The following is a 47,492-nucleotide window of genomic DNA, read 5'->3' on the forward strand; positions in this document are numbered from 1 at the left end:
ATAGAAACGCAAGAAGCAGCTAAAACAATAGCATTTGTAATTATGCCAAATCATATACATTGGCTAATTCAATTAGGAAATAAAAAAACGCTGTCCGATGTAATTAAGTTATTTAAAGGCCGTTGTTCTAAAGTAACCCGTGACGATTTAGGTATGTATAAATTATGGCAACGTAACTACTATGATCACATGATTAAAAATGAAAACGATTTACTGAACAATGCTAGATATATTATTGCTAATCCTTTGCGGGCTAAAATTGTCGATAAAATTGCTTCATACCCTTACTGGGATTGTATTTATATAAAATAAAAAGCGAGGTATAAAACCTCACCTACAATATACACACCATGTAGGTGCGAATTTACTTCGCGCTCATCTAACTTAACTTTACCAAAGCGAGGTATAAAATCTCACCTACGATATATGTACCCTGTAGGTGCGAATTTACTTCGCGCTTATGTAATTTAACTTTACCAAAGTCGGATATAAAAACTCCCTACAACTTACACACACCAATTACTAACCACTAATATATCGCTTTTTTCTTCCTTACTTAGGCGTTTATTGCTAACCTCGCGTTAACGTTTTTACTTAAACAAATTTTTGCTAACGGAATAATTATGCTCAAAAAAATATCACTGTTTATCGGGATGGCAATCAGTGCAAATGCTGTTGCTAAAGGTGGCGTATCACCTTATTTACCTTTAAATCAAGCCCCAGAACTTGAGCACCAAGTACAACGACTTTTAGCCGTAAGTAAAAATACACATATTATGAGTAAGCCTTATAAAGCGCACGATATTTATAGAGTGCTGCAAACAGTAAGGCATACTTACCCAGAACTATATCAAACACTTTCGTACCAACTTAGCCCTTATATTCAAAGCGATGCGGGTACATTTGCAAAAGTAACACTTGCTGCTGGCACAAAAGATAAAACATTGCCAAACCAACGCGGCCAAACCACTAAAACCAACTTAATTGTTGAAGGCGGCGCTTACGCTAACTTCGGGCGTTACTTTGGTGTAAGTGTTGTAGGCATAGCCAACGAAGACGAAATATTACCTACACAAAGCTTTTTTTACCTTGGTAATAAATACGCGCAGTTAGATGTAGGTTACCGAGAACATTGGTACTCACCTTTTAACGACAGTGCCATGCTATTAAGCACACAAGCTAAAACAACGCCTTCTATAACGCTTAGTAATGTAGAGCCAATAACCAGCTTTAATATTCGTTACGATATGTTTATTAGCAAAATGACAGAGCAACGTGGGATCCGTAAAGGTAACTACGACCCTGTAAACGGTAATGAATTTACACCAGGTAAGCCGTATTTATTTGGTTTGCACACTAGTTTTGCAGCAACCGATAATTTAACAATAGGCCTAAGCCGCTTAATGCAGTTCGGAGGCGGCCCTCGAACAGTTACTTTAAAAGACTTTGCAGAAGGTTTTTTTACCCCTGGCAGTAAAGATAATATAACGACCTCGGAGGCAGAAGAGGTTGATGCAGATTTTGAGCTTGGAGATCAGTTAGGATCAATTACTTTTGCGTATAACAATAGTCTTTATACATTACCCTATGAGCTATACGGTGAGGTAGCACTCGAAGATACATTGGGTGGCTCACGTAATAATGCATATAGCTTTGGTATTTATTTACCTTTTATTGCTAACAACCACAGTTTACGCTTCGAGCATAGTAATTGGCAAAAAAGCTGGTACAAGAATAGCATTTACTTAGATGGTAACCGAAACTCAGGCAATGTAATTGGCCACTGGGCGGGTAATGAACACGACTACACCGACTACACTCCGGCTAAATCTATGAGCGTAAACTGGCATTGGCAATTAAGTAAAATAGAAAGCTTAAATACCACTATTCGTATGCTTGAAAATAAACGTGATGGTTATAAAACAAGTTACGAGCTGCAAACGGCATACACACGTAAGTTAAGTAAACCAATAATGGGCGCTAAAAGTTGGGGAGCTGAGCTGTATCAAGGAAAGGATGTATACGGGGAAACGTTTGCTAGGTTAGGTGTATTTGCTAATTTTTAATACCCTGTAGGTGCGAATTTACTTCGCGCTCTTCCAATTTAACTTTACCAAAAGCGAGGTATAAAACCTCACCTACAAAATATGTACACACTGTAGATGCGAATTTACTTCAGGCTCATCTAACTTAATTTTATTAAAAGCCAATAAAAAACACTGTCTCAAATTGAAAACAGTGTTTTTAAATGACTTACAAATTGTAACCTTTATTTATAAAAGTCTTTATACCACTTAATAAGCTCACTTACGCCTTGCTTAACACCAACTTGCGCTTTATAGCCTGTTGCATTAAATAAATCTGTAGTATCAGCATAAGTTTTATAGACATCGCCGGCTTGCATTTCACGGAAGTTCTTTTTAGCTTCAGTACCTAGTTCAGCTTCAATGGCTTCAATAAACTTCATTAGGTTTATTGGGCTACCGTGGCCAATATTATAAACCGCATACGGAGCAGAGCTAGAAGCTGGCGAACCAGTTTCAACCCTCCAGTCAGGGTTTGCAACAGGTATTACATCGGCAGCACGAACAACACCTTCGACTATGTCATCTATGTAAGTAAAGTCACGCCACATATCGCCGTTGTTGTTTATATCAATAGTGTCGCCGGCAAGTATTTTTTTAGTAAAAATATACGGTGCCATATCTGGGCGACCCCATGGGCCATAAACAGTAAAAAAGCGTAAGCCTGTTGTAGGTAAACTATATAAATGAGAATAGCTATGCGCCATTAGCTCATTGGCTTTTTTAGTAGCAGCATAAAACGACACTGGGTGATCAACACTGTCGGTTGTTTCAAATGGTGTTTTTTCGTTTAAGCCATATACAGAACTAGATGAAGCATAAACCAAGTGCTTAACTTTATTATTACGACACCCTTCAAGCACATTTAAGTGCCCTACTAAATTAGAGTCTGCATAAGCATCAGGGTTTTCTATTGAATACCTAACACCGGCTTGCGCTGCCAAATGTATTACTTTGTCAAACTGCTGTGTTTTAAATAGCTCGCTCATTGCTGGGCGTTCACTTATATCCAGCTTAATAAATGTAAACGCTTCATGGCTTTCAAACTGCGCTAAACGTGCTAGTTTTAAATTAACATCGTAATAGTCATTAAGGTTATCAATACCGACAACTACATGGCCCGCAGCTAATAATTTTTGGCATGTTGCCGCACCAATAAAACCAGCCGCACCCGTTACTAAATATTTCATAATTTCCTAATCTTTAAGCTGATAAAGTTGAAGGTTGAAAGTTGAAAGTTGAAAGTTGAAAGTTGAAGACTAAAAGCCTAATCCCAAGTTTCAATAGTTTTCATTAAGGCAGATATCATTTTTGATAACTGCCTAGACTCTTCTATCCAGATTTCTGCTGTTTTTGTATCAACCTCTCCAATTTTTAAGGCAATATATATTTGTGAGCGAAGCTCACCACAACTACCTTTAGAGTAAGAGAGAAAACGGCAGTAATCTTTAGCTGTCTTTCTCTCATAACCCTCAGCAATATTTGATGAAATTGATAATGCAGAGCGTGTAATTTGATCTTTTAAACCAAATTGCTTACTTGCCTTAAAATAAATAAAAACTTCACAAGCTAAATCGGCAGAGCGTTGCCATACATTTAAGTTCTCAAACTGCACAACGCCCCCTAATATAAATCTGCTTAAGTTTTTAACTTATAACTTAGTCTTTAATCTTTAATCTTTAATCTTTAATCTTTAGCCTTTGTTTATTAATCACTACCAAATAAGTCGCGAGTATAAACTTTGTCAGCAATATCACTGAGCTCTTCAACCATGCGGTTAGACACAACAACGTCAGATATTTGCTTAAACTCATTTAAGTCTTTAATTACACGTGAGTGATAAAACTCATTTTCTTCAAGCACAGGCTCGTAAACGACTACCTCAATACCTTTAGCTTTAATGCGCTTCATAATGCCTTGAATGGCAGAGGCTCTAAAGTTATCAGACCCTGTTTTCATTACTAAACGATACACACCAACTACTTTAGGGCTACGCTTAATTATTGAGTCTGCAATAAAGTCTTTACGTGTCGTATTAGCATCAACAATTGCACCAATAATATTGTTTGGTACATTTGCATAGTTTGCACGTAGTTGCTTAGTGTCTTTTGGTAAGCAGTAACCACCATAGCCAAATGATGGATTATTGTAATGATCACCAATACGTGGGTCTAAACTAACACCCTGTATAATTTGCTTAGAGTTTAAGCCATGTGCTTCAGCGTAGCTATCAAGCTCATTAAAATAAGCAACGCGCATTGCTAAGTAAGTATTTGAGAATAACTTAATAGCCTCGGCTTCAGTTGAATCGGTAAAAAGTACTTCAATGTCTTCTTTTATAGCACCTTGCTTAAGTAAGTTTGCAAACACAGTTGCACGCTCACTTTGCTCACCAACTACAATACGCGATGGGTATAGGTTATCGTGTAGTGCTTTACCTTCACGTAAAAACTCTGGCGAAAATATTAAGTTATTAATACCAAATTTTTCTTTAATACTTTGCGTAAAGCCAACTGGAATCGTTGATTTAATGACCATAACTGCATTAGGGTTATGCGCTATTGTATCTTTAATTACAGCCTCTACAGAGCTGGTATTAAAATAGTTATTTTCAACATCGTAATCAGTGGGTGTGGCAATAATTACAAAATCAGCATTTTTATAGGCTGCTACTTTATCGGTAGTGGCTGTAAAGTTTAAGTCACTACGTGTTAAAAACTCACTAATCTCGGTATCAACAATTGGTGACTTTTTATTATTTAAAAGCGCTATTTTTTGTTCGTCTATATCTAATGCGACCACTTCATTGTGTTGTGCTAGCAACATAGCGTTAGAAAGGCCTACATAGCCTGTACCTACTACGGCAATTTTCATATTAATCCTTTAAGATTAGTTAATAAGTAATAAAATGATTCTACCAGAGTTATAAATTAGGCTCTAGACAAAAACCGCTGGCTAAAATGTAACATCGAATGTATTACTAAATATTTTTTGCAGAATATATAAGTAAGAGAAAGATGAACATATTGAAATATACACCAATCAATACTCTCTGATTTACTTCACGCTTATGTAACCTAACTTCAGCAAAACCGAGGTATGAAATCTCACCTACAATATGCCCCTCCTGTAGAGGCGACTTACTTCGTACTTATACAATTTATATTATTAACTGTTTATGTTAACTATATTATCTTTTGCGGCACCTTCAACTAATTTTTTAGCCTTAGCATTCCAAACTAAATCACATATACCATCAGTTGGGTTAAAACCTGTTGGTGCATCTAACAGCAATTGACGGATTGATTCGTGATCAAAGTTATGACACGCAATATCTAACGCTTCTATAAACACATTAAGCTCAGCTAAAGGTAACATTACTTCACTAGCAGTCATAATGCGCTCGTGTGTTGTTTCGCCCACATTATTACCAATTAACAGTTCTTCATAAAGCTTTTCGCCTGGGCGTAGGCCCGTACACTTAATTTCGATATCACCATGTGGATTAGTGTCGCTTTTAACTTCAAAACCAGAAAGTCGGACCATTTTAGTCGCAAGATCTTTAATTTTAACGGGGTCGCCCATATCAAGTACAAATACATCACCACCTTTACCCATAGCGCCTGCTTGTATTACTAGTTGAGCCGCTTCTGGAATCGTCATAAAAAAACGTGTTATATCAGGGTGTGTAAGCGTTATTGGACCACCCTCTTTTATTTGTCTGCGAAATAGCGGCACAACAGAACCACTCGAACCAAGTACATTACCAAAGCGAACCATACAAAAACGTGTTTTATGTTTAACACCTTGCTCTTGCGCTAAGCCCTGTAATACTAACTCGGCCATACGCTTAGTGGCGCCCATTACATTAGTAGGACGCACTGCTTTGTCGGTAGATATAAGTACAAAATTTTCAACGCCTGCATTAACTGCTGCTTTAGCACAGTAATAAGTACCAAAAACATTATTACGTACACCTTCAACAACGTTATGCTCAACTAACGGTACGTGCTTATAAGCAGCTGCGTGATAAACTGTATGCACGCCAAAGGTTTTCATTACCGTTTCAAAGCGATTAATGCGCTGAACAGAACCCATTATAGGAATTAGCTCTAATTCTAAAGCGTTATTACAAACATACTCGTTAAGCTCTTTTTCTATTGAATATAAAGCAAACTCACTTTGTTCAAATAAAATTAATTTAGTGGGTTGTTGTTTAACTATTTGCCTACAGAGCTCTGAGCCAATAGAACCCCCTGCACCGGTTACCATAACCACTTTTTTAGTAATATTAGCCGTCATTAAATCCATTTTAGGGGCTACGGGGTCTCGGCCTAATAAATCTTCAACACCTACTTCTGTTATTTCAGCAAGCTTAGCTTTACCTTCTACAACATCAGCCATTCCTGGCATTGAAAGTACCTTAATTGTTAATGGCTCTAATTGGGCTAGTATTTCTTTTCGGCGGGCACGTGTTGCACTAGGTAATGCTAATAAAACTTTGTTAACTTTACGTTTATTAATTAATTCGTAAATACCTTTAAAGCATACAACAGGTATACCCTGAATTATTGAGCCATGTTTAGTGGCATCGTCGTCAATAAATGCACTAACAAAATACTCAGGGCCAGCACCTAAAGCAGTGGCTAGTTGCCGCCCTGCAGAGCCCGCTCCATAAATAATCACAGACTCTTTTTTACTCGTAGTCATTTTACCAATAATCGCGCGTACCAATACACGGGCACCACCTACGGTTAATAAACACAGCCAAGCAAATATAAACGGCATAGTACGGGGTATATCTACACCTATCAAAAAGGCAATTAAAACCAAACTAACTGTAGTTATAACGGTACCTAATACTATTGCCCATATGGCTTGAGAGTTCATGTACCTAAGTACTGCACGATACAGGCCTAAACTTATAAATGTATATAAGCTTACAGGTATCAACACCGCTAATAAAAGCCAATTATCTAAACGCTGCAGTGGTTCAAAGCTATCAAGCCTTACAATGAGGGCTAACCAAAAAGCGATTACAATAAATAACGTATCGATAAACAAAGTAATAAGGCGTTTTTTAGCGCGTGATGCATTTAAAATAGAGCGTATAAAACTATCCACTGACAGTTCCTTTTATGATTAAAATACTAGGTTTCACAAATAATAGCTATGGCGAGTAATCTTCAGCTATTAGCCAAAATAATATACAACATAAAAAGCAGCAAACAAGAGTAAATGAAAGGTCGCTAAACCGCTTTAATTTCTAAAGCGTAGCGACCTCTTTACTTGTTAGTAGGCATTTTATTTAACTAATTATATGCAAACCTATTTTGTTGCGAGACTAAATACTTCTTTGATTACTTGGGTTGTTTTCGCTATTTCGGCTTCAGTTAAAGTTGGGTGCACTAAAAGCATGATGGAAGTTTCACCCAGCTCTACGGCATTAGGCAAACGTTTTTCTGGGCGCCATGGTGTGTTGTCAAATGCTTTTTCAAGATACACCTCAGAACAACTGCCCTGAAAACACGGTACGCCGCGATCTACAATCGCATTAACAATACGGTCACGATCCCAACCTTTTGCTAATTGCTCAGGCTTAACAAACATATAATGTTTATATTCTGCGTGCTCGCTATGCTCTGGCACTGACACTAATCGAATACTACTAAAGCCACTTGCGGCTTCGTCTAGCTGAGCACCGTATGCTTGGCGTTTTGCTGACCAATCACTCATACGTGTTAATTGTATGCGACCAAGTACAGCTTGCATTTCAGTCATGCGCCAGTTGGTGCCAAAGCTTTCGTGCAGCCATCTAAATCCTGGTGGGTGCTCACGGTTATAAATAGCATCAAAGCTTTTACCGTGATCTTTATAGCTCCACATAGTAGACCATAACTCTTTAGAGTTTGTGGTTACCATGCCGCCTTCACCGCCGGTGGTCATTATTTTATCTTGGCAAAAACTCCATGCACCAACATGCCCAATACTGCCAACAGACTTACCTTTATATTTAGCACCATGAGCTTGGGCGCAGTCTTCAATTACATAAAAACCATACTCTTTACTCAATGCCATTATATCGTCCATTTCAGCAGGCATACCTGCTAAATGTACAACAATAACCACTTTTGTTTTCGGTGTAAGTACTGCTTTAATACTAGCGGCTGTAATTGCTTGGCTATTTAAATCAACATCAGCAAATACCGGTGCAGCGCCCGCAGTAACAATACTTGAGGCAGATGCTAAAAATGTACGAGGCGTAGTTATTACTTCATCGTCAGCGCCTATATTTAAAGCTTTAAGCGCTAAATCAAGAGCTAAAGTGCCATTACCAAGCGCTATGGCATATTCACTATCAGCCCAAGTAGCAAACTCTTTTTCAAATTCACGGCCTTCAGTGCCAGTCCAATAATTAACTTTATTCGATAAAATCACACGACTAACGGCATCGGCCTCTTGCTGAGTAAAACTAGGCCAAGGAGAAAATGGGGTATTTAACATTATGTTCCTATTGATTTATATAGAAATGAGGTCTTATTTGTTCGGTACTGCAGGAGAGCCAAATGCAGTAACGTTATCCGGTATATTTTTTATAACAGTACTACCCGCACCAATCATACAATTATCACCAATTACTATTAATTGTTTAATTTGGCTACCAATACCAACCCAACTTTTACTACCAATAATAACCCCGCCCGCCAAAGCAGTATTAGGACAAATATGAGTAAAGTCACCAATAGCACAGTCGTGCTCAATAATAGCTGAGGTGTTAACTATGCAGCCAATGCCTATATTGGCAAACGCATTAATAATAGCACCAGCAAAAACGACACTTCCCTGCGCTATTGTAACGTATTGGCTTATAACAGCTGTGGGGTGAATTAATGTTATTAAATTAAAATTATTTTGTTGTAACAACTGTATTTTTTGTTGACGAATATCGTTATTGCCAATAGCAACAACAACGTCATTAGGAGTTGTATTTGTATTGTTTAACGCTATTAAGTCGGCACAAGTACCATGTATAGGCCAATGTTCAATGTAGGTTTTATTTGGGTAGGCATCATCATAAAAGTTAACAATAAAACCAAGCTGTTCGGCAATATCGGCAATTACTTTACCATGGCCACTGGCGCCAACTATAGCCAGCTTATTAGTCATTATTAGAGCCTTTAAATGGCTCAGTAGTTACATGCCCGTCAGCGCTTATACCTTCGCGTACAAATACTTTTTTTACTGTGAGTAATAATATTTTTAAGTCGAGTAAAAAGCTTTGATTATCAACATACCACACATCAAATTTAAATTTTTGCTCCCAACTAATAGCGTTGCGCCCATTTACTTGAGCCCAACCAGTTATACCCGGGCGAACATCATGCCTGCGCGCTTGCTCAGTATTATAAAGAGGTAAATACTGCACTAATAAAGGCCTAGGACCTACTAAACTCATATCGCCTTTTAATACATTAAATAAGCCTGGAAGTTCGTCTAAACTGGTAGAGCGTAAAAATGTGCCAAATTTTGTCATACGCTCATCATCAGGCAGCAAGTTCCCATGCTTATCTTTACCATCAAGCATGCTTCTAAACTTCATCATTTTAAATACATTGCCATTCAAACCAGGGCGATTTTGAGTAAATAAAATAGGCGAACCTAATTTGAACCGAATGAGTAAAGCAACAACAATTATTACAGGTAATAAAGTAAGCAATGTAAAAAGAGCAACTAAAAAGTCAAAGAGTCGTTTCATTTACTCAACCCCATAATATCCATTAATTCGGCATTTACTTTATGAACATCAAACTTATTTTCAACCATAGCTCTGCTAGTATCAGCCATTCGTTGCCACTCTAAAGGGTTTTCGATAAACCATGTCATTCTATCAACCAGTTGCTCTACATTTGCTTTTTCGACTAACCAACCATTTTCGCCATTAATAACAGTTTCACGACAACCTGGTACATCTGTAGTTAAAATAGGTCTCCCTGTTGCCATTGCCTCTAAAACTGTACGAGGCAGTCCTTCATGATACGAAGGCAACACAAAAATACTACAGTCATCAATAAAAGGACGAACATCACTCGTTTCACCTAAATAATCAACTGAATTATTTTGGTTTAACTTTGTTAGCTCTTCTAGTGAAATACCATCTGGTGAGGGATCTTCAGGGCCAACTAGCTGAAATACTGCTTGTGGGTAATGTTGTTTAATTATATTCGCAACTTTAACATATTCACGTATCCCTTTATCACCCAATAACCGAGCAATAAGTAAAAATTTAGGTGTTAAAGGCAGAGGTTTTACCTCAAAGTGCTTAACATCAACGCCAGAGCCATTTACAACAGCCGTTTTATATTCAGGCACTATGCCTAAATCAATAAAAACCTGTTTGTTGTCGGAGTTTTGAAAAATCACCTTATCCGCATTCTTCAGAGCTGTTTTATATAAAATAACAACTAACTTCATCAAAAGGTTTTTCTTCCAACTTCCTTTTTGGAATGCAAACCCTAGGCCGGTTACTAGCGCATAAAAACGGCAATTTGGCAAACAGCGCGCGGCAAAAGCTCCCCAAATAATTGGCTTTATTGTGTAAGTTAAAATTACATCTGGTAATTGCGCTTTAAAAATCTTTTGTAAAACCTTAAAAGTTTTAAAGTCTTCTCTTGGATTTAAACCGCTGCGACTAACAGGGTAATCAATATACTTAGCACCTAACTGCTCAACAGCTTTAATATCTTCAGGATTCGCTCCAGAGGCTAAAGCTTTAACGTTATTTCCTAAGCTTTTAAGATGCTTAAGTAATTGACCTCTAAAATTATAAAGTGAAGATGGTAGTGTTCCTATCACGATTACTTTCATTAGCTGGACCAAGCCTCTTTATATTTTTTTACCATTAAATCCAGACTAAAATTTTCAGTAACTCTTGTTTTAGCCTTAGATTTTCTAATAACCCATTGTTGGCTATCATTGCTCAACTCCTCTAAAGCAACTGCAATAGTTTTACTTAAGAGAAAATCATCATTAGGAGGGATAATCCAACCAGTGTCACCAACAATGCGAGCTGCATCACCAACATCTGTTACTATACATGGTATTCCTAGAGCCATAGATTCAGCCACAACATTTGGAAAGCCTTCACCAAAAGAGCTGGGTAAGACTGATAAATCAAACTTGCTTAGAATTGAAGGCACATTATTCTGCTCACCCAGTAAAATAACTTTATTGACCAGCCCCTTAGACTCTAATAAGCGAAGTAAATCCGTATTATTTGAATCAACACCATGCCCGACTAAAACTACTTTAAAGTTATGGTTCCCTGATTGAGTAAGCATACTTAACGCAGAAAAAAAACCACTATGATTTTTTTGAATGTTATAACGACCTATTAAACCAATAATAGGTGTATATTGTTCTACATTAGTAATCTCTAGAGGAGGTTCTTCAAGGGCAAGCTCATTTAACGCTAAAACGTCATACCCATTAGATATAACTGTCATACGTTTTGCTGAGTACCCCAGGCTAGCATGAGTATCTAGCGCGGTTTTTGCACAGCAAACTATATTCTTTGGAATAATGTAACTTAACAAAGCGCAAATTTTTGCTATTAGTATCGTACTTTTCTTAGATTTACCCGCAATTAGAGATGAATGTCTGATGTTCCAATGTATATTATTAATACCGCTAATTTTAGCGATTAAACCACCGATTAAATCAGCATGATACATCCAAGTTTGAACTATATCTGGTTTTATTGTATTTATTAATTTATAAAGCCTAAGAACAGCCTTAATAGTAAACTTTCCTTGTGATTGTTGTAAGCAATATACTTCCACGCCAGCTTCACGTAATAAAGCCCCGTATTTACCATCACTCATAAAAGAGATAACTAAATGTTGATTGTCTTTATCATGAGTACAAAGTCGATAAAGGACTCCCTCTGCCCCACCAGAGCCTAAACCAGTAATAATATGCAAAACCTTCTTCATCAAAACCAACTTTTTCTATAATTAATAAACAACTTTTCCCAATCTTTTATGACATTATCTATATAATAATTTTTGACAAATAATGTAGCATTTAAAGAAAGTTCCTGCCTTTTTTTATTGCTCTTCATCAAACTACTAAATGCATTAATCATTTCTTTAGTATCACTGACCATTAGGCCGTTAAAGTCATTTATTATTAAAGCGCGAGCACCTTTAGAGCTATTATTGGATATAATTGGTAGCCCATACTCCATAGCCTCAAGCAACACCAAACCAAAGCCCTCTTTAATAGAAGGCAAATAGTATATGTCTGCACTACGATAAAATAATTCAATATTTTCGCTAAATGGAGTTATTGTAACAATATCCCCAATACCACTTGACTTTATTAATTCATGAAGCCTATCAGATTCAGAACCTGAACCTACTATATTAACATTCCAATTTTTAAAAATGGATTTATTATCTACAATAAAGCATATGTATTCGTAGAAACCTTTTTCTTTTGAAAGTCTGCCTACCGACAAAATTACATTACCCCCTAGCCTTTTAGGAACAGCTTTGACAGATGAAGCCTCCACACATAGTGGGTTACCTATAACCTGGATATTATTCAAATATGAAGGATAAGAATATTTATCTTCTTGAGTTAGTACAACTAAATTTCGAACTAAAAATTTATAATACAAATTTACAAATGCTCTAGTAAAACCTGTCAACCTTCCATACTCACTATGTTCACAACAAATCAATTTTTTCTTATAAAATAGTAGTGAAAGGGGGACTCTAATACATTGTTCAAATTGCTGAGCAATAATAATTGTAGGCTTACTCTTGGTAATAGCTTGTCTCAAGCGAATCAAATTTTTGATATAATCAAAACAACGACCAATTAAATACTTACTTTTTTTTTCCTCAAACCTAACGTCGATTATATTTACACCTTCAGCTACATTAAACTTTTTCTCTAAGCCTGAATAACAGACAAGGACATCGACTATATAGCCATTTTTAAAAAATTCATTCGCCAAAGCTGTAGTGACCCTTTGAGTTCCACCGCCACCTAAATTTGATACTACAAAAGAGATTTTTTTCATTTTAAAACCTAGTATATATGTAGGCAATCACTATAAACCCGAATAAAAAACAAGCTATTAATTCATAGTATTTATAAACAATAAGGCTGTTTTTGTAGAAAATAAAAGAAAATATAAACGGGTAAATATAAAGTTTTTGCCGGAATGCCCCTATAGAAGTAAGAGAAAGTAAAATTAACAAACAAACAATACTAGTTAACAGTGAGAGCATAAAAGCACGATCAAACTCCTTAAAATAACTTATTAAATTAATAACCAACCTCGGCAATAGCATTAAAAACAGAATACTAAACAGAGATTCAACCAAATCCGCAAAATTGAATTTATCAACAAAAAATATAGGTGGTGGAAATGGAGATACTAAAGTATAAAGCGGAAGTACTAGTAAGCCTAGAGCCGTACCTTGTAGCTTAACGACAATGGAAGAAGTACTGGTATTCATAGATCGACTTTCCGTATATGCGTTCATTTGATACGATAATGACATCGAATTATCGAAATCTAAAACACTAACCAGACCATTACTTATAAAAACTAACACAGGAATTAAGATTAAAGAAAATAGCAGCATTTTCTTTTTAAAATCTAATTTAGAACTTGCCAGAAAAAATGTTATAAAAAAAACAAATAAGAAACAAGCAGTATCTAGCCTTATATTTATAACATAAAGTGCTAGAACTGAAAGAGCTCCTAACTTATAAATTAGTTTATCATTAGAAAAAAATATAACTACATATATAAAATAAAAAACAGCAAAATAAACATATGGATCTCTAAGCGTAGATACAGCTAAACCTAGTAATAATGGGTTTAAAACCCAAAAATAATATACTTTTAAAGCTATTTTTTTTCCTATTATTTCCTTGATTAACAAATAAACAACCGGTCCTGTTAAAGAAACAAAAAAAGCTGTCAAAACCATAAAATGATATGGAGATTTACTTCCAAAAAAATAAAAAATCATCTTATAATAACTTGAAACCCCATATAAGAAAAATTTATATCTTCCCCATAAAAGTGATTCATCCCCTGCCGCAATTGTTATTACTCTTTCATAATAACGATGAGCATCGCCACCTGGGTAAAATGGTAGTTCAGTAGTTGTAATATAGGAGCCGGTGTAAATCGGCAGCAGAATTATAATTATAGAGAATTGAAAAATGGCAAAAAAAGTTAATTTAAAATAGGAGTGGATTAAAATCAAAAATACCGATAAAAAGAAAAATGTAAAAAGCAATGATTGATCTGCTTCAATATTAGAAATATACAGAATGGATAAAACAGATAATAGATAAAGTATAATTGAAAATGAAAGACGCTCCATTTTATCTACCATTCTTGAATTTATACAAGTTAATAACTAATTTCTTTTTAAAGTCTACCGAATGGTTTTCAGGACCACTAAAATCACATTTTTTTATTGATTCATAGCTAGTAATAACTTTTTCAAGCATAGTTTCATCGAATTTAGCTGAATCAGCTACCACCTTAGATAATGAAGCAACAACCCAAGCATCACTTCTAGGCATAAATGGCAGCTCAGTCAAAGGTTTTTCATTTTTATCTAATACCGCATGAAAAAATTCACCACTCCAAGCCTTTTCAGTAATAAAATTAGCTACATTAAATAATGCATTTGTTATTGCTGGGTGCTCTTCAATACTAACAAACTTTTTACAAGTGCTTAAAGCAGATGCAATTGATGCTAGCCCCCAGAGATGGTAGTGCCCTCTAAAATAAATATCAGAATTAGTATAAGGTACTCTTCCATTATACTTCACAGCCATAAAACTCAAAATCTTCCAAGAGCGTTTTATAATCTCATTTTGGTTTTGATTAGACTGATATTGCTCAGCTATACAATGTACTTCCAACTGTTGAGCTTGATGATAATAGTCAATTTTTTCCCGCTTAAGCGTTGAAAGATCTGTTCTCTCTTGATCATTATAAAACCAAAAGTCGCCATGTTTACCACTTGTTAATGAGTTCAGAAGGTATAGACAAAAACCATCATAAATATTAATCAATATTTCCTTTTCACTTTCATTAAAAAAGCGTATTGATGGACCTAAAGCTCCTGCTGCGAACGATACACCATTATAAACCATAGTTTTGTTAGTGCTATATGGACCATAAGGTATTACCCACTCAGAGGAGCCTTCATGTTTTAACCTACTATGTATTTTGATCCAGTTAACAGCCGCAACAATTGATTTTTTAATCTTTTTACTTAATTCAGAATATTCAGAATATTCAACCAGGATATCATATGAAACATTTAATACAGTGACTGCGTAAAGCTCCGGCGATGTACTTTCGCCTTTTTTGTGTTCAAAGCCAAAATTAAAGTCATAACCGATATCAAAGCCACCATCTTTTTTCTGTATATTAAGCAATTTATCAGAAACTTCTGCAATTTCTTTCAACCAACATATATCATTTGTAGTTTTGAATAAGTTTATACATGCAGACAATGACTGATACATTGTTTGACTGCAGTGCTTAACGTGCGGTGGAGTGAATAGGTATTTCTTAACTAGAATTTTAAAGTCCATGGATAGTCTCACTTTAATACTTTAACTTTGGCCGGAATGCCCTGCAAAACAGCGTGCGCAGGTGAAGATTTAGTCACAACAGCTCCAGCAGCGACTAAGCTACCTTCACCTATTTCAGCTCCTGCGGTAATGATAACACCAGCAGCAATCCATGAGCCCTTACCTAGCTTTATTCTTTCTCCAATTCCTGGCCCAAACCTATAACTTCCATCCACTTTAGTGTGATTGCTGCTCACCATCTTGACATATGGACCTAACATTACTTCATCATCAAGCTCAACCCCGCCTCTTAGCCCACTAACCCAGGCACCATGACCTATATATACATTATCACCTATATATATATTCTCTTTGAACTCAAGCTTTGCTCCAATCGCGATTTGAAAATTCCGACCGCACGCTCCTAAAAAAGGCCTAATCAGTGCCCCTCTACATTTACAACCAAACTCTGTCTCAGGTAAAAGGTTACCAATTACTTCTAATAACCTTATTAATGTTAGTAAAAAAAAACGCATAACTTTCATGAATCTATTAATAATCTTATTTAGCATTTTTACTCCCTTTTAAATTAAACAACAACTCTCTTATATTAAATCCACTAAAAAGAAAACTTAATGTACAGGCACCTATAACTATAAAAACCTTAATAAATGGAGCTTCGACATTATGATTTATAAAGAAACAGACTAACAAAAGAATTTGACTCAAGACGAAGTATTTAGGAAATATTAATTTATGCTTCCGTTGAGCTCCATATACGATTAACATCAATCCAATTTGCCCTACAATTAAACCAGCTATTTTCCCTAGTATAGCGGCTAATATACCCATACTTTCAAGTCCTATAAACATAATTGGTAATTGAACTAATATTACACTTAGGTTGTTTAACAAAAATAACTTAGCTTTATCAAACGCTAATACAACCATGCTATTAAGGTTACCTAAACAGGCAAAGTTCATAGTTAACACCAAATATACAAAATATTCCGGTGATTCGACCCAATCACCAAAGTAGCTAAGTATTTCACTAGAGAATAAAACTAATGGTATTGAAATTAAGCTACATATCAAAATCACGTACCTACTAACACTTCCATATTTTTCACTTACTACTAGCTCATCCTGTGTTGATATATAGTTACTAAATGTACCTAAGAAAACTTGTGATAACTTATTCGGTATAAAACGCACTAACTCTGAAAATTGTAAAATTAAATAGTAAAATCCTAATGAAGCCAATGATAAGTAGCTCGCCACAAAAATTTTGTCCAAATTTCCGTAACAAAACCTGATAATTGAATTCCCATATACATACAAACTAAACCTGTAAAAACCATTAGGAAAAGACAAAGGATAAATCTTTGCTGGGGCTATGTACCCAATAATTCTAAATAAAGATATAAATATAATGGCAATATGAATACTTATCAGTAAAAATATAAAAGCCCGACCTGGATCTTCAATTAAAATATCTTTAACTTCAGTAAAAAAATATGCAGCAGTTAAGAATAAAACAATTACAACGAGCTGTAACTGTAAGAGTATAGACATTTCCTTGTAGCGCCCAACTCCAGAAAGGGTGTATATAAAAAATTGGCTAAAAAACATTAGAGCAGCCAGTAGAAATAAAAGTAATTTATTTGCACTGTACAATAAATAAAGCTCGTTTGAAAAAAAGCTGGCTGTAATACTAACCACTATAAAAAAAATAAATACGAGGGGTAATGAAGTTAATAAATAACTTACAATAAAACTAGGTACACCATCTTTTTCATAAGCTTTTGCTACATACTTTGTAATGGCGCTGCTGCCGCCTAACAATGTAAAGGTTATTACTACTTCTGCAAATACTAACATTAGTGAGTATAAACCTAATAAGTTACCGCTACTATCCAAGTTGGACAATAAATAAGTTCTCAAATAAGTGAGCGGGATACTTATCAAAACAATGATACTCACCCAAAATGCACCACTTTTAAACTGTTGATTGATTTTATCGAGATTAATTGACATTAATCATTCCCTAGCAATTTTTAATAATGAATCAACAAAGGAATCCCAGCTATAATTATCAATAATATACCCTCTTCTAGCGCTCTTTCCATCCAGCTCGAGCCGTTCTACACACTCGATAATTGACTTACCTAAAGCTTCAGCCGAATATTTAGCACATAGCTCCCCTAAGAATGGAGCTGTTATAATCTCATTGCTTGCTGTTTTAATAGATGCATTAAGGCTATCGAAAGCAACGACTGGCGTTCCACATGCTAATGACTCAACAATTACTTGCCCAAAGGTTTCTATTTTTGTGGGTAAAACAGTAACTTTCGCAAGGTTATAGAACACTGGTAATAATTTATCTTGAGACCCTACAAATAGAACCCTTTTATCAATTCCAAGCTTTTTACTATATTCCATCAAGAAGCTTTTCAGGGGGCCATCTCCAACAATTACTAGCTTGTAGTGCTCAGGTAAAGTAATCATTGACTCAATAAGAATTCCAACATTTTTATTTAACGCTAATCTACCTACATAAAGTAGTTCATAACCTTTTTGAACACCTTCAGAAACATTAAGTTTACAAATAGTGTTTTTATCAATACATTCAAACTTATCTGTATCTACACCAGGCTTAATATAAAAGAATTTGTTCTTCCTATAATCTTTCCCCATAGTAGATAGCATAAAGTTACTAAAAACCACATTGATCGAATTTTGAACAACCTTTTTTTCTACAAACCTAGTGGTTAAATATGATAAAGATAAAAGAGTTGCTGTTTTAATTTTTTTTATGAGAGGTAAATTACCCATCTGAGACAAAACACCTTCAGCATTTAAACTTGAAGTCGTAGGATAAATATGAACAAGTGGTACTTTCAGCCCCATTTTGATCAAACCATAGCTAACTAATGCATGCCTAGATATTACCAAATCAGGCTTAATAACTTCATTTTTAAATAGTTCTTTAACCGCTAACGTGAATTTCTTTGCTAGTATGGGTGCGAGTACCCCCCTAATCTCTGGAAATTTATAGTATGTACAACCTTCGTGGTTAAACGTATCTGTGTAACTTTTTTTTCCATCAAAAGATATAACCGTGACGGTGTTACCTCTTCGAATCAACTCACGTGCTATAAAAACCATAGAATTTTGCACCCCGCCAATAGCCGGATAACTAGAGGCACTAGTTAATACTACATGCATTTAAGGGAGTACCATTTTATTGTTCTGGAAATCCCTATTTTCATCTTAAATTGGGGTTCATAACCTAATCTAAATTTGGCTTTATTAATATTAGCCTGAGAATGCCTGACATCTCCAGCTCTAAAACCACGGTAAATTGGTTCTTGCGAGGACTCTATATCGCACTTCTTAAGTCCAGACTGTATTGCTTTGTACAAATCAATAAGCGTGGTTCTATCACCAACGGCTACATTATAAACTTCATTTTTAGCTTCATCTGGTGCAGTTGCAGCTAAAATATTCATTTGTACAGTATTTTCGATAAAACAAAAGTCACGGCTTGTTTCACCATCACCATTTATAAATATATCTTCACCTTGAATCATTGCCGCAGTCCACTTAGGAATTACAGCGGCGTAAGCACCGTTCGGATCTTGGCGTTGCCCAAACACATTAAAGTAACGTAAACCAATAGTTTTAAAGCCATATGTTTTTGCATAAACGCCTGCATACAGCTCGTTTACGTACTTAGTTACTGCATAAGGTGAAAGCGGGCTACCAATGTTTTCTTCCACTTTTGGTAGTGCCGGGTGATCACCATAAGTAGAACTGCTTGCAGCATAGGTAAAGCTTTTTACTTTAGCCTCTTTCGCCGCTTGTAACATATTTAAAAAACCGTTGATATTAGCGGCATTAGTTGTTAGAGGATCGGCGATTGAGCGTGGTACTGAACCTAACGCGGCTTGGTGTAATACATAGTCAACACCTTCACCGTTATTAGCTAATGCTGTTTCGCAATCTTGGTAATTGCGAATGTCGCCTTCTATCAAGTTAAAACCTTGCCATTGTTCAGAAGTAACTAAGCCTTTTACTTCATCAAGGTTATGCTGATGGCCCGTTGCAAAATTATCAAGCCCGACTACTTTTTGATTTAATTTTAATAAATGCTCTAAAAGATTAGAGCCAATAAAACCAGCAACCCCCGTCACTAACCAGGTTTTAGGAGAAGAAAGTAGTTCTGATTTAATTTGTTCGTAACGAGTCATGTTTTTCCCTATGAAATCTTTGAATATTGAACTAACAAACGTTTAATTTATTTAGTGTGTATGGCGTATGCTATCTAATTTAAAAGCGCGGGATAAACCCGCATCTACTAATGTTATAAACGCATATCTACACTTTGCTTTGGTAGTACATATTTTAGGTCATAGAGCACATGCTCAGCTTTACCTAATTCACGAATTTGCTCTGCGCCCATTTCTTTAAATTCGTTATGACCTACAGCAAGAATGATTGCATCGTAATTATTTGGCTTTGGCTCTGCAGTTAAGCTTAATCCATATTCATGTTGCGCCTCGATGTTTGAACACCATGGATCGACAATATCTACATTTATATTGTATTCTTTAAGTTCACTTACGATATCGACCACTTTTGTATTACGTAAGTCTGGGCAGTTTTCTTTGAAAGTTAAACCCATTATCAGTACGTTTGCGCCATCTACATGAATACGCTTTTTAAGCATACTTTTAACCAGTTCAGTTACTACATGTTTACCCATACCATCGTTTAAACGACGACCGGCTAAAATCATTTCTGGGTGGTAGCCTACGCTTTGTGCTTTATGTGTTAAGTAATACGGATCAACACCAATACAGTGTCCGCCAACTAAGCCAGGACGAAATGGAAGGAAGTTCCATTTAGTGCCTGCCGCTTCTAACACTTCAAGCGTGTCGATACCGAGCTTATTAAAAATAATTGAAAGCTCATTAATTAGTGCAATATTTACATCGCGCTGTGTGTTCTCAATTACTTTTGCAGCCTCAGCTACTCTGATAGAGCTCGCTTTATGTGTGCCAGCCGTAATTACTGATTTATAAAGTTGATCTACTTTTTCAGCTATTCCTGGAGTAGAACCTGAAGTCACTTTTAGTATGTTAGTTACGCGATGCTCTTTATCACCTGGGTTAATACGTTCTGGTGAGTAGCCAGCGAAAAAGTCTTCATTGAATTTAAGACCTGAGAATTTCTCTACTACCGGTAAGCATGCCTCTTCAGTAGCACCTGGGTATACGGTTGATTCATAAATTATTATATCGCCTTTTTTAACCACTTTACCTAGCATTTCACTAGCTTTTATAAGTGGCGTTAAATCTGGCTGCTTATGCTCATCAATTGGAGTAGGTACTGTAACAATATATACATTACAACTTTCAAGATCTGACACTGTATAAGAGAAATTAAGTTGCGGAGAATCTTTAAGTTCTTCATCACTTACTTCAAGTGTTGAGTCGTGACCTGACTGCAACTGTGCAATTCGACCTTTGTTAATATCGAATCCCGTTACTGGGAATTTTTTACCAAATTCAACTGCTAATGGAAGGCCTACATAGCCTAAACCTATAATGCCAATTTTTAGGTCCGTTAATGAATCGTGCATAGTTGTACTCTCTTTGTTTAGTGATAGAGCTTCGAGCTTCTAAAATTTAAATTTAAATTTTACAATTAATTTCAAGTTAAGTGGTGCACTAAAAGCCAGTGTTGAGGTGTATACTCGCAGGAAACAAGTACATTCTACAATCCATTTTGCTTAGGTAGCCATACACTTTTTAACGATAAAAATGCCTGAACTTAACTAGGTTAGTGTGTAATAGATCACTATTAAATTGCATTTTAACAATTTAGTGTCTCAGTTATATAACAAGCCACTGAGACACTTTTTCTAAATTGAGACAGTTAATTTTAACTATCTCTTTGTAATACGTTGTTTTTGTAATTTTTATTTAAAAGTGCCTAATAGGCCCTCTTATAAATTATTTATCACTTTTGTATTCGTAGTTGTAGTATCCGTAATACCCATACGCATTACTCGCCTTTTTAACAACACCGTTAAATACTACGCCTTTTACGTCTATGCCATTTTGCTCAAAACGATTACGGGTAAGCTCTATTTCACGCACATGATTTTGACCAAAACGTGCCACAAGTAAAGTAGTGCCTGTATGCGCACTTACAATTGCGGGGTCGGTTACTGCAAGTATTGGTGGCGTATCGATAATTATAATGTCGTAAGCGGCGCTTACTTCTTCAACTAACTTACTAAAGTTACTATGCATTAATAGTTCTGAAGGATTTGGCGGTATTTGCCCCCGCGTAATAACACTTAAGCCTTCAACCTTGGTTGGTTTAGTAACTTGCTCTAGGTTTAAACGACCAGATAGGTAGTCACTTAATCCATCGTCCCACTTTAAACCAAACTGAGTTTGTAAATAGCCTTTGCGCATATCGGCATCAATAATAAGTACTTTTTTACCGCTTTGCGCAAGTACTGAGGCTAAGTTAACCGATATAAACGATTTACCCACACTTGGGCTTGGACCCGATATAGCAATAATATTGTTTTTAGCTTCCATCATCGCAAAGTGTAGACTCGTACGTAAGCTACGTAGTGCTTCTATTGCTAGGTCGGCTGGGTTATCTAGCGCGAGTATACTTTTAGGTTTATTTGTTTTATTTTTGCGGGCTCGCTCGGCAAAGCCACTTAGTTTATCTTGATAATCTGAGTGCGGTACACTTGCGTATACAGGTAAGCCAAGCGCTTCAATTTCTGCTGGGTCTTCAACGCCTTTGTGCATTGCTTTTTGTATAAGCACAATTGCCACAGCTAACATACCACCTAGCATAGTGGCCATTACCACTATTAATGCTTTTTTAGGTTTAACTGGCTTACTGGTATTTACCTCAGCGTAGTCAATAATACGTACGTTACCTACAGTGCCTGCGCGAACTATATCAAGCTCTTGTGTTTTACTAAGTAGTAGTGTGTAAATTTGGTTACTTACTTCAACATCACGCTTTAAACGTAGTAGCTCTTGTTGAGTTTCTGGCAGGTTACCCACCTCACCTACAAGCTCTTGTTTTTGTTTATTTACAGCTTCTATTTGCTCAAGCATACCTTGGTATGTTGGGTGGTCTTTTTTAAATTTACGGCCAAGCTCTAAACGCTTTAGGTTTAGCTCTTGTAACTTGGTTTCAAGCTTTACAACTTGCTCAAGCACGCCTTGTGTTTCGAGCGTTATGTTTATTGACTGGCGTTTTATTTGGTAGTCGTTAAAGCGTTGCTCTGCGTATTCAAGCTGTTTTTTAATTTCAGGTAATTGTACTTCTAAAAATTCAAGCGACTTTTGCGCCTCTGCGCTGTTGCGCTCAACATTGCGGCGTACATAAATAGCGGCCACTTTATCAAGCACTTTTTCAGCGTAGCTCGGTTTAGTACTTTGTAAGCTTAAGTTAATTATGCCTGAGTCTTTACCTTTTTCGCTTGCGCCAATAGCTGTTTGCAAATCTAAAATAGTATTTAAGCGATCTTTGCGGGTAATTGTAAACTCTGTACCAGGGCGTGCATTTAAAGTACGAATGGTTAAGTTAAACTTACCGTTTGTAAGCTCCTCGCCTACTTTACCCGATAATATTTGCTCACCGTCACCATTTAAAAGTGTAAGGCTATTATTAGCCTGTGCAACCAATGTAAATGCTTGATTTACTGCAGTGCGTGGTACATCAAACCTAAATACATTTATGCTTTCACCACCCCATGCGTAGCTATTAGCGCCAAAGCTTGGCTCAGCTAAGTCGCCATCTCCCATTGGAGTAAATTTACGATAAGCACGGCTACCTATAAACGGGAATAGCTTAGGCTCTGCTATTACATCAAGCTTTAAAGTATCTACTGCCTCGCCTATTATACTGCGCGACTTTAGTAGCTCTATTTCGGTTACAGCAGCTGATGTACTTTCGAACATGCCTGCCATATCGTCAAAGCCAGGGACTGATGCGCCGCCGTCTTCAACTTGTATCATGGCTGTTGCTTGGTAAACAGGGGTACTTAATACTGCATAAATAACACCTACAAACATAAACAGCGCAGTTACGGCTACTATAAAATATTTGCGATCGAGCAATGCGCCTAGTAGCGCCATTAAATCAATTTCTTGCGTTGGTTGTGTGTTACTAGTGCTTTTATTATTAGCGCTACTAGCGCTGTTATTCGGCTGGGTATTCATTAAATTAGCCATTCCTTATAAATACTTTTGCCAAGCGCTACATGCGCTGTCGATTAACCTATAAACGTGTTCAAAAGCCTCTTGGCTTTGACGGTACGGGTCGGGTATTTCGGCGTTATTAATCCACTTACCCAGTAAAAACGTTTTACCGCGCGCCTCTGGGTAGCGAGCATGTACGTCGTTTAAATGGCGTTCTTCCATTACGAGTATTACACTGTTTTGCGCAACCAAGCTTGATGTAAGCTGCTGTCCTTGGTGAGTATCCATATTAACGCCATGTGCGAGCGCTATTTGTTTTGCTTTTGCATCTGCTGGTTTGCCTTCAAGTGCTGTTAACCCAGCAGACGATACTTTAATATTTTTGCCTTCAAGCTTTTGCTTTAAAACATACTCACCTGTTGGGCTGCGGCAAATGTTACCTGCACACACCACTAAAACTGAATCAAACATTTTTAAAAACCCTTAGTTTGCAGTTATATCGTCAACACTATCTACAGTAGCGATTGACGGTAACAGTAAGCTTATTACACGGTTCCAACGGGCAAGTGGTGCCGATGTTACATATACAATATCGCGCGGTTGTAGTTCAAACTGTTCAGCTAATACCATTGCTGCTATATTTTTAGCGTGTAATTGGTATACGTTTGCAATAATACCGGTTTGCTCTAGGTCACTTTTACGCAGTACAAATACGCCATTAGCATCGGCTGTTGCTTCATTTAAACCGCCTGAATCGCTTAGCGCTTCGGCCAAGTTTAAACCATAACGGTTAAGCGTTACTGAACCTGCTTTTTTAACATCACCTAATACAAATATTTTTTGTGCATCGTTACGGTTTACGTGCACTATGTCGCCATGTTGCAATAAACGGTTTTGCGAAATGTCACCATGGGCATAAAAGTCATCAAGTTTAATAACTTCTGTTTTATTGCCACGAGTAAATGTTACTGTGCGCCAATCGGCAGCATCAGTTAAGCCGCCAGCTTGGTTTAAAGCATCAATTAAGGTAAGTGGAATTTCGGTTACTGGGTATACGCCAGGTTGTTTTACTTCGCCGGTAACGTAGGTTTTTTGGCTTCTAAAGCCAACTACTTTTACGTCTACTTGAGGGTCTTCTATCACTCGGCTTAGGCGCTTAACAAGCTCATTACGCACTTGGCTTATTGTTTTACCTGCTGCGGGTATATTTGGTGCGTAGGCGTAAGTAATGGTGCCGTCTCGTTGTACTCTAAAGCCGTCAAACTCTGCGGTACGTTGTACTGCTGCCGGTATTGTTAGCTCTGGGTGATCCCATACGCCTATTGTTAGTACGTCGCCAACACCTAATTTGTATTCGTAGTTACTTACGTTTAAACCATCGGTACTTGAAATTGGTTTAGCTGCTATACGCGCTTGATTTTGTTTATTTATTAGTAGCGAGTCGATTATTTGAATGTTTACTTTTTCGAGATCTTGTTCGAGGTTTTGTGTTTGCTCGCCTGAGTCTATACCTTCAAAGTGGCTGCCTGGTACTATTGTACAGCCGGTCATGCTTAGTATTGCGAGTATTGATGCGAGTGATTTACAGCTTAACGCCATTGTAGAATCCCAAAATTATTTAAATATTGCACTTACTCACCAACCTTGGTGAGCACTTGTATTTTAGCCGACTAATTAAAGCATGTGCACTATTGTGAAGCAATAGCCTTTGCTTTGTAAAAGCTTTGTTACTAAGTTTTTAATTAGCACTGAAATTATATCAGTATTTTCATAAGGTCTTTATGAATAAATTTAATTGATAGCCGTTTTTAGTAAAACACTTAACGCATTAATCACCAATTGCACAAAGAGAAGTGAATGAGGAGTAAATGAGAAGCTATTTAAACAAGTACTTTATTGGCTGCTTACTTCTCTAAAGCGCAGTGCGCTGGACCCCTTCAGATTGACCACTTAAAGCTTTATTGCACAAAGAGAAGCGAATGAGGAGTAAATGAGAAGACATTTAAATAATTACTTCATGGCTGTTTACTTCTCTAAAGCACAGTGCGCTCTTAACCCTTTCATGAATAAACCCTATTACGAGCTTTGCTCGTCACGCCAGCAAGCTACTCGTCTACGAGTGACCGTAACCACGGTGTTAAACTTTGCCACGGGGCTTCAACGTTAAAAGCGCAGCGTGCTCATAACTTCTTTTTGAAATACATTTATTGATAATTGCACAAAGAGAAGCAAATGAGGAGTAAATGAGAAGCCATTTAAATAAGTACTTGTGGCTGTTTACTTCTCTAAAGCGCAGCGCCCTCTTAACCTCTTTGTGAATAAATCACTCAAAATATGATTGCACAAAGAGAAGCGAATGAGGAGTAAATGAGAAGCCATTTAAATAAGTACTTGTGGCTGTTTACTTCTCTAAAGCGCAGCGCCCTCTTAACCTCTTTGTGAATAAATCACTAAAATATGATTGCACAAAGAGAAGCGAATGAGGAGTAAATGAGAAGCCTTTTAAATAAGTACTTTATGAGTTTACTTCTCTAAAGCTCAGTGTGCTCTTAACCCTTTTGTGAAGAAGTTCTATTACGAGCTTTGCTCGTCACGCCAGCAAGCTGTGCGTCTACAAGTGAACTTAAGCACGGTATTTTAAGTGCTTTGGGCACGCTTCCGCCCTTAGGTTACAGTTCCTATGTACTGATATAAAGCTATTTTACGCGGCATAAAGCCGCTGCTACGTTTTTAGTTATTATTGTTTAATATCTTTATTATCTACACTTACTTCAATTTTTTGATTAAGTAAGTTAATTAGTAAAATACTGCGCAGGTCGCCATCGGGCTCTTTGTATATTGCTTGTATATTACTGAATGAATCGTTATTCACACTTACTACATCACCTGTTTTTGGTATTTGTGATTCAGTGGTGAGTAAACGTTCATTTTTTAGCTGGTCAATTATGTGCTTAGAAACCACCTGATAATTTGATCCATAAGAAACAAAACCGCCTATTCCACGGGTGTTTTTTACAGCAGAAAAATTACCATTTTTTGATTCAAGGCATACAAATAAATAATTAGGGAATAAAGCAGTGTGTTTGACGGTCCGACGACCTTTAACCAACCTTTCGGTAGTTAATTTGGGGTAAAACGCTTCAATCCCTTGATTTTGCAAGTTAGTTTTGGCTCGTTCTTCTTGCTTTGGTTTGCATACGACTAAATACCAACATTCCATAGTAGCCCTTAATACATAACTAAATTGCAAAAAATACAATTCCAAACTAAACAGCGGCGACATTATAGCCAACATAGAGTGCCTATGTAAATACGCCTTAGTGGTTAATAGCCACTCACTTTGATAAATATTGTTATTGAGTTTAAAGGGAGTAAAGGCTTTAACGCTAGTTTAGTACCTATAAAGCTATGTTTAGATTGGGCTAAACAAAAGTTTAGCCGCGAAAATTTATTAAGTAATTTAATTAATATTTTTTAAATAAATATATAAGTAAGAGCGCGAAGTAAATTCGCACCTACAGGTTGGTGCATATTTGTAGGTGAGGTTTTATACCTCGCTTTTTTAGGTGTTAAAACATGAGCGCGAAGTAAATTCGCACCTACCGGTTGGTGCATGTTTGTAGGTGAGGTTTTATACCTCACTTGTTGTTAGGAGTTAAAACACGAGCGCGAAATAAATTCGCACCTACCTGTTGGCACATATTTGTAGGTGAGGTTTTATACCTCGCTTTTTTAGGTGTTAAAACATGAGCGCGAAATAAATTCGCACCTACCTGTTGGCACATATTTGTAGGTGAGGTTTTATACCTCGTTTTTTTAGGTGTTAAAACATGAGCGCGAAGTAAATTCGCGCCTACAGGTGGGTACATGCTTCTAGATAAGGTTATTAATTTAGCTCAAGCGTTAGAACCTTGAATAATTATGGCTTTACTTCTACCTTAAAATTCAATGTAACAAATTGATGACAAGGAAGCACAATGCAAATACTTCACCACGGAGCGGTTAACGGCGTTACTGGTTCGTGCCACGAGCTGGTAGTTAACGAGCAAACAAGTGTGCTTATTGATTGCGGGTTATTTCAAGGCGAAGACTCTAAAGTCGATCTTTCAATTGAGTTTAATATTACCCATGTTACTGCCCTTATTGTTACCCATTGCCATATTGACCATGTTGGCCGAATTCCTTATTTATTAGCAGCCGGTTTTAAAGGCCCTATTTTTACAAGTCTTGCATCAGCCAGCTTATTACCTTTAGTAATAGAAGATGCTTTAAAAGTGGGTGTAACCCGCGACCCTAAAATTATAGCTGCCTGCTTAAGCTTATTAAATAAACGCATAGTTGCTGTAGATTATAAAACGTGGTTTGAACTACCTTGCAAAGGGCTCAATAAAGCTAAAGCGCGGTTTCAGCGTGCAGGCCATATATTAGGTTCTGCCTACGTTGAAATTGATATTACAAATAATGATAACAACAAACATCGCGTTGTGTTTTCAGGGGATTTAGGCGCACCGCATACCCCGCTACTCCCTTCGCCTAAAGCGCCCTATAAAGCCGATACCCTCGTTATTGAATCAACCTACGGGGATAAAAATCATCAAGGCCGTAAAGAGCGCACTCAAACGCTAAAAAACATTATTGAACGCGCTGTTAGCGATAATGGCGTGGTGTTAGTGCCAGCTTTTAGTATTGGCCGCACACAAGAGCTGCTATATGAGCTTGAGCAACTCATACATAGCTCATCTAAAAAGTCTAAGTGGCGAGACATTCACGTAATACTCGACTCCCCTATGGCAGCCAATTTTACTGAGCAATACAAAAAGTTTAAACACCTATGGGATAGCGAGGCCAAACGCAAAGTTGCAAACGGTAGGCACCCGCTCGATTTTAAAAACCTAACTACGGTTAATTCACACAAAGAGCACATAGCTACTATTAACTATTTAAGTTCGCGGCCAACACCAGCCATAATATTAGCAGCAAGCGGTATGTGCACTGGTGGCCGAATAGTTAATTATCTTGAGCGATTTTTAAGTGACAAAACCACCGATGTATTGTTTGTAGGTTACCAAGGAAACAAAACGTTAGGCCGCGAAATACAAAAATATGGCCCGCGTGATGGGTATGTTTTTATAAATGATGCTCGCATTACTATAAACGCAAAAGTACATACAATTAGCGGGTACAGCGCCCATGCCGATCAAAACGGATTAATTAAGTTTGTAACGGGTATGTATAAAAAGCCAAGCCATATAAAAATTGTGCATGGCGATGATGATGCAAAAGGTGCGTTAGCAGTAAGGTACAAAGAGGTTTTAGATAATGATGTTGAAGTTGAGATAGGTAAGTAATAAAGCTTTAATTTGAGAATTACTTAAAGCTGATACGCACATACTTCAAATAGAAGATAATTAAACACTTGTATTTAGACTGTTTTTCCTTCAAAAAAAGTCATGAGAGTGCAGCCAAACAACTGTTAATAGTCGCTTAGTGAAATGATCGAATATTTTTAATTGTTTATTAGGCTAACTTTAAAAATGTTTATGCATTTATTTGTGGTTAACCTAATTGTAGCAGCCAAAGAAAGTTTGCTAAGGCTTAATTCCTGATATTTTTTTTGCAATAAAGCTTTTACTTTCAAAAATTTCATTTTTAAAAAAGAAAAATAAGCTCAATAATATCAGACACCAATATAACGCAAAATAATTTTGTAAACTGCTACCGTATAATGCATGTATAACAGAACCAAATACCAGTAAAGTTGTATAAATATACATACCCAACCTAGGAATTGCTTTCCAAAAGTAAATAGAAAATTCAGTTCTTAATATAAAAAATACCCAGAAAGAAAAACACGTACTTATAGCGGCGCCAATTGCACCATACTTTGGAATTAACCAGACGTTTCCTAGCAAGTTAACTCCAAAAGCAACTACAGAAGCAAGCATTGAAAATCCGGTGCGCCGGGTAATACCTAGGCCTACGACGCTTGTTTCGGATAGAGTATAAAGCAATGGATATCCTAAACACGGAACTAAAATCCACTGAACCGCTTTGTAATTATCCGGTAGTATAAACGTTACTACCGCAGAGAGTAGGCCAGCCAAACAAAATAAAATAATAACGACTAATAATACATATCGGTTTACTTTAAATATTTTATCAAGGTTTTCATTTGCTGCAGCCCACTTATATACAACGGGAACCCAAACAGTAGAGAAAACACTCTGAATAATGGTCGCAGCGGCAGCAAAACTAACAGCAACAGAGTAAAGCCCTAACTGCTCAAAATTTGAGAGCTCTTTTAATAATATTTTATCTGACGCAGTTAGCCCCCAGAATGCCAAGCTGCCAAAAATCAGTGGCATACCAAAGCTTAAAAGACCTTTCAACTGATTAAAATCTAGCTTTTCCTTAAGTCCTGCAATCCACTCGCTTTTTGTATTCCACGCATATATAAAAAAAACTAATGATATAGCTGCAACATTGGCTATTACAAGATTAGTAATATTTTTATTAACAGAAAATAAAACATAACCTAAGATAATAATTATTAGAAGTAGCTTAGGAAGCAGTTGACTCATTGAGTAGGCGAAGCCTTGCTCATTCATTCGCAAAATTAAAGATAAAAACCTAGACATAAAAGCACATAAAACAGCTAAAGCTACTAACAGGCTGAGAAATTGGCTATTAACTTCAAATAACCATAACGAGATTGTATTACCATAACTGAATAGTAAACATAAGCTAATAATTAATAAGCTTAAACCTGGGAAAAATGACGCTTTTAATAGGCCTGGTTTATTACTTACTTCGTGAAATTCACGTACATACGCTTGATCTAACCCTAAGCTAAAAAAGAGTGTGCAAAAACCTACCACTACATTTAGCATAGCTATACGACCAATATCTTCTTGAGTAAAAAACCAAGTGATAATTGGCAAACTGACAAAACCTAAAAGAGCACCACCTACTGGGCCCAATGCGAAAGATAGAATTTTTTTTGGGGTCATATTTTTTATGTTCCAACATACTAGTAAACCCCAATAGAATATTATTTATAAAACAACGACTATTAAAGATTTTGAAGTAGTTACTTATCAAATAATTGGGTAAGTTGCTTTTTATAGTTATCTGTAGAGAAGTAATTTTTTACAATTTCAATATTTTTGGGCGATTTGTGGCAATCTAAATTAATGAGCTTTTCAATATCGCCAACGTTAATACCTTTTTTAGCAAAAAAATGCCATTGTGTGGTTCCACTTCGCAAGTAAACAGTTTTACCAAGGCCTAATAAAGTTATTGTATTCCCCATAGCTTGTTGCCGCTTATGATTAAAAAAGGCAATATCAATTGAGCTTAAAAATAATAAATAATCATCAAATGGCATAAACTCCGTAAGGGGTTGAAACTTATCACCAAACCATTCTTTACCCTGCTTTATTACTTGCTGCGCATATTCTTGATGCCCATACGATAAAGGTACATAAATACAAATATCTTGATGTTTAAACGGTAATAACTTTTCCAACGCCTCTATATGATTGTTACTCGGGTCGGCTGAGTTGCCTACTTGAATATTTACCCTCACCTTATCAACTGCGGGAAGTTTGTATTGTTTGTATAAATTACTCGTGTACATTAAGCACTCATGGTAATTTCCTTTAGCCCCATACCAGTCTTTTGCAAGAGCTACATCTCCTTCTAAGTATGTAACTAAATGCCCAAGCCCACTTATTACCCTGTGCCTTAAAAATTCATTTATCTTTTCTTTGAGAGTGACACGCTTTAATTGATAGGCGTATAAGTCTGCTCCCCATATCATCCAATAACACTTTTTAAGCAACCAAGGCATAACACTTAGTATTTGAACCATTTTTATATCGATTAAACTGTGTAATATAATTTTATCAGCTCGGTGCATTTTTATTATTAACTGAGTATGGTGCTTTACCTTTAATAAAGTCGAACGCCCTGACAAGCAGATATTCTTAGCATCTTCAAGCTCATCATCAGCCATGCCATTTTTAATTAAAAACTCATGCTCATCACTATTAAAGTTTTGGTTTATAAATCTAATATATGGAGGAATAAATTTATCACATTCTGCTACATGTAATATCCTTTTAGCCCCCACGGAGAAAATCCTCAACTGCTTTAACAACCTTTTCTTGTTCAACGTGGGTCATTCCGAAGTACAGTGGTAAACGGACAAGTTTTGCGCTTTCATGGGTCGTGTAAGTATTATCACCTACAAATTCTCCAAACATTTCTCCCGCAGGGCTTGAGTGCAGTGGAATATAATGAAAAGGTGTCGTAATTCCCTGCTTTTTCATATAACTAATAAATTCATTTCGCTCTTCATTTGAGCTTAATTTTATATAAAACATATGCGCGTTATGCTTTATTGAATCGGGAATATAAGGTAACTGTTCCGCTTTTAGTTTTAGGCTAAGTTTACTGTAATAATAATCCCATATTGATAAACGAAAATTATTTATAGTGTCTGCTGCTTCAAGTTGAGCATACAAATAAGCCGCTTGTAACTCGCTTGGTAAAAAGCTCGACCCTATGTCTTGCCACGTATATTTATCGACGATGCCATGCAGGAACTGGCTACGATTTGTTCCTTTCTCACGTATAATCTCAGCTCTTTCAATCAATTTAGGGTCATTAATTAAAATTGCCCCACCTTCACCACCCGATGAGTAGTTTTTAGTTTCATGAAAGCTATAGCAGCCTATATGACCAATAGTTCCTAGTGCTTTCCCTTTATAGGTAGACATTACGCCTTGTGCAGCATCTTCTACTACCCACAAGTCATGTTTTTCTGCGATAGCGAGTATTGTATCCATTTCACAAGCGACACCGGCATAATGTACGGGCACTATTGCTTTTGTTTTAGCCGTAACCGCTGCTTCAATGAGTGTTTCATCAATATTCATTGTGTCCGGGCGAACGTCAACAAATATAATTTTTGCACCACGTAATACAAACGCATTCGCTGTAGATACAAATGTATATGAAGGCATTATAACTTCATCACCTGGCTGAATATTAATTAAAATAGCCGCAAGCTCTAGGGCTGCTGTGCACGAAGGCGTTAGCAGTGCTTTTGTGGTATTAAAATTACTTTCTATCCATGCTTCACATTTTTTTGAAAATTGCCCATCACCACATAACTTATCAGAGTTAATAGCTTGCTCTATGTATTTTAACTCGTTGCCTGTTTTAGGAGGCATATTAAAAGGGATCATCTTTAAACCTGTTTGTAGAACCAATACGAAATATCAGCAATAGCAAAACCATTTTTACTATATAAATTTGCAGCCGAAATATTACTTGTTTGTGTTGCAACCTTTATTACTCTAGCTTTTTTAGCAATGCAATAGCTTTCAACAAGTGCGAGTAGTTTTTTGCCTAAACCCTGTCCTTGGTAGGGTAAAGCAACACCAATAAGCCCTACTGTTGCTTCTTCCTCTCGAACCCTGACTGTTACAAAACCAGATATAACATCATCATTTTTTATCACTAGGCAACAATCATCAAACTTTGAAAGGACGGCATTTTCAACCCATTTTTGGTAAAAACTGTCTCGCTCTTGTGCCGAAAACCAAGGTTCTCGAAAGCGACTATTAATATATAAGTCACTTACGATACATTTAAGCTCTTCAATAGCGCCATGATTAGCTATGTAAGCTTCAAAACTTGTAAAAGCTTTTGAGTTTGCCTTGATATCTTTTTTAAATACCAACTCGCCTTCAATAAAACTAAAGCAATACTCATTTATAGTATTTAAGCTTAGGTAATCTGTAGAGCTAGCTTTTATAGTTATAAGTGAGTCTATAGGCCAATCATTACTTTTTATCTTAGGAACAGGTAATTCTAACGAAAATATTTTACGCTCGAAAAACTGGCTATCCCATTCTCTTTGAGAAAAATAGTTGCTCATTACTTTGATATTAAATCCATTAGATACTTACCGTAGCTATTTTTCAGCATAGGTGCAGCTAACTCTTCCACTTTATGTTTTGTTAGCCAACCATTATTAAAACCAATCTCTTCTAAACACGCTATTTTGTAACCTTGACGCTTTTCTATGGTTTCAACAAACTGCGCTGCTTCAAGTAAGCTTTCATGCGTACCTGTATCAAGCCAGGCAAAGCCGCGACCAAGTATTTCAACATTTAGCTTATTTTGCTTTAAATAAATTTCATTTAAGCACGTTATCTCTAGCTCACCTCTATGCGAGGGCTTAACTTGTTTGGCTATTTCTACAACAGAATTATCGTAAAAATATAAACCGGTTACCGCTAAATCAGACTTTGGTTTAGCTGGCTTCTCTTCAATGGAAATAGCCTTTTGGTTCTCATCAAATTCAACGACACCAAAACGTTCCGGGTCTTTTACTTGGTAACCAAATACAGTCGCTCCTTGCCCATTTTTGGCATTCTCGACTGCATGTTTTAACTTAGGACTAAATCCTTGACCATAAAAAATATTATCACCAAGAACTAAGCACACATCATCGTTGCCAATAAAGTATTCACCTAAAATAAACGCTTGGGCTAATCCATCTGGGCTAGGTTGAATTGCGTAATTAAGCTCAATACCAAATCGTGAACCATCACCAAGTAAACGCTTAAATGAAGCACTATCCTCAGGGGTCGTAATAATTAATATTTCACGAATTCCCGCTAACATTAAAACTGATAGCGGGTAATAGATCATTGGCTTATCGTAAATTGGAAGTAACTGCTTGGATACACCCATAGTAATAGGATAAAGGCGTGTACCGGAGCCTCCGGCAAGGATAATTCCTTTCATGCTATTTTCCTTTAGCTGTCATATTTATTTCGCCCAGTCGCTCACGCTGATATGAACCATCTTGTACGTTTTGACACCACGTTTGATTATCTAAATACCACTTAACCGTTTTACGTAGGCCTGTTTCAAAGGTTTCTATTGGTGTCCAGTTTAGCTCTGTACTCATTTTTGACGAGTCGATGGCATAGCGTCGATCGTGGCCAGGACGATCTGTCACATACGTTATCTGCTCTGAGTACGAGTAATCTTTAGGTACTAAAGTATCTAGAATGCTGCAAATACTTTTAACAACTTCAATGTTTTGCTTTTCGTTATGGCCACCAATATTATAGGTTTCACCAACTTTACCTTCAGTTACTACCTTATATAAAGCTCGAGCATGATCTTCAACGAATAACCAATCACGAATTTGATCGCCTTTACCATAAATAGGTAAATCTTTTCCTTCTAGGGCATTAAGTATCACTAAAGGTATTAATTTTTCAGGAAAATGATAAGGCCCATAGTTGTTTGAACAATTGGTTACGATAGTAGGTAATCCATATGTTCGTAACCAGGCTCGCACTAGGTGATCACTCGATGCTTTACTTGCAGAATAAGGGCTACTTGGTGAATAAGATGTTTGTTCAGTAAACAAAGGTAGCTCTTTACCCAAGGCATTACCTTCTTGCTCATCTGGATGTGGAAGGTCGCCGTAAACTTCGTCAGTTGAAATATGATGAAATCTAAATGATTTTTTATCATCGTCATTTAATGTATTCCAGTATTCACGAGCCGCTTCTAATAAGTTGTAAGTGCCTACAATATTAGTTTGTATAAATTCGGCCGGCCCAGTAATTGAACGATCAACATGACTTTCAGCAGCTAAATGCATTACTGCATCTGGTTTATGTATTTTAAAAACACGATCGAGTTCAGTACGATTACATATATCAACTTGCTCAAATACGTAGCGGTCATCACTAGCAATTGAATTTAATGATTCTAAATTACCAGCATAAGTTAACTTATCGAGATTAATAACTGAATCATTAGTGTTTTCTATAATATGGCGAATTACAGCAGAGCCTATAAAGCCCGCCCCGCCAGTTATGAGTATTTTCACTATACACCCTAATATATTTGATAAAATTAGGTATATTAACTATCTATTAATACCTAACTTAGAATTTTAATTTGTATTCATTTAAGCTAACCGCTATAGGCTGGCTAGCTATTGAGCAAGCGTTGCAGAGATAAATAATAAAGCTCTATAACATCTTCTAAATCTAAATGTCTGACTAGGCCTTTTAATTGCTCTGTATCTACACACATATCATTAAGCGAGTTTATTGCTTTTGCTAAGCTATCTATATCACCTACAGGGTAAATGCTACAGTTTGGATAAGGCACACGTAATACATCATCTTCATAACTGACTCTTAAAAGTTCTGCAGGGCCTGTTTTACAATTAGTAGTAATAATAGGAATACCCAAAGCAAGAGATTCTACTAAACAATTAGGAAAACCTTCAGTTTCTGACGCTAATAACATTGCTTCTGATTTAAGAATGTATGGATAGGGGTTACTTGAATGCCCAACAAAAAATACTCTATCTTCTATGTCTAATTCTTTAGCTAATGCAGTTAAATCATCACGAGTATCGCCATCTCCAACTATTACTAGATTCTTTTTTTTGTTACAGGCTTTTAAAGCCAGTAATATATCCTTTATTCGTTTTGACTCAACTAGGCGCCCTACTGAAATCAAAAAGTTTTGAAATGGAATTGGACTGACATCTTTAAAAGAAAGATCTTGATAATTTTTTAAATCATGTGGATTATATATTTTCTCAATGTCATCTCTAGATAAAAATATCTTTGCTTGTTTCTGCATTTCTTCAGAAATGCATACTATACTATTAGCTTTTTTATAGGCAAGGCGAATGATGCATGCATTTCTGCTACGCTGAAATCTCTCAAAACTACTGTGGCAGACTAGCTGTGATTTATACCTCATAAAGACAGATAAAAAAGAGTTTATAATATTTGGATACAACAGATGAGATTGAACAACATCAGGTTTAAATTTTAAGATAAGGAAAATAAACTTAAAAAAGCCTGAAATCTTCCAAAACTTACTTACTGAACCTTCTTGTAAATACAAGTGCTTAGTTTCACAACTGCTATGTTTTGTAAATCCATCAACTAGGCTATTAAAAACTTTTTCAGCGCCTCCCCCAGAGGAGGAATTAGTTAGAAGCAGTAGTTTCATCTGTGCAACCTGCTTTATAGCTTTGTAAGTATTCTGAACACATTCGCTCTAAACTAAAATCTTTTAAAAGCTTCTTATGTTGCGCTTGAATAACTTCCTCTCTTAAAGATTGAGATTCAATTAAGTTACTAAAAGTTTCTTGCAACTCTTTATCATTATTAAATAAAATACTTTCAGATACCGTAGGATCCAAAATCAAACTATGCGCTGGAATATTTGATAGCAAAATAGGTAGTTTAGCGGCCATTCCTTCCAGTACAGAAATTGGCAACCCTTCCTCTCTAGATAACGATAAAAAAATATCTGACGATACGAGTAGCTCATTTATATTTTCAACTTTTCCTAAAAATTCGATAGCAGCATTATCACTAGCTAAACTCAAAACCTCGGCTTTAAATTGCTCACTTTCTATGGCGCCTGCAATCGAGAAAGTGAATCTATAATCAGGATATGATTTATTAAGGTACTGAATAAGTGAACTTAAACGATCATAACCTTTTCTATATTTAACGTTTCCTACCAAAACTACTTTTACATTTTTAGTTAATATAGATTTTTCTTTTACTTTAAAGTTAGAAATATCTACTGAATTTTCAATAACTTTAAACTTACTTCCAAACGCCTGTGTAAACCTATCAATATCTTGCTTTGAAACACCAACAATCACATCTGCGGCTTTATTAATAAAAAATTTATGTATTCTACCAATAAGGCGGTTTGAAAAACTATTCCCATAATAAAAGTCATATGAGTTTCTTAAACTTACAACGTAAACAAAATCTTTTTTTATAAGGCCAGTAAGAATCAAAAAAGAAAAAATTAAATCCGCACCTTTTAACTGACTCTGAATGGCATCAAAATTTTGACCTTTTAAGTATTTAGGTATAGCAAATATAGACTTTAATGCACCAACAAGTGGAGAGTTAGCATCTGTTACTTGAGTCAACTCCCTGCCATTCCAAAAATTCTTTTGAACATTATTATGGTTCCACAAAAGGGCAACCTTGCCTTGAACAAATTTTCGATCGACCATTCTCCGGATTGATGCTTCAGCACCACCAACTCCATTTGAGTTTAATAAATAAAGAACTTTCATATATTCCTTAAAATGAATTAATTAAACTTTGCTAAAAAGTTTTTTAATGAAAATACTAAACTTCCTAAAAAGGAATGTTTAAGAAAAAAATAAACAGCTCTTTTCGATTGTGAACTAGACAAAAGAGCAACTACTAACCACAGGGGGATTTTTTGCCCTCGATTTACAAGATCATTCAGTAACCAGAATGTTACTTTGTCTTTCAAATACTCAGCATGTTTACTTAAAAACTGTATAGCACCTGTTGCTGTTTTAGTGCCCGTTGTAATTCTTTCTCTATTTGGATCCACATTTACTTTATATAGCTTTTTTCCCAGTTTTAAAAAAGGCTTATTTTGAGCTAAAACAACGCGAAACCAACAGTCATAGTCCTGCCATGCAACCATTTTTTCATCAAAAATATTATTTTTTAAAGTATCTAACTTTGTAAATACTTGGTTCCCCACGTAATTTTTTTCAACGAGATCAAAGTGTGTATACTCAGTTTTATTTAAATCAAACCTGTTTGAGTGCACCCCAAAGATAGAATAATCAGCACAAAGTAATGCATATCTATCATTCCAAGCTGCAAGGTAACTTTGAATACAATCGGGTTCCATTATATCATCATCGTCTAGCCCAGTTATAAAGTCCCCAGAGGCCATATCAATAGCACGATTCCTTGCATTACATGCCCCTTTAGGTTGCTCATTAACTAAGAATTTTAGCCTATGGTCTTTATTTGCAATGCCTTCTAAAAGAGAAATAGAGTCTTCACACTTCCCATCCAAGGCTACTATCACCTCAATATTAGTATGTGTTTGAATCAGAACCGAATTGAGTGATCTACTAAGGTCACTAGGACGATAGTGAGAGGGAATATATACACTTACTAATTGTTCTTGATTAGACACGTTTTTCACCTAAGTTATATACAAATGGAACTACTAAAAAAAGTATCCAGTATGGGTACACCCACATTTCATTAGAAATTGAGAGAAAACAAAATATTATTATTAGGTATCTATTAGCTCTTTTTTGCGTATTAAATAACATATATGTAAAACCAGAAATAATAAGCGTAAATAACACTATCCCATGATCTACTAATATAGCTAACCATCCATTATGAGGTTGAACATAACGCATACTTAACTCGAGTAAACTCCTTACCCCTGTTATCCCATACCCTAATACCGGTCTTTCGTAAAATCCATCTAGAGCTAATCGCCACATAACTAATCGCTGAGAAAACGTTGATAAGTGCTCAAAAAGAGAGAAAGCAATTACAGCGCCGAACAAAATAAAAGCAATGAAACCTATGTTGAAAATTACTTTAATTTTTAATTTAATAAACATTAACCTAACCAACAGGAGAGCACTGATTAATAAAACAGTTTTTGAACCTGAGGCAAAAAGGGTAAGCAAACAGACTAATAATAGAGCTCTATTAAAAATAGTTTTTTTAATATTAACAATAATATAAATACTAAAAACCATTAGTAGTGAAGTATAGTTTGGATCGTGTGCATAACCTGATGGCCTTACACCTAATAATGATAGTTTATCCTCAAATGCTTCACCGGAAGACCCTATAGATACAAATGGTAAATCGCCAGTCATAGCTTGGTACAAGCAAGAAAGAGACAAAAAAAAGCTAGATAAGAGCACTGAATTTATTAATACTTTATCATTTAAATATTTTTTATTTAGCAAAAAATAAATAGCTATTAAAAAATTATATATATACAAAATAATTACATTTTTATATACGGTAGTATTCTTATCAATATCAGAAAATTGCCAAGCAATTTGATCTTGAATCACTATTAATGTAAGTAATAATGTTAGTAAAACAGCGCGAGTAGGTACTACCCAATCACCAAATTTTACTTTTACTAGCAATGCAATAATTAAACTCGAAATAAAAAACGGGAAAACTAAAAACCGAATATCAAAACCAAGCGAAAATGTTCGGTTATAAATCGAGAAAATTAAAATGCTTATAAATATTGCGCTTAGTGATCTATTTAAGCCTAATTTATTTTTTTTAACGGCTTCATGAAGCTGCATTTATTGATTTAACCCTTCACGCTGTTAGCGGCCCATACCAAAAATTACAGTTTTAATTGTAAGCATAAGAATTTTTAAATCTAATATTGTAGAGTGGTGCTTAATATAATAAATGTCGTATTTATGCTTCCAAATTGCATCTTCTACCGATGCGCCATATGGGTACCTAACCTGCGCTAAACCGGTAACACCGGGTTTCACTGCATGGCGGAAGCGGTAGTACGGAATTTCTTTTTCAAGATCTTTGATAAAGACTTCTCGCTCGGGCCTAGGACCGACTATTGACATACTTCCCTGTAGAACATTTATTAGCTGAGGTATTTCATCAATCCGTGTTTTTCGAATGAATTTACCTACTTTTGTGATTCTTACATCATTTTCACTAGCCCATTGAGCACCATTTTTTTCAGCATCACTACGCATTGACCTAAATTTGTAAACTTTAAACTCTTCATTGTATTGGCCTGTTCTTTTTTGTTTATATAAAATAGGGCCAGGGCTTTCTAATTTAATAAATAATGCAGCAGTTAATGAAAACGGTAACGTTACAATAAGTAAAAATACTGAACTTACGATGTCTAAAACTCTTTTAGTTATTTGAGTTCTTTTATTAGATAAGATTGAAAATGCCTTTTGATGTAGAAAGTAGCTACTATTCAATAAATGTACTTCTGTATAGTTTAATCTACCATCTAGATAACTAACTAATGGCTCTACCCAGGCACCACTTTCCGTTGCCCTTACTAAAAAAGCGCGCTGTTCATCTGTAAGCTGCGCACTTCTATAATGACATATGACTTTTTCAGTAAAGTCAATTAGTGAGAAGTCATTAATTACAAGCTCAAATGAATGGGCATTAATAATTTCTACGATATTAGAAACACACTCATTTGGGCAAAATACATATATTTTATTTTGCTTTAATGCTTCTTTTTTTGATTTAAAACTCTTAGTAAACAATTAAAAATTCCAATTTGTCTTATGTGTAAATAAATACCGTGTTACTTATGACTCAAAGTTTAATCATCGAAAGTAGTGTTTATTTAAAATTTATTTATAGTTTTAACCTAATCTGACTTATTTTATAGGTTTACTATTTCCCTGTTTAATAAAATATCTCATTAAGACAAAGACACAACTAATAAAAAACCCTAACAAAACCCCTACAAAGCAAATCAAAGCTCTTTGCGGTTTAAACTTTTTCTCTGGCACGATAGCTGGATCAATTGTTTTGAAAACATATTCATCTCGTACATTAGCGAACATAATGGTTTTTGTTTGCTCTTCTACTAATTTATAAAGTACAGCACGAATATCAGCAATTTTGGTTTGTTGTATTTGTGAAATTAAAAAACTAGTGCTTTTATTTGCTTCGACTACATCGCGCTGTTTCATGGTTGAGTTTATTTCTTGTATTAGCCAACTTACCCATTGCTCTGCAATATATGGTGATACATGCTCTACTGAAATAGTCACCATACCATTTTCTTTATTCGCATTTGTAGAAAGTACTTTTGTAAACTCTTTGTAAGCTTCTTGCATTGAAGGTTCAGCCTTAAAAGGAGGTTCAACTTCACGAACCCATTTAGCTTCACCTTTTAAATAAAGGTCTTTGTTATAATTTATTGTGTTATTTTGACTATTCCACGATTTTGCGGCCATTAAATCAGGCAATATATTATATTTTTTAATAAACTCGCTGGTAAATTTACGCGATTGCAACACTTCAAGTGCCATCTGAGTTTTATCTACACTACCGCCACCTAAACTAACACCTGCTAAACTAGCCAAACCGCCAAACTGACCTGCTAATGCACCTAGTCCTCCCTGCTGCTCTTGCTCTGCAGGTGCTAATAAAGCTTCTGACTTATAAATGTTAGGCTGATTAATCGCATAAAAAACAGACGCCACTGCAAATAAAATGGTTACTACAATAATAATCCATTTACCCTGCCAAATAGCAGTAAGCAGTTCTCTTAAGTCGATTTCGTCATCAGCAATGTCATAAGCAATCATAGGCTTATTTTTATCTGTATGATTATTAGAGCTATTATCCATTTACATCTCATATTTTGCTATCAGCTATTAAAATAGTTTTAATAGCGCTAATACAAACTTAAGTTAGAAATACTTTCGTTCTACTCAAGCCATTAGAAAAAACATACTTTCTATTAAATACCACTAATAGCAGCAACCGCTACACCTAGTTGGTACATAATCTGCGTTGCTGTACTCCAAAGTGTTAGCTTATCCATATGACTTGCATCCATTGGTATCACTATTGTATCACCAGGCTCTAACTGCTCTGTATTATTAGCCGTAAACCAGCCACCTGTATCAGGAATTTTCACCGAACCGTTAGCTTTAATTATGTAAATGCTATCTTCATCAGCGCGCTCTTTAAGACCACCGCTCAGACCAATGTAATCATCAACGCTAACGCCCGTTTTGTACAAGTGTGATGTTGAGTAATTAACCTCACCAATCACACTGATTGAATCACGCTTACTAGGTACATACAAAACATCACCATCTTGAAGTACTAAGTTTTGTTTGTTTTCAACAATTAAAGGTAAATCGATAACTAAGCGCCCCACAGCTTCTACACTTGCTAAATCATTTAGAAGCATATTCATTTCATCATACGAAAGTGTGTTGCTGCTTACTGAATTTTGAAAGCTTTTTGATGCAATATCACGGCGTAGCTCTGTTGATAAACGAGCTAACTGCTCTTGCTCCTGTTCCTTTATAGAAGCTCGAGTAAATACTGCAGCCTTCTCCTCTGCAAATTCAGAGAAGCCGCCTGCGCGCTCTAATAGCTCTGTTAATGTTTCGCCACGGCGGATAGTGTAAGTGCCCGGGAATCTAAGTTCACCTTTAAGTTCTACTTTTACGTTTTCTTGCCAATTTGGGATAGCAAATACGTTAATACTGTCTTTACTCTTTAGCATGATATTGCTCTGTAAATCGCCGCGCATTGCGCTTTCTAAATCTAGGCGTAAGTGCTCAATTTGAGAGCTGTCGCTTTCAACAATCCGAGTAATCTCTGCCTGTTTTACATAAGCCGACTCCAGCAATCCACCGGCAGCAGTAACTAAATCACGCACTTCACCACCAACCATTAATGGGTAAATACCTGGAAATGTAACGTTCCCGCTAATTTCAACAAGTTGCATAGCTTGACTCACTGAAGCTTGCTGCTTAAATCTAGCTATAATTGGCGCTAATAAATTATAGCGACTAAATAATGCATAATCTTCAGGTTTGAGTTCTTGGTCTTCTTCTTTTGCTTTGCGTTTAGAAATTTCAGCAATAGTGAGTATTTTATTGTCTTCAAGAACAAGCTCTTCACCTTCTTGATTAACACCAATGTATTTTTCGAACTCTTTTTGCTCAAACTTATGCCATTGCTCGGCTTTTTGTTGCTGCTCTTGTTGCTCTTGGCTAAGAGCCATATTTGCTAGAGCTGATTGTTCTACTTCTTTTTCTTCAAAACGGCTAAATACAACAATTTTGTCATTAGCTTTAAGTTGTAAGTTGTTTTCAGGGTTTTTAATAATCGCTTGAGCAACGTCGAACTGATGCGCTTCTATATCGCCGTTTATATTTATTTCGCGGATTACGAGTCCATAGCTTAAATCTGCTTGCGGTAGTAAGTCACCACGTACTGATTTAAGTACATCAGAAATACGCTTACCTTGGTGCCATTGATAATTGCCTGGGCGTGCTACTGCACCAATTAGGCTAACCGAATTTTGATATTGAGAGCTAACTGAATTAAAGCGAATACGGTCGCCATCTTGTGGAATATAGTTAATTTGTGATTTTGAAAAATCTACCGAGAGTACTTCTTTACGATCGAAGTTAAAGCGCTCTACAATTGCACTTTTGGCATAGGCATTTGGTTTAAGACCTCCGGCCATTGCTAATAACTGCTTGGCCGACTCGCCTTTTTTAAGTTCAAATATAGCTGGTCGCTTTACTGCCCCTTCAACTCTTACTTGAGCACCAACCGATGGAATAAATACTGCATCGCCCGATTTTAATACAATATCGTTACTGCTATCGCCATTAATAAGTAAGTCGTAAAGGTCAAAATTTGCAACTACGTTGCCAGCTCGTTTAACTTGAATGTTACGAAGAGAAGCAATATCTGATACACCACCACTTACAAATAATGCATGCGAGACTGTTGTTAATGAAGAAACACTGTAGCTACCTGGCTTATAAGCTTCACCTAGCACTAAAATACGCATGCTACGAAGCTGACCAAGCGATACAAAAGCTTTTACACCTATTACCTCTTGCTCTACTTTTACTTTTATTAGTTCTTTAATTTCAGCAAAGGTTAAACCAGCCACTTCTACAGGGCTTAGATCAGGGATACTAATACGCCCTTCACGGTCAACTATGACTTCGAAGCTGTCACTTTCTTTGCCATAAAAGTTGATTTTTAACTGATCGCCAGGACCTACAATATAGGTATCTGGTACTGCAGCATTTTCGCTTGGCATAAATGTAGTGGGTTCACCTGCAAACAACTCGTAACCATATGGTTTTAATTCGTCTTCTTTTGGTTTGAACCGCTCTTCATCTGTTAGCTGCTCTTTCTCTGGCTCTGCACGCTCGCCAACAGTGCTTTTCTGCTCTGTATTATTTTCATTATTAGATTGGTTTGTACCAGTGATCGTTGATACATCGACACCGTATTGTTTTGCTAGGGCTTCTTGCTGAGCTTTTGGCAGCTTTTTAAATTGCTCAATTTGAGAAGCTGTTGGCGTAAAAGCCAAAGTACTAAAACTACAAAGTAGAATAAAAGCACTAATAAATTGTATAAAAACTTTCACGAGTAGGTATATCCCTAGGTCTACAACCAAAATTGGTGGCTATAATACATTAATTTTGAGCAAATAAAAAAGGGACTTTCGTCCCTTTTGTCACTTTAGTGTCATTAACTTAGTTACATTGGTTAAAAACTGTAAACCAACGTGAATGACGTTTCAGTGTCAGTGCTTTCTTTGTCGTCAGCAACATCTGAGTTGTTAGTGACATTAAAAGCGACTTTCATTTGTAACGAGCCGTTTATTTTTGCAAGTAATGCAGTTTCAGAGCGAGTTTTAGTGTTTGTATCACCGTACTCAACAGCAACTAATTGAGTAAAACGTGCATTCTCAGAAATTTGCCAGTTGTAATCTAACTTACCCAAGGCAATTACTTCGCCTTCAAATTCACCAGCAAGAGAGTTACCGTTGTCATCAATTTCAGTGCTGTCATCTGGGTATTCAAAGTATTTATAACCAGGACCAATTTCAGCACTTAACCACATGGTTTTTTCGTTTAATAAACGTAAACCGTAACCTGCAGAAATTACTGACTCACTTCTATAAGCTCCAAAATAATCTGAAACGTGTGAACCATAAATGAATAAATGAGAATGATCTTCATTTAATTTGTAATTACCTTGTGCAGAAATTGAATACTTTTCGTTAGTGCGCTGCTTGTTTTTGTCGCCATTAGCATCTTCAACTTCATCTTCTTTGTAGATACCATCTAGCTTGTATTCGTTGTTCCAGTGTTCAAGATTGTGCTGTACCTTGATACCACCTTTGAGTGTGGTCGTTTCTGTATTACCACTTGTGACAATAGCACCAAGCTCACTAGTAACTTCCCACGTTTTTTGATCTACGTCTGCCGCGAATGCATTTGTTGCAGCAGAGACTGCAACTAAAACTGATAAAAACTTTAATTTCATTAAAAAACAACCTTTGTATAAATGTATATCTATTTTATTAAAGCATTACTTGTTAGAGCAAGCTAAACAGCTAAGTAATAATGTAAAAAATTTCATGCAGTAAATACTGCATGAAATTTTATAACTAATAGCTATTTTATCACTACAACAATTAAAGATAACTTTAATTAAATAACTATTTAAAATTAGTCTTGCTTGTGAAAGTGAACATCCATTTGTGGAAATGGGATAGTAATATCTGCATCATCTAATGCGATTTTAATATTTTCCATTAATGACCAGTAAGTAGGCCAATAATCAGCAGCGTTAACCCAAGGGCGAACAATAAAGTTAACACTTGAATCACCTAACTCATTTACAGATACATTGTAAGCTGGATCTTTAAGTATGCGCGTTTCTGCATCTAATACAGATTTTAATACTTCTTTTGCATGACGTAAATCAGCATCGTAACCAACGCCAATAACTAAATCGATACGACGAGTAGACTCTCGCGAGAAGTTAGTAATAGCACCAGACATTATTTGAGAGTTTGGTACGATGATTACTTTATTGTCTGGAGTACGAAGCTCAGTTGAAAATATTTCGATTTTCTTAACAGTACCCATTTTATTACCAGCTTCAACAAAGTCACCAGATTTAAACGGGCGAAGTAAAATAATAAGTACGCCTGATGCGAAGTTAGATAATGAACCTTGTAATGCTAAGCCTACAGCTAAGCCTGCAGCACCTAAAATAGCAATGAACGAAGTTGTTTCAATGCCAATTTGCGAAAGCGCCATTAAAATGGTTACTGCGAACACAAGAGTGAACACGATGCTAGCAACAAAAGATCCAACTGCCTTATCTACTTTCTTCTTAGCAAAACCTTTTTCAGTTAAGTTAGAACAAAACTTAGCAACACGACTACCAATTAAAAAGATAACAAGCGCAACAACAGCTTGAATACCATAATGTAAGATTAGGCCTGAGTTTTCGTTGAGCCAATTAAGTACTGAATCCATATTTACTCCAAATGTTTTTTATTAAGCGTTTTCGGGCATTATTATACATTAATTTACAATTTATTCTCATGAAATAATGAATTGATACTATTAAATGCAACTGTATTCGATTTTTTACAGGCAATTATGTGCCAAATATCCCCCCGGGTATGGGTAAATATTAATTGCCCAACGCTGATTACATTCGCATGGTTTAAATTATTTTAATTTATTTCACTTTTGGGCTTCACAACATTTATTATTTTATGTATTATGCGCGCCACACCAAACAAGGTGTGTGTAGTGGCGGTTGTAGCTCAGTTGGTAGAGCCCCGGATTGTGATTCCGGTTGTCGCGGGTTCAAGCCCCGTCAATCGCCCCACTTTTTCTCCTAGTAATACCTTTATATATATTTTAATAATCCCCCCTAAATTATCTTTTTATATCCTATACAACATACCTAATCTTCGTTATCAAAATTAATTACTATTTTAAGCTAAAGCAGTTTATCAGCAACCTCTCCTATTTTAATAAGTTTAATTTGAAGATTTATTAAACAAGTATTTAGCCTAAATT

At 36.0% G+C, this 47,492-nt stretch carries 40 protein-coding genes and 1 tRNA gene (1 of these 41 running past the window's edge); 5 read left to right on the top strand and 36 right to left on the bottom strand.

The annotated features are described in order from the left end of the window. Positions 1–312: the 3' portion of a transposase gene (locus BW142_RS02390; RefSeq protein WP_076923743.1), read on the top strand. 141 nt of this gene lie to the left of the window's left edge; 312 of the gene's 453 nt are visible here — the last part of the coding sequence; the start codon falls outside the window, past its left edge; the stop codon is at positions 310–312. A 311-nt stretch (positions 313–623) separates the two neighbouring features. Further along, complete coding sequence (locus BW142_RS02395) at positions 624–2,066, top strand: capsule assembly Wzi family protein (protein ID WP_076923744.1); 1,443 nt, start codon at positions 624–626, stop codon at positions 2,064–2,066. A gap of 203 nt (positions 2,067–2,269) precedes the next feature. Here BW142_RS02395 and BW142_RS02400 read toward each other — a convergent pair whose 3' ends face one another. The 20 genes from BW142_RS02400 to BW142_RS02495 form a co-directional block, all read right to left on the bottom strand. Further along, positions 2,270–3,274: an NAD-dependent epimerase gene (locus BW142_RS02400; protein ID WP_076923745.1), complete on the bottom strand. Its 1,005-nt coding sequence runs from the start codon at positions 3,272–3,274 to the stop codon at positions 2,270–2,272. A gap of 77 nt (positions 3,275–3,351) precedes the next feature. Further along, the gene (locus BW142_RS02405; protein WP_024600307.1) at positions 3,352–3,699 is read right to left on the bottom strand and encodes a four helix bundle protein; all 348 of its coding nucleotides are present in this window, start codon (positions 3,697–3,699) and stop codon (positions 3,352–3,354) included. A gap of 92 nt (positions 3,700–3,791) precedes the next feature. After that, on the bottom strand, positions 3,792–4,958 hold the full coding sequence (locus tag BW142_RS02410; RefSeq protein WP_076923746.1) for a nucleotide sugar dehydrogenase: 1,167 nt from the start codon (positions 4,956–4,958) through the stop codon (positions 3,792–3,794). Between the two features lie 294 nt (positions 4,959–5,252). Next, entirely contained in the window at positions 5,253–7,208 is a 1,956-nt protein-coding gene (locus BW142_RS02415; RefSeq protein ID WP_076923747.1) for a nucleoside-diphosphate sugar epimerase/dehydratase, read from the bottom strand. Positions 7,209–7,412: 204 nt separating this feature from the next. Then, the gene (locus tag BW142_RS02420) at positions 7,413–8,588 is read right to left on the bottom strand and encodes a DegT/DnrJ/EryC1/StrS aminotransferase family protein (protein ID WP_076923748.1); all 1,176 of its coding nucleotides are present in this window, start codon (positions 8,586–8,588) and stop codon (positions 7,413–7,415) included. A 33-nt stretch (positions 8,589–8,621) separates the two neighbouring features. Beyond that, positions 8,622–9,251, bottom strand: a complete 630-nt coding sequence (locus tag BW142_RS02425) for an acetyltransferase (RefSeq protein WP_076923749.1) — start codon at positions 9,249–9,251, stop codon at positions 8,622–8,624. Further along, a complete protein-coding gene (locus tag BW142_RS02430; protein ID WP_076923750.1) occupies positions 9,244–9,840 on the bottom strand; it encodes a sugar transferase in 597 nt (198 codons plus the stop codon). The genes BW142_RS02425 and BW142_RS02430 overlap by 8 nt, the downstream gene beginning before the upstream one ends. Continuing rightward, entirely contained in the window at positions 9,837–10,949 is a 1,113-nt protein-coding gene (locus BW142_RS02435) for a glycosyltransferase family 4 protein (RefSeq protein WP_076923751.1), read from the bottom strand. Before BW142_RS02435 ends, BW142_RS02430 begins: the two co-directional genes overlap by 4 nt. Next, a complete protein-coding gene (locus BW142_RS02440; protein ID WP_076923752.1) occupies positions 10,949–12,076 on the bottom strand; it encodes a glycosyltransferase in 1,128 nt (375 codons plus the stop codon). The genes BW142_RS02435 and BW142_RS02440 overlap by 1 nt, the downstream gene beginning before the upstream one ends. Further along, complete coding sequence (locus tag BW142_RS02445) at positions 12,076–13,173, bottom strand: glycosyltransferase (protein ID WP_076923753.1); 1,098 nt, start codon at positions 13,171–13,173, stop codon at positions 12,076–12,078. Before BW142_RS02445 ends, BW142_RS02440 begins: the two co-directional genes overlap by 1 nt. 1 nt (position 13,174) lies before the next feature. Then, on the bottom strand, positions 13,175–14,497 hold the full coding sequence (locus BW142_RS02450) for a hypothetical protein (RefSeq protein WP_076923754.1): 1,323 nt from the start codon (positions 14,495–14,497) through the stop codon (positions 13,175–13,177). Between the two features lies 1 nt (position 14,498). After that, the gene (locus BW142_RS02455; protein ID WP_143475895.1) at positions 14,499–15,599 is read right to left on the bottom strand and encodes a hypothetical protein; all 1,101 of its coding nucleotides are present in this window, start codon (positions 15,597–15,599) and stop codon (positions 14,499–14,501) included. Between the two features lie 137 nt (positions 15,600–15,736). After that, a complete protein-coding gene (locus tag BW142_RS02460) occupies positions 15,737–16,279 on the bottom strand; it encodes an acyltransferase (protein WP_076923756.1) in 543 nt (180 codons plus the stop codon). Beyond that, a complete protein-coding gene (locus BW142_RS02465; protein ID WP_076923757.1) occupies positions 16,269–17,744 on the bottom strand; it encodes an oligosaccharide flippase family protein in 1,476 nt (491 codons plus the stop codon). Before BW142_RS02465 ends, BW142_RS02460 begins: the two co-directional genes overlap by 11 nt. A 3-nt stretch (positions 17,745–17,747) precedes the next feature. After that, the gene (locus tag BW142_RS02470) at positions 17,748–18,935 is read right to left on the bottom strand and encodes a glycosyltransferase (protein WP_076923758.1); all 1,188 of its coding nucleotides are present in this window, start codon (positions 18,933–18,935) and stop codon (positions 17,748–17,750) included. After that, positions 18,926–19,960 (bottom strand): NAD-dependent epimerase/dehydratase family protein, encoded by a 1,035-nt coding sequence (locus BW142_RS02475; RefSeq protein ID WP_076923759.1) that lies wholly within the window; start codon positions 19,958–19,960, stop codon positions 18,926–18,928. The genes BW142_RS02470 and BW142_RS02475 overlap by 10 nt, the downstream gene beginning before the upstream one ends. 113 nt (positions 19,961–20,073) lie before the next feature. Continuing rightward, the gene (tviB, locus tag BW142_RS02480; protein ID WP_076923760.1) at positions 20,074–21,354 is read right to left on the bottom strand and encodes a Vi polysaccharide biosynthesis UDP-N-acetylglucosamine C-6 dehydrogenase TviB; all 1,281 of its coding nucleotides are present in this window, start codon (positions 21,352–21,354) and stop codon (positions 20,074–20,076) included. Positions 21,355–21,727: 373 nt separating this feature from the next. Further along, a complete protein-coding gene (locus BW142_RS02485; RefSeq protein ID WP_076923787.1) occupies positions 21,728–23,977 on the bottom strand; it encodes a polysaccharide biosynthesis tyrosine autokinase in 2,250 nt (749 codons plus the stop codon). A 15-nt stretch (positions 23,978–23,992) separates the two neighbouring features. Beyond that, entirely contained in the window at positions 23,993–24,427 is a 435-nt protein-coding gene (locus BW142_RS02490) for a low molecular weight protein-tyrosine-phosphatase (RefSeq protein ID WP_076923761.1), read from the bottom strand. Positions 24,428–24,439: 12 nt separating this feature from the next. Further along, on the bottom strand, positions 24,440–25,555 hold the full coding sequence (locus BW142_RS02495; RefSeq protein WP_076923762.1) for a polysaccharide export protein: 1,116 nt from the start codon (positions 25,553–25,555) through the stop codon (positions 24,440–24,442). A gap of 391 nt (positions 25,556–25,946) precedes the next feature. On the opposite strand from BW142_RS02495, the gene BW142_RS20690 reads away from it, so the two are divergent. Further along, the gene (locus BW142_RS20690; protein ID WP_171972305.1) at positions 25,947–26,123 is read left to right on the top strand and encodes a hypothetical protein; all 177 of its coding nucleotides are present in this window, start codon (positions 25,947–25,949) and stop codon (positions 26,121–26,123) included. 570 nt (positions 26,124–26,693) lie between these two features. Here BW142_RS20690 and rfaH read toward each other — a convergent pair. Then, positions 26,694–27,176 carry a transcription/translation regulatory transformer protein RfaH gene (gene rfaH, locus BW142_RS02500; RefSeq protein WP_076923763.1) on the bottom strand — a complete coding sequence of 161 codons (483 nt, stop codon included), beginning with the start codon at positions 27,174–27,176 and terminating at the stop codon, positions 26,694–26,696. Positions 27,177–27,933: 757 nt separating this feature from the next. Here rfaH and BW142_RS02510 point away from each other — a divergent pair. Next, positions 27,934–29,304 carry an MBL fold metallo-hydrolase gene (locus BW142_RS02510; RefSeq protein ID WP_076923765.1) on the top strand — a complete coding sequence of 457 codons (1,371 nt, stop codon included), beginning with the start codon at positions 27,934–27,936 and terminating at the stop codon, positions 29,302–29,304. 240 nt (positions 29,305–29,544) lie between these two features. Here the strand turns inward: BW142_RS02510 and BW142_RS02515 are convergent, their stop codons facing one another. The 15 genes from BW142_RS02515 to BW142_RS02585 all read right to left on the bottom strand — a co-directional run bounded on the left by BW142_RS02515 (position 29,545) and on the right by BW142_RS02585 (position 46,937). Beyond that, the gene (locus tag BW142_RS02515) at positions 29,545–30,966 is read right to left on the bottom strand and encodes a lipopolysaccharide biosynthesis protein (RefSeq protein WP_024597847.1); all 1,422 of its coding nucleotides are present in this window, start codon (positions 30,964–30,966) and stop codon (positions 29,545–29,547) included. 80 nt (positions 30,967–31,046) lie between these two features. Continuing rightward, entirely contained in the window at positions 31,047–32,090 is a 1,044-nt protein-coding gene (locus tag BW142_RS02520) for a TDP-N-acetylfucosamine:lipid II N-acetylfucosaminyltransferase (RefSeq protein WP_024597846.1), read from the bottom strand. Next, positions 32,080–33,210, bottom strand: coding sequence for a dTDP-4-amino-4,6-dideoxygalactose transaminase (gene rffA, locus BW142_RS02525; RefSeq protein WP_076923766.1), 1,131 nt, complete (start codon positions 33,208–33,210; stop codon positions 32,080–32,082). Before rffA ends, BW142_RS02520 begins: the two co-directional genes overlap by 11 nt. A gap of 2 nt (positions 33,211–33,212) precedes the next feature. Further along, entirely contained in the window at positions 33,213–33,905 is a 693-nt protein-coding gene (locus BW142_RS20520; RefSeq protein ID WP_024597844.1) for a GNAT family N-acetyltransferase, read from the bottom strand. Next, positions 33,905–34,780: a glucose-1-phosphate thymidylyltransferase RfbA gene (gene rfbA, locus BW142_RS02535; protein WP_024597843.1), complete on the bottom strand. Its 876-nt coding sequence runs from the start codon at positions 34,778–34,780 to the stop codon at positions 33,905–33,907. The genes BW142_RS20520 and rfbA overlap by 1 nt, the downstream gene beginning before the upstream one ends. A 1-nt stretch (position 34,781) precedes the next feature. Then, the gene (rfbB, locus tag BW142_RS02540; RefSeq protein ID WP_024597842.1) at positions 34,782–35,885 is read right to left on the bottom strand and encodes a dTDP-glucose 4,6-dehydratase; all 1,104 of its coding nucleotides are present in this window, start codon (positions 35,883–35,885) and stop codon (positions 34,782–34,784) included. 104 nt (positions 35,886–35,989) lie between these two features. Then, a complete protein-coding gene (locus BW142_RS02545; protein ID WP_024597841.1) occupies positions 35,990–37,033 on the bottom strand; it encodes a glycosyltransferase in 1,044 nt (347 codons plus the stop codon). Then, entirely contained in the window at positions 37,011–38,129 is a 1,119-nt protein-coding gene (locus tag BW142_RS02550; RefSeq protein ID WP_024597840.1) for a glycosyltransferase family 4 protein, read from the bottom strand. The genes BW142_RS02545 and BW142_RS02550 overlap by 23 nt, the downstream gene beginning before the upstream one ends. 17 nt (positions 38,130–38,146) lie before the next feature. Next, positions 38,147–39,022 carry a glycosyltransferase gene (locus BW142_RS02555; RefSeq protein ID WP_024597839.1) on the bottom strand — a complete coding sequence of 292 codons (876 nt, stop codon included), beginning with the start codon at positions 39,020–39,022 and terminating at the stop codon, positions 38,147–38,149. Continuing rightward, on the bottom strand, positions 39,015–40,181 hold the full coding sequence (locus tag BW142_RS02560) for an O-antigen ligase family protein (RefSeq protein ID WP_024597838.1): 1,167 nt from the start codon (positions 40,179–40,181) through the stop codon (positions 39,015–39,017). The genes BW142_RS02555 and BW142_RS02560 overlap by 8 nt, the downstream gene beginning before the upstream one ends. A 24-nt stretch (positions 40,182–40,205) precedes the next feature. Next, positions 40,206–41,141: an exopolysaccharide biosynthesis polyprenyl glycosylphosphotransferase gene (locus BW142_RS02565; RefSeq protein ID WP_024597837.1), complete on the bottom strand. Its 936-nt coding sequence runs from the start codon at positions 41,139–41,141 to the stop codon at positions 40,206–40,208. A gap of 117 nt (positions 41,142–41,258) precedes the next feature. Then, the gene (locus BW142_RS02570; RefSeq protein WP_024597836.1) at positions 41,259–42,239 is read right to left on the bottom strand and encodes a Wzz/FepE/Etk N-terminal domain-containing protein; all 981 of its coding nucleotides are present in this window, start codon (positions 42,237–42,239) and stop codon (positions 41,259–41,261) included. A gap of 113 nt (positions 42,240–42,352) precedes the next feature. After that, positions 42,353–45,028: an SLBB domain-containing protein gene (locus BW142_RS02575; RefSeq protein ID WP_076923767.1), complete on the bottom strand. Its 2,676-nt coding sequence runs from the start codon at positions 45,026–45,028 to the stop codon at positions 42,353–42,355. A gap of 122 nt (positions 45,029–45,150) precedes the next feature. Continuing rightward, positions 45,151–45,933, bottom strand: a complete 783-nt coding sequence (locus BW142_RS02580; RefSeq protein ID WP_076923768.1) for a DUF481 domain-containing protein — start codon at positions 45,931–45,933, stop codon at positions 45,151–45,153. Positions 45,934–46,118: 185 nt separating this feature from the next. Next, the gene (locus tag BW142_RS02585; RefSeq protein ID WP_076923769.1) at positions 46,119–46,937 is read right to left on the bottom strand and encodes a mechanosensitive ion channel domain-containing protein; all 819 of its coding nucleotides are present in this window, start codon (positions 46,935–46,937) and stop codon (positions 46,119–46,121) included. Positions 46,938–47,222: 285 nt separating this feature from the next. Here BW142_RS02585 and BW142_RS02590 point away from each other — a divergent pair. Then, positions 47,223–47,298: transfer RNA gene (locus BW142_RS02590), tRNA-His, on the top strand. Positions 47,299–47,492: the final 194 nt, after the last annotated feature.

The sequence above is a fragment of the Pseudoalteromonas sp. EB27 genome (assembly GCF_001974875.1).
Classification (GTDB): Bacteria; Pseudomonadota; Gammaproteobacteria; order Enterobacterales; family Alteromonadaceae; genus Pseudoalteromonas.

Coding starts and splice junctions, on each gene's coding strand:
- BW142_RS02395 (WP_076923744.1), top strand. CDS start 624: ATGCTCAAAAAAATATCACTGTTTATCGGGATGGCAATCAGTGCAAAT.
- BW142_RS02400 (WP_076923745.1), bottom strand. CDS start 3,274: ATGAAATATTTAGTAACGGGTGCGGCTGGTTTTATTGGTGCGGCAACA.
- BW142_RS02410 (WP_076923746.1), bottom strand. CDS start 4,958: ATGAAAATTGCCGTAGTAGGTACAGGCTATGTAGGCCTTTCTAACGCT.
- BW142_RS02420 (WP_076923748.1), bottom strand. CDS start 8,588: ATGTTAAATACCCCATTTTCTCCTTGGCCTAGTTTTACTCAGCAAGAG.
- BW142_RS02425 (WP_076923749.1), bottom strand. CDS start 9,251: ATGACTAATAAGCTGGCTATAGTTGGCGCCAGTGGCCATGGTAAAGTA.
- BW142_RS02430 (WP_076923750.1), bottom strand. CDS start 9,840: ATGAAACGACTCTTTGACTTTTTAGTTGCTCTTTTTACATTGCTTACT.
- BW142_RS02435 (WP_076923751.1), bottom strand. CDS start 10,949: ATGAAAGTAATCGTGATAGGAACACTACCATCTTCACTTTATAATTTT.
- BW142_RS02440 (WP_076923752.1), bottom strand. CDS start 12,076: ATGAAGAAGGTTTTGCATATTATTACTGGTTTAGGCTCTGGTGGGGCA.
- BW142_RS02445 (WP_076923753.1), bottom strand. CDS start 13,173: ATGAAAAAAATCTCTTTTGTAGTATCAAATTTAGGTGGCGGTGGAACT.
- BW142_RS02450 (WP_076923754.1), bottom strand. CDS start 14,497: ATGGAGCGTCTTTCATTTTCAATTATACTTTATCTATTATCTGTTTTA.
- BW142_RS02460 (WP_076923756.1), bottom strand. CDS start 16,279: ATGCTAAATAAGATTATTAATAGATTCATGAAAGTTATGCGTTTTTTT.
- BW142_RS02465 (WP_076923757.1), bottom strand. CDS start 17,744: ATGTCAATTAATCTCGATAAAATCAATCAACAGTTTAAAAGTGGTGCA.
- BW142_RS02470 (WP_076923758.1), bottom strand. CDS start 18,935: ATGCATGTAGTATTAACTAGTGCCTCTAGTTATCCGGCTATTGGCGGG.
- BW142_RS02475 (WP_076923759.1), bottom strand. CDS start 19,960: ATGACTCGTTACGAACAAATTAAATCAGAACTACTTTCTTCTCCTAAA.
- tviB (WP_076923760.1), bottom strand. CDS start 21,354: ATGCACGATTCATTAACGGACCTAAAAATTGGCATTATAGGTTTAGGC.
- BW142_RS02485 (WP_076923787.1), bottom strand. CDS start 23,977: ATGAATACCCAGCCGAATAACAGCGCTAGTAGCGCTAATAATAAAAGC.
- BW142_RS02490 (WP_076923761.1), bottom strand. CDS start 24,427: ATGTTTGATTCAGTTTTAGTGGTGTGTGCAGGTAACATTTGCCGCAGC.
- BW142_RS02495 (WP_076923762.1), bottom strand. CDS start 25,555: ATGGCGTTAAGCTGTAAATCACTCGCATCAATACTCGCAATACTAAGC.
- BW142_RS20690 (WP_171972305.1), top strand. CDS start 25,947: ATGAGAAGACATTTAAATAATTACTTCATGGCTGTTTACTTCTCTAAA.
- rfaH (WP_076923763.1), bottom strand. CDS start 27,176: ATGGAATGTTGGTATTTAGTCGTATGCAAACCAAAGCAAGAAGAACGA.
- BW142_RS02510 (WP_076923765.1), top strand. CDS start 27,934: ATGCAAATACTTCACCACGGAGCGGTTAACGGCGTTACTGGTTCGTGC.
- BW142_RS02515 (WP_024597847.1), bottom strand. CDS start 30,966: ATGACCCCAAAAAAAATTCTATCTTTCGCATTGGGCCCAGTAGGTGGT.
- rffA (WP_076923766.1), bottom strand. CDS start 33,210: ATGATCCCTTTTAATATGCCTCCTAAAACAGGCAACGAGTTAAAATAC.
- BW142_RS20520 (WP_024597844.1), bottom strand. CDS start 33,905: ATGAGCAACTATTTTTCTCAAAGAGAATGGGATAGCCAGTTTTTCGAG.
- rfbA (WP_024597843.1), bottom strand. CDS start 34,780: ATGAAAGGAATTATCCTTGCCGGAGGCTCCGGTACACGCCTTTATCCT.
- BW142_RS02545 (WP_024597841.1), bottom strand. CDS start 37,033: ATGAAACTACTGCTTCTAACTAATTCCTCCTCTGGGGGAGGCGCTGAA.
- BW142_RS02550 (WP_024597840.1), bottom strand. CDS start 38,129: ATGAAAGTTCTTTATTTATTAAACTCAAATGGAGTTGGTGGTGCTGAA.
- BW142_RS02560 (WP_024597838.1), bottom strand. CDS start 40,181: ATGCAGCTTCATGAAGCCGTTAAAAAAAATAAATTAGGCTTAAATAGA.
- BW142_RS02570 (WP_024597836.1), bottom strand. CDS start 42,239: ATGGATAATAGCTCTAATAATCATACAGATAAAAATAAGCCTATGATT.
- BW142_RS02580 (WP_076923768.1), bottom strand. CDS start 45,933: ATGAAATTAAAGTTTTTATCAGTTTTAGTTGCAGTCTCTGCTGCAACA.
- BW142_RS02585 (WP_076923769.1), bottom strand. CDS start 46,937: ATGGATTCAGTACTTAATTGGCTCAACGAAAACTCAGGCCTAATCTTA.